Genomic DNA, 56,533 nt, shown 5'->3' on the forward strand with positions numbered 1-56,533 from the left:
TGTTGCTTATGGCTGGAAAGATGTCTCAGTATTATGTATGGAAGAAGAATAAAACTATACCTTATTGAACTAAAGGGTGCAATAGTTAAGGAACTCTTTTAATGGGGGTTTCTATCGTTGTTGATGTAAATACTATAGACTAAAGAAGTTTTGCTATAGTGAGGTGTACTTTGAGAAAAGTATATGAATATATGTCTAAAGAAGAAAAAGTTAGAGCGATAGAAGTATTGAGAGTTGATATTAAAGAGTTGAAGCAGGAATTACAAAACGAATATCCAAGGGTAGTTAAAGATGCTATTACTGAAACCCTAAATAGATACCAAGTAGAAGAAAAGTGGCTAAAAAATGAGGTTGACAGAAAATGTTGAACTATTAGAGCAGGAAAGTTGAACAAAAGAATATAAATTCTTTACAGTAATTGGAGGTGTATGTTCTTGAAAACATATACTATATTGTTTATTATCGTTGCTTTAATGCATACAATCACCCTTGTAAATGTAACTATATTTAAAGGCGAATGGAGTGGCATATTTTTATTGCTTTCAACTATCCTGTTTCTTATTGCCGTCGTTTATTTTGGAATAGAACATCGTGTAAATAAAAAAAATAAATCGTAATACATAGTTGCTATTCATCTAACGGGAGTATAACTTAACAGTATTTCGAGGACAATCCACTAGGGAAAAAGATCCTATGTCCGCTGCGATCTAGTGTTCCTTTAGAATTTTCCCTATTTATATTTTAGAGACAATAATGGGACAAGCTGCTGCTCAAGTTGGGGAGCTAACGGGGAGTTTCAAAATAAAACGAATTACAAGAGTATAGGGGAGGGGGGAAACAGGCTGCGAGTCGCTCTGCAGCCTGTTTTCTAGTGTTTGTGAGGCTTATGCTGAGGATCTTTTTTTTAGAGAAGGAGCAATAGTCTTCTCTTTCTGTAATGAGAGAATGTAGTTGGACACTTGTATCATCTGCTCCTCATTTAGGTTATATAAATCATATAGATCTTTCTTTTTTAAAAAATAAAACATATATCTTAAGTGCTGTAACGAGTGGGTTTTATTTATAATTGGTAGTGCACAAATCTATAAAAAGGAGGGCTTTCTATGGCAATAATATTTGTTACAGGCTTATCTGGAGTAGGTAAATCAAGTGTATTAAAACAATTAGAAAGAGAGGGATATAATGTAGTCGATACAGACTATGGCTACATAAAGGTAGTAAAAAATGGTGAGATAGAAGAAAGAGTTTGGGATGAAGAAAAAATAACTCAAATGATAGAGAAGCACAAAAAATCCCATTTATTTATGTCAGGGTGTTATTCAAATCAGAGTAAATTTTATGATTACTTTGATAATGTTGTTCTACTTAAGGCTGAACTTAAGGTAATGATTGATCGAATAAATAATAGAACGTCTCATAATTATGGCAAAAGTCCAGAGGAAAAGGCTGAGGTAATAGATAGCTATAAAAACGTTTTACCATTATTAGAAAACAGTGCGGGTGTTATTATTGATACTACAAATAGTGGAATTAATATCATTTGTAGACGGCTTATAGAATTATTATAATGATGTATTTGAAGTATTCAACTAACCCATACGTAGATTTAAAAAAGGTCAGCGCACTACTTATTATGCTAACGAAGCAGTTTTGTAGAAGAAAACATAAATTATATTTTATTGTAATTGCTTTGTTGCATTTCATTATTTTTTTTATTATAATCGTTTCATAGCTAACGATTATGAAAATTTAAGGGGGGAGCATTATTCATTCATTTAATGAAGAAGGGAAACTACTCCCTGAAGAAGTGGACACAATTAACCTGTTAACGAAATTACCAATGGAATCATTGAATTTGGATGCAATCGCTGTTGTAACAAATGTCTATCGAATTGCACAGGGATTAAAAAACAAAATGGAGCGAGAGGTTTTGTCAGAGTATGGTCTATCTTGGACATCCTTTTCATTGCTTTATGATTTATGGATAGGAAATCAAGTAGAAACCAAAAAGTTAGCAGGGTCAGCTGGAGTAACAAAGGCAACGATAAGTAATATTACAAAAACCTTGGAACGAAAGGAACTATGTTATCGGAAAGTAGACAATAGGGACAGGAGAATTACTTATGTCACAATAACCGATAAAGGTAGAAGAATTATGGAAGATTTATATCCGAAGTTCCATCAGGGTGAAGTTGAAATTGCTTCCAATCTTTCTGTAAATGAGCAGAAGAACATTTCTGCTTTATTAAGAAGAATAATCAAAGAAAATCATTTTTGAATTATTAAATAAATATTATATAAGCATTGACGGGAAATCTAGTAGTCGTTATCTCCCTGTTTTCAGAGAGTCGGTGGTTGCTGCGAATCGACACAAAGATAACACGAATTACATTCCCTGAGCTTTTCTTTGTGAGTTATAGATAGCAAAGACGGACGAGCCGTTAATCGTTAAGTGGAAGAGATTAAGTCTTCAACAAGGGTGGTACCGCGTGCAAAACCACGTCCCTTCATATTAGGGATGTGGTTTTTTTATTATATTTAGGAGGAATGAAAAATGAATGAAGTAATAGAACAATTAACAGCAGAACAAGTTACAGAAGTAAAGAGACAGATGGCTATCTACACGCAAGGTGTGCAAGATATAATTCCAGTGGAAGAATTAGAAATGAAAGTCGCAAAATCTATTTTGGAAGATCGACCACTGAAAATAAAGTTAGGATTAGACCCTTCAGCTCCAGACGTACATCTTGGTCATACCGTCGTTTTAAAGAAAATGAGACAGTTTCTAGAGAATGGACATGTTATCCAATTACTGATTGGGGATTTCACTGGAAAGATTGGAGACCCAACAGGAAAGTCCGCTGCTAGAAAGCCACTAACTGATGAAGAAGTAAAACACAATGCCAAAACATACTTTGAACAGTTTGGAAAAGTGATGGATATGGATAAAATTGAACTTCATTATAATTCAAAGTGGCTATCACAGTTAAGCTTTGAAGATGTGATTCAATTAGCAGGAAAAATAACAGTGGCAAGATTAATGGAAAGGGACGATTTTGAAGAAAGAACCGCACTTGGTAAGCCAATTTCACTGCACGAATTTTTCTACCCATTAATGCAAGGTTACGATTCCGTTGTATTAGAATGTGATATTGAACTTGGCGGAACAGACCAGCATTTTAATATTCTAATGGGAAGACATTTTCAAGAGAAGTCTAGAAAAGAAAAACAAGTAGCCATGCTAATGCCATTATTGGAAGGACTTGATGGTGTAGAAAAGATGTCTAAATCAAAGAAAAATTACATTGGTATTGATGAAAGTCCTCAAGAAATGTACGGAAAAGCGATGTCGATTCCGGATGAATTAATGAATAAATACTTCGAACTTATTACTGACTTCTCACCAGAACAAATGGCAACTATAAAAAGAGACCTAGAACTAGGTGCACTACATCCAAGAGATGCTAAAATGCTCTTAGGAAAAACAATTGTAAGAATGTATCACGGTGAAGAAGCGGCAAAAAAAGCAGAGCAGCATTTCGTCGCAGTTTTTCAACAGGGGCAAGTACCTGATGAGATGCCAGTGATTGAATGGAAGGGTAATAAGGAAATGCCAATAATTGAATTTTTAGTTGAGTTGCAAATGTTCAGTTCTAAAGGTGCGGCTCGACGAATGATTGATAATAGAGGAATAAAAATAAATGGAGAAAAAATAGAAGATACAGGATTCAAAATTACTATTACCGATGGATTAGTTGTACAAGTTGGGAAACGCAAATTTATAAAGGTAAAATTGTAAATATGGTAAAAGGTGTAACTGAATTTTGTTACACCTTTTTATTACATTCAGTTCAACTACGGGGAAGAATGTATAACAAGAGTTGTACAATTTCTACTTTTATATACATATCCTAAAAATATGAATGAAGCGGTAAGCTATATCGAGAACAATTTGGATGAAGAGATCAATTAGGTTCCTGTTAAGAAAAATCAATAGTTGAGGGAGGTCTTTGTGACCTCTCTTTTACTTATTAAACAAACGGGTAGCATCAACATTTGAACTGTTTCAATGGAGTTTCCATTGTTGTGGAAGGAATGAGCAGGTTTGTTTAATAGATACTTATGAGAACTTTAAATTAGAAGAAGAAGGGTTATCATTTAAGAAATAATATATTACTTCTTAAATGAATTCACCATAGGTTGTGAAAGTATTGAGGAAACTAATAAAGCAAGATAAAATGTTGACATGAAACCATTTGGTGTTATATGATCAAATACGAAACCAAATGGTTATATATTTTGAAAAGGAGATTATAACATGGAAACATTACAAGATATTAAGCAAACAATCACGTTTGAAGCACCTATACAAAAAGTATGGAATACAGTATCGACTTCTGAAGGAATTGCCTCATGGTTCATGCCGAATGATTTCGAACCTAGAGTAGGGCATGAATTCCATATACAGTCTCCATTTGGACCATCTCCCTGCAAAGTATTAGAGGTAGATGAACCGTATAAAATTTCGTTTTCATGGGATACAGAAGGTTGGGTAGTTTCTTTTTTACTTAAAGAAAGTGGAGGAAAAACGGAATTTACTCTTATCCATAGTGGCTGGAAATCTCCAGATACTGTTCTTCCAAAAGCAAACGAGAAAAGTGCAGTTGTACGAGAAAGAATGGATTATGGTTGGGGTGGAATAGTCGAGGACCTTCGAAAGGTTGTGGAAGAATAAGTGGCGGCAGAAAAGCATGATGTGTTTCAAGCAATTGCTGACCCTACGAGAAGAAAGGTTCTCCGGTTGCTTGCCAACAAAGAACTAGCTATCTCAGAAATAACTTCTCATTTTTCAATAAGTCGTACAGCTATAGCCAAACATCTAAAAGTTCTTTCAGAGGCAGATTTGATCAGTGGAAAAAAAGTCGGTAGAGAAAAAATATATCAGTTGCATCCAGAACCGTTAACAGAAGTAAAGCAATGGCTTTCATATTATGAACAATTTTGGAATAACAAGTTATCGATCCTTAAACATGTGGTTGAAAATGATGAGGAAAATTAATCTGAAGAAATAGAGACTGAACGTGAATATTGGTTTTCTAAGTGAATTTAGTGAGGTTTAAGTATCGAGTGTGATCTTTCAATAAAGAGGGATTACACTCTTTTTTATTAAGGCTGTTTTCTAAAGGATTGTTGCTTTTAAATATAAAATTAAAATTTGTAATACAATATATCTCTGGTAAAATATCATTATCACTGTAAATGTTACTTTTTGGGGGTGTTTTATTGAAAGGTTTTGAGGGTTTATTAAAATTGGGCTTGTATCTACAACTTCTTTGGTATGTATTTTTCTTTACAAACATACTCGGAGTTATAGGGTCAAGGAGCGAACTATTACAAGACATTGTTTGGTTAGGAATACCAATTTGTGGACTAATCATTGCAATTTTTTACACTTTCAAAAGAAAATTCAAAGTTCTTGTGTTAGTTGTAATTCTATTGTCTTTATCCATAATATTTTTGTGGCTTTTGATTTCCTTGATTAGCAGTATGTAATCAAATCAATTACGACCTCTGTCTGAGGTCTTTTATTATGCAGTTCTAAGTATCTTAACGGTTGTATGATTTGATTTTTGACACGCTGAAATAAGCATTTGCTCCACTCGTTTTTCAAATGCTAAGTTCTTCCCAATATCAAGCCAACGAAACCAGTAGAGATAGTTGTCCAAGTATTTTGTTGCAACTCCTTGAAATCTTTCCATCCAAGTTTTCAAGCGATTGTGAAAGTTATTGACGTGCTGAATGTGATAGATACCTTTCTTTACACGCTGTTTTAGGCGTTCGTTGACCGTTTCGTGCTGTAATCCTTTTATCTTAGCGAACTTTTTATAATTCGTTGCTGTATCCGTACATAACAAAGCAGATGGGTGAATATACTCACCTATCACAGTATCAATTTCTTCGGCTCTTACACGACCTGTACCTGCCATTCGAGCAATCACACTACCATTACGGTCTTGTGCTACTACAACAGCAATTTTAAGGTTAGAAATACCTCTTTTCTCGTCTTTTTCACCACGCTTCTTGGGTTTTCTGTGGATAATTTCTCTGCCTTTCATAGACTCACGAAAGAAGGTTTCGTCACTTTCAATGATACCTTGCAATTGGTTAAATCCAAGACTGCCTAATGCGTTCAAGATTTTATGTCTCCAATAGAATGCGGTAGAGATATGAATGTTCAAGCGTTCAGCGATTTTTGGCAAGGTATAACCCTCGACCATTAGTTCAATGTATTTCACCCACTTTTCAGGGTAGCGAGAGCCTGAAAATGGCGTATTAGTCATATCATTGAAAGACTTTCCGCAATCATTACATAGATAGCGTTGTCTGGAACGATATTTTCCGTTCCGTTTTACCGATGTGCTTCCACAATGAACACAACCTAAACCAGAAGCAAATCGGGCTTCACGAATGCTTTTGAGTAGTTTCGTAATTTTGTCTGGTTCATCTGGAACCAAGTCCTGTTTCATCGCTTTAAATAACGCCATTTGCTCAGATTTAGTTAATTCGCTGAAATCTTCATAAACATCTTTCCACATACTTGAACGCCTCCTTAAACCCCATTATATCAACCTTTTAATAGTATGGTCAAGAAAGCAACAATTTATTCGAAAACAGCTTTTATTAATGTAAGGGGAATTTAATCTTTGTAAGAGCATTTATTCTTCTTGGTCATGGGAAAAGGCTATTTTAAAAAGATAACGCTCGGTTAGCTTGAGAATTTTCAAACTGCTTAAGGAATTGAGGAGTTTGTAGAGATAGGAGCTTTTAAAAAACTAAAATCAAACTATGCAGCAATGCTTCTACAGGAAGCAAAGCTGCACAGATGAGCAAATAGCTACTCATATTCTAACCCATCATCAATCTCTCCTTACTTTATAATGTAATTCGACGAACTGATTAAAAGTCTGTACCCCTTCTAAGGAGAGGTTCACTTTATACTTTCCTTTAATAAAGAGTGGAATGCCTGACCCAATGATCTTTGGTGCTACAGTGATGATGATTTCATCGACCAAATCTTTTTCGATACATGTGGTCACTAGCTGCCCGCCACCTAATAGCCATATGTTTTTTCCTTGCTTTCTTTTTAAACTTCGCACGAAAGCTTCTACATCATGATTGATAAAATGTGTATGATCATTATCGTCGATTGTAGATCGTGTAAAGACGAAACTATGTTTATCCTTATAGGGGTATTCATCTATACTGTCTGCATTAATGATCCAATCGTATGTCTTTCTCCCCATTAAAACCGTATCGACGGTTTTATAAAAATCTGAGATCCCATTATCTCCTTCTCCCTCTACCTCAAATAGCCAATCTAATCTTTCTTCTTCTGTAGCAATGTACCCATCTAGACTCGTAGCAATAAATAATACAACATTTCTCTCTTGACTCATATCTTCACCTCTTTTTCAGTATAACCTGATTATAGAACGTTAATATGACAACCTATGTCATATTAAGCTGATATAAAATAGGTTAAGATAATCAACGAGGTGATTCGATGCGTGCGGAAAGATTACTGAATATCATGTTCCTTTTGCAAAATAGAGATATAGTGACAACGGAAAGATTAGCCGACGAGCTGAATGTCTCGCGCAGAACCATTCTTAGGGATATGGACGCATTAAGTTTAGCTGGAATCCCAGTATATGCACTAAGAGGCAAGCATGGAGGATGGACGATATTAGAAAGCTTTAAAACCAATCTATCTTATTTGAAGCCAGAAGAGATTCATGCACTGATCGCTTCTCCTTCAGATAAAGTATTAAAAGACTTAGGCATCAACAAGGGAACCATTGATATTCGAGAAAAACTTCTCTCTTCTTTACCTGAGAGCGACACCGTTAAAACAAGAATCTTTTGGGAAAGAATCTACATAGATACAGGGACGTGGAGAGAATCTCGCGAGGATACCACGTACTTAGAGATCGTTCAACAAGCAGTTCTTGAAAATAGGAAGTCAACCATTGTTTATAAGAAACTAAATGATCAAGAGAGTGAGAGAACGGTTGAACCATTAGGCTTAGTCGCTAAAAGTAACAAGTGGTACCTAATCGCTAAACATGAGAACCATTTTCGTAATTATAGGGTATCACGAATAGTCTCTGCTACGATTTTAGACGAAGCCTTTAAAAGACCGACAAACTTTCATTTAATCAACTACTGGGAGGAGTCTAAGACAGACTTTATTCGTCGGTTACCTGAATATGTCGTTGGAGTGGAAGTGAAGTCTACAATGATCCCCCGCATGACGTTTACATCCAAATTCATCCATTCAATTGACACCAAACAGATCTCTAAAGAAGGCTGGACTCACGTTTCGTTAACGTTCAATGACAAACAAGAAGCGATTGAATATATTTTAGGATTTGGAAATCAAATCAGAGTGATCACACCAGAGAATTTGATAGAAGAACTCTTAGATTCAGCACAAGCCGTTATTCGTTTGTATGAGTCTTTTTAATAAAGAGACTATGGCTGCTTCGTTTCCCCTAGGTAATCAATCGAATTGGCAATATCAACTAATATCTTTGGAGTGACCTTATCAGTAATTCTTTTATCAATACTAAGCATGTATTGCCAATTATCTCTTTCAAAGACGAGTGCCACGAACGAGTCAGCGATGTTTATGAGTGTGGCCTCCTCTCCATTTTTAAGTTTATACGTTTTAAGAGTGTATTTAGCTTTGATCGGAATTTTATATTGAACCGGCCGAACATTGAGGATGTAATGACTTTCAGGAGATTCTTCATTGATAAACTCCAATTCAAACGCATCATTCGCAACGCCATCTAGATCCGTAAACCGACCAAAGTGATGGGTGAAAGGTAAAGGAGGGACTTTAAGAGGTAGTTTCAAGTCTTGTTGATAATAGTGTTCAAATTCTTTTACAGCTTCTTCAACCGTTGTAAAACCAATTTCAGCATAAGGTATCTCTATCGGTTGAGTTTCCTCATATTTAATAGCGTACACAGATTCATCACTGAGCCCACAAATAAATAGGCTACATGTAATGAGCAGCAATTGAAGTTTCTTCATGTACCATCATCCTCAAGTATAATTAGATTTATTTTTACCAAAACAATCCCGGCTATTCTGGTTTTACTACCTTGCTTGGTTATTATAAAAAATAGAAGAACTTATGGAATTTTATGTTAAAATAATTAGGTGTGTATCAGTCGAGTTCGAAGGCGAAAGTATGTGAGTAGATGTATGTCCTACAGTTCGTATTTTATAACAAGCTCATTTTAGAGGGGGAGGGGAGGAAGCTAGCGCATCGTGCTTTGCTTCAAAAGTGGCAAGGTCATTTTGCTTGTCAGAAGGAGAATATATGTGTCCACAAATAAATTACAAAAAATGAATATCTTTATAAAAATGTTCATTCATTTAAGCTTTTTAATCTACGCATTAAACGTATTACAGCAAGTCATTGGTCATCTCCATATTCCACCCCTACCTGAAAGTTATTGGAGCTGGGAATGGAATGTGCAACTGATCCCCTTTTATTTTGTAGGTGATTTAATTAGTCAGTATCATTATAGTCAATATCATTCGGGTAATAGTTGGTTCTTTTGGAATGCAGTTAAATTATCTTTTTATAACATGCTACTGTTATTACCGTTGGGCGTCTATCTATCTATATATAAGGTTAACAGCTTGAAAAGAGCAACTGCTATTATTTTTCTTGTTAGTTTTTTGTTAGAGATCGTACAACTAGTATTAAGTTATTCCGGAGTTATATTTGCACGAACTTTTAATGTCGATGACTTGATCTTGAATACGGTCGGTGGTGTGTTAGGTTATTTTGTTCTTGAACAAATTAAACTGTTTTATAGAAGCTTTCATTTTAATGCACAAAATGTAGATGGCTAGGTCAGTCATTAACTACGAAGTAGCAAAAGAAACAGAAATACGATAAAGGGAGAGAAAGAAAATGTCTCAAGCAATTATCTTTGATATGGATGGAACACTTTTTCAAACAGATAAAATATTGGAATTATCACTTGATGATACTTTTAATCATTTACGATCATTAAATAAATGGGATGCGGAAACGCCTATTGAAAAATACCGTGAAATCATGGGTGTGCCCTTACCTAAAGTATGGGAAACGTTATTGCCTCATCATTCTATAGAAGATAGAGAACACACAGATGGTTACTTTTTAGAAAGGTTAGTCGACAATATAAGAAGGGGAAAAGGTGCCTTATATCCTAATGTAGAGGAAGTTTTCAGTTTCTTAAAGGAGAATAATTGCTCTATTTACATAGCGAGTAATGGATTAACGGACTATTTAGTAGCGATTGTTGGTTACTATCATTTGGATAATTGGGTGACTGAAACATTTAGTATACAACAAATTGAAACTTTGAATAAATCAGACTTAGTGCAAAGTATAATAAGGAAATATGGTCTAACCAATGCGGCTGTTGTAGGTGATCGCTTATCTGATATCCAGGCTGCAAAGGATAATGGGTTATTATCGATAGGGTGTCATTTTGGTTTTGCAAGAGAAGATGAATTGTCTCAGGCTGATTTTGTAATCGATGATTTGAAGGAGTTAAAGGCGATACTACCTAAATTGAATAAATAATATAGCTCATTCACCGAACAGTTTTATACGTACAACCAATTTAAAAAAGAACGGTGGATTGGTTTTGTTATGGGGGGATGAATGAATGAAATCACATTTGAAAATCGCATTGTTGATCATGACGATCCTATCCACATGTATGGTGATTTGGGCAGGTTTTACGGGTAGAGTGACAATCTTCCCCTTTCTACTAGGACTTACAATGTTCTTTTCTGTTTTTCAATTACAATTGGATAATCGAAATCCAAAAGTAATCACATTTTATCGTGTTGCGGTGGCTGTTTCCTGCCTAGCAGTGGTATTAGGTGCTTTACATATAATAGGGAGGATATAGATTGGAGGTGGAGAGGTTGAAGGGGGTTTGGATCGCCTTTAGGGTGATGCTGTTCTTGGTAGTTGCGGGTTGTTCATCTGCAACGCAGTCAACAATGACACAGAAAGATGTAGTGGATATGATTTATGAAGAAACAGGTGAAGTACTTTATCTACCTGAATTTGAACAGCTTGACGTTTCTTATGTGTACGTCCAGTATGGTGATGATGGCAGTGTGAGGAGCATTGATGTCCAATATGCAGATGGGCGAACAAGTGAGGTCATCGATTATTTTCAAAAGCCGAGCAATGTTGCGGAGTGGGAGGAACAACATCATGCGAAAAAAGTGTACGGACCTTTTGAGGGCGACGTTGCTTTCATGATCACTTATGGCATGAATGGGATGACAACTACGACCGCTCAGCAGGTTACGGAACTGGAAGGAGTTGAAGTGGCTATTCAAGAAGATACGACATTTACAATACATAGTATTTCTTTAAATGGTGGTTATTCGTTAGCCTATAACAATGAGTATGTTACGGAGGAAGAGGCATTGGAACAAACACGCTCTTTTCTTATGAATGTGAAGTGAATAAAGTGTAGTTTCCGCATCAGGGGGGGCAAGGTTCTATGGATTTTTTCGTTTTCTATGGTGGGTTCATTCTTCTATTACTTTTTTGCGGATGTAGTATATATCATGTGTTTAAAATGATGACGAAGAGATGAAGCAATTCCCATCATAAAAAGTACTTTGTATTATTAGACTCTTCATGGTGTAGACAAAGCAGGTTAGCATAAGGATGATATGATGTTATTACATAAATCAAGTATGGTTTAATTAGTGAGTTAATTTGAGAGGGTGAGCTATATGAATGAACAACAGGTAGAACAATCCACCAATTTGGCAGTGGAAGCGAAGGGGCTTGTGAAAGTATTCGGTGACCATCGTGCAGTTGATGGTGTTGATTTATCGATTCCAAGAGGTACGGTCTATGGCTTTCTAGGGCCGAATGGGGCAGGGAAGACCACGACGATTCGCATGCTTGCCACATTACTGCAGCCAGACGAGGGAACAGCACGTATTTTTGGTCATGATCTGGTTAAAGAAATGGACGCCGTCAAAAGTCGAATCAGCTTGACTGGTCAATATGCGTCGATTGATGAAGATTTAACTGGAATTGAGAATCTCGTGATGATTGCCAGGTTAATGGGTTATTCGAAAAAAGAGGCGAAAGGGAGAGCTAATGAATTACTTAGTGCTTTTAGTCTTAAAGAAGCAGCAAAGAGACAAGTGAAAACCTATTCGGGTGGCATGCGTCGTCGTATTGATATTGCCGCCAGTATCGTGGTGACACCAGAGCTCTTATTCCTTGATGAGCCAACGACCGGATTAGACCCGCGCAGCCGAAATCAAGTGTGGGATATTGTCCGCGCCTTAGTTAATGCCGGTACGACGGTGTTACTGACGACGCAATATTTAGAGGAAGCAGACCAATTAGCTGATCGCATTGCGGTGATTAATAAAGGGAAGATTATTGCTGAAGGAACGAGCAATGATTTAAAGGCATCAGTCGGTACGGGGACATTGAATGTATCGCTTCTTAATCCTGAAGATCGCCCAAGAGCGATTGACGTTCTCACACAAAAGCTCGAGGTAGCCGTTTCACCTGCTGGCGATGCCGCTTCTCTTACCGCCCAAGTGGCTGATGCTTCATTAGCAGCCGAGGCCCTTGGAGAACTAGCGAAAGAGAAGATTGGGGTAGATAACTTCTCACTCGGTCAGCCTAGTCTTGATGAGGTATTCCTGACGTTAACGGATCAGCCAGCAGATGTAGCACAAGCAAGTGAGGAGACACGATGATGACAAATCAAATGACAGAGCCAAAAGAACAAAACGGTGCCGATGCTAAATTACTTGATGCGATTGCCTCAAGTAAGCGTCCGGATCGCCCGAGTGCCTTATCTTCATCCCTCACATTCGCATCACGGGCTATGCTTCGGATTAAACATATCCCTGAGCAGCTATTTGATGTGACTGTCTTTCCGATTATTTTTCTATTAATGTTTACGTATTTATTTGGTGGTGCGATTGCGGGATCGACGAGTGAGTATTTGCAATTCCTCCTTCCAGGTATTCTCGTCATGACTGTTTCACAAATTACGATGTATACAGGGCTCGACTTGAACAATGATATTCGAAAAGGGATATTTGATCGTTTTCGTACGTTACCGATTTGGCTCCCATCTGCATTAGTTGGCGCATTGCTCGTTGATGCTGTTCGTTACTCAATTGCATCAGCGATCATGATTGGACTTGGTCTTCTGCTCGGATTTCGACCAGATGGTGGGTTTATCGGAGTCATTGAAGCAGTAGCCTTAATCTTATTTTTCTGCTTTAGCTTATCATGGATCTGGACGACACTTGGAATCATCATGCGCTCTGAAAAATCACTGATGATGGTGAGCATGATGGTGCTCTTTCCGCTGACATTTGTCAGTAATGTGTTCGTTGACCCGGAGACGCTGCCAGGCTGGTTGGAAAAATTCGTTGACGTCAACCCGATCTCGCTTCTTGTAACGGCTGTTCGTGGATTGATGCACGGTACCGCAACACTTGAACAAATTGGATGGGTTCTATTTGTCTCCATCCTGATCATGGCGATCTTCGCACCACTTACCATGTACTTATACCGCAAGAAGTAACTTTGGCTGAGCTTAACGAGTAATAGTCGTTAAGCTTTATTTACGTACCAAGTACAAAAGAAAGGAGGGGGATATGGGAAATAAACCCATAAATAGGCTGAATTATGGTAGGGTAATAATGGGAGAAACCGAGAGTAGGTCGTTATAGGAAACTTTTTTTACAAGGAGGGTATGGATGGAAACTACCCATGATAAATTTATTCTATCTATCATGTGCATTATCTTCCCTATAATTGGGGTTGTCTTATTTCTTTTTTTACTGGGGGATAAGGATAAAGAGAAGAAAAAAATGGGAAGAAGATGCTTATTGATGTCAATCGCTTCTTTACCCATATGGATGTTGATTGCTCTTACGCTAAAATATATTACTTAAATGGAGATTGGCTAGTAAGGAGTATGAACTTTAAGAAAAGGATGATTACATATGAAGAAGGTGCAACAATTCTGGGATGAATTTTGCGTAGAGCATCAAAAGCAAGGGAGCGAGTATAAGGATGCCTTTCAATTTGGAGCTTCGGCTGATGAGTTAGCGAACTTAGTAGTCGATGGAAAGAAGACAGCAACAACGTCAGGTTTGGTATTTTATGAATTAGAAAAAGAAGCCATCCCTCAAGCAGGTGAATATTATATCATTTTTAATGGTCAGAATGAGCCAGTTGCAGTCATTCAAATTCAATCCGTTGAAGTGCTTCCGATGAATGAAGTTTCAGAGGAATTCGCATTAGCAGAAGGCGAAGGAGATTATCAATACTGGTGGGATGCACACGAAGAATTCTTTACTACGTTATTAAAAGAATACGAGAAAGCCTTTTCACCAAATATGCTTGTTGTATGTGAACGGTTTGAGAAAGTATATCCAAAATAGAGGTTAAGGAACCATAAAGGTGGGATTGATTTTGGCAGTGTATAAAAGATCTTCTGGATATTATTTTTAGGTTCTATTTATATCATTCTAGTTCCTTTTAGAACAGGAGAGAATCCATTTTAACTGAAGCAATAAGGCACAGCATATGGACATTCTATAGACCGACATATAGTAGTCGGTCTTTTTTTTATTTATGTCAACTCATCTCATCTCTTAGGTAATCTAGCAATTCAGTAGGATCACTTGTACTTAATTCAATATGTTCATGGTTATACAAAGTGTACATAGGAAGCATATTAGCATCCAGTTGAGCTAATTTTTGATACGTTGAACTTAAATCATTCACTCTGTAGGTTTGGACGTTCCTGATGTAGAGATGATCCTCCATTTTGAATTCGTTTGTAAAATCAGCAATTTCGTCTAAACTCTCATTATAATAAATATACAAATTATAAGCTCCTTCTTGTTCTGTAGTATGCTCGTTCACGAAGGAATCGTACTGTCTGGTATCACCACAACCAGCTAGAAAGATGAAAGATACACATAAAAGAAGAATCCACCTCATAAAAACGCCTCCTGTTCTGTATTTAATAACTATGTAATCCTAAATCCTCTTTATCACCACATTGCCATATTTTTTTATAAAATTCTCGATTAACCTTTAAATAGTAACTATAGTAGAAAAAAACAATAAAAGTAAGCTGAAATTATACAAAGGATCTTGCTTGTTTTATCTAAATGGTGATACAACCTCTGCTAAAGCAGGGGTTTTTTTTATGGACTTTCCCGTTAAATACGCCCCTTCCTCCCAATTAAAAGGGAATTAATGTTAAGATTAGTTGAGAGAAAATAGTAAGCGTATCCCTATTTTTAAGTAGATTCAGTAAGAGGAGTTAGGTAAAGATGAGCAGGTTTGCAGCACGAGTGACACTATTCATCCTAGTTACTTTTTTAGTAGTAGGATGCACCGAGAAAGAGGTTAACTATTATTCAAACCCATATGTTGTGGATGGAGAGGCGCTTAGCGAAAGTGTAGAGATCGGGGATCTGATCATCATCAGGAATGATAATCAGATAAATGTCGATACAAATGAGAAACAAGTACATATCGATCTACCTGATTCTGAAAGCATGATTCAGAGTGTACATGTCTCCTATGATCAACGTTTTTTAGCTGTCGATACATGGAAGGATGAGGTGGCAAAGATTTTCGTCGTCAATTTGGAAACAAATGATGTAATCGATGTATCAGATGAGATCGGCTATAGGTACGATTATGATGGTTACGAATCACCTTATGGACTTGCATGGGCACCAAATGAAAACATCCTTGCTTTCGTTGGTGGGCACAATGAAAAGCCAGCATCTCCTCGCGTGAATATGTATCACCCAGAAATGGAAATCGAGCAACAATTCAAAGGTGTTTCTCATATTTATAAGGCCATTTATGGTGTGAAGTGGGATGAAGACGGACGTTCTATTTATTATCTCGTAAACTCTTTAGAGGGGGAAGCTCTTTATAGCCTTTATCAAACAGAAATTGAAATGAAATCTGGAGAGCACTTAACATCTGGCACCATTTTTCATGTTTCAGAGGAGCAAGATAGAGACGACTTTAATGAATGGCTTGGCAAAAAGTGAGGATCTCACACCTGGTCAGATCAGCTTACATAAGGGGGGCGGCTTTTATGACTCTTACTAAAAAATTTCTTCTCATTCTCTTTTTAGCAGTTGTAGCGATATCATTCCTGTTCGTCATTTTCACCGAGTTCAATCCTGTTGGGTATGACTATTACCTCGAAGAAGACGAAAGCATTATGATTATTGAAGAGGGCTTTGTCCAAAAGGAGAGGTATCAAGTAGAGGTGACGACAAGTCAAGCCCTACGAGTGGTGCTACCGATTACAGAAGCAAAACAACTATGGAATGTTAATCTAGCTATCTTCTCATTATTAGTGGCGGCTTTTGGGTATGTCTTTAAGAGGTATATTAGGACTCGGAAATATGCTAAATGGTATGTTCTTGGGTTCATTTTAGCCCTGAATCTCTTTACAGCTGGGCATATCCATGAACACCTGCAATTGTATGAAACGATTACAGAAGAAGTGAATTCGATCAGGGAGTAATAAAGGAAATTAGCTATTAAAGGGTGGAGAGTGGAAGGATGGATATAGGTGTTATCGTAGTCATCGTCCTAGCACTGTGGTCAATTACGAAGACATTAGAAAAGTTGACCGATAGAGTGTTGGAAAAGCAAGATAGACAAACTCAATTATTGGAGGACATTAAAGCGAAGCTGGAGAGTAAGACATAGTGGTGAAAATGTAGATATGTCGGTTAACTAAAGGGAATAACAATGCGGAAAGAAAGTGATAAGAAAAATGAAGATGATTTTTGGATCCATACTGTTTTTAATAGGAATTCTCTTTTTCGGAATGCGAATTGATAGCTTAGGTTCAGTGGGGAATATTGTTATGAATTTATGTGGTTTTTTTCTTGCTGTAATAGGAGTTCGTCTCGTTTTAAATAAATAATTAATTGGATGGGGGAGGCTGGTGTGGTGTCACCTATTAATAAAACATATGGGTATGTAACAAGGGTGAAAGGAAGGAAAAGACAAGTACTCGTCTTTCGGCATCCTATTTCTGAAGCAGGGATCCAAATACCTAAAGGAACGGTAAACCCAGAAGAAAATACTCAGGATGCCGTATAAGAGAAATAGAAGAAGAAACAGGATTAAAAAATTTTCAAGTTGAAGGACTTTTAGCTGAAGATTTTTGGGAGAATGATGATGGGACTATACATAACCGTTTCTTTTATAAAGTAATTGCACCTAATGCCGAAGATGAATGGGAGTTCAATCCAACAGGTGGTGGAGAAGAAGCTGGGCTAACATTTCGTTTCTTTTGGATTTCCTCAGCAATTGAAGTTGAGCTGATTAGAGGACATGGAGACTATTTGAATCTTATCTTCCTTTGAACAATTTTCCCGAATGACAGGAAAGTCCGGGACTCTAAACGAATCCTGGACTTTTTATGATTTTCTTAAACGGTTAGTTTGATACCAACGTGTGAAAGTGCTTGTTGAAGATTCCCAAAGAAGGAAACATGATCTAAACGATGGTTGTCTTTAATTGCTTTCCTTGCTAAATCAGGTCTCATTCCCGTAAATAGTGCCTTAATTCCTAATAATTTCAACACATCGACGAGGTTTAAGAGATAAAAGAATTCTTTCTCTACATCTGTTATACCAGAGAGGTCAATAATTAAATGATTTAATTGTAGTTTATGTGCTTCTTTGATGATCATGGTTGAAATGTAGTTTCCCCGTTCTTCGTCAATTGCTCCGATCAATGGCAGAATCGCAATTCCCTTGAGTAGAGGAACGATAGGTGCTGATAATTTTAAAATTTGTTGATAAGAGTTATCTAAGTCGATGACGTATGTTAATAGAGTAGCTAAACTCTTGAAGAGCTTAATATCTTTATCATTAAAATCATAAGGGATATTATCCATACCACAGAGAGTTCCAAACTTCTTGCCATTTTTAAGGAAAATGGGCGCACCAATTAAGGATCCTCCCCCAAATGCCTTGGTAACATCCATATCTTTTGTAAGCTCATGCTCATTAAGATTTGGGATAACGAGTGGTTCCCGACCACCCAATACAATATGTATTCAATAGGATTCTTGAAAGTCAATTTGAAATCCTTTTTCTAAAAGAATTTTATTTCGATTCTCAACTGATAGAACATCAACTGTTGTTCCATCGTTTTTGGCAATAAAAAAAGTATTGATAGCGATGCTTTCTTTTAACAATTGAAAGACTGCTGATGATGCTTCGCTTAAACTCTTATGATCAATAATATCCATAAACTTCCCTCCACTGCAGTATGTTCTTTGGTCATAAACTTTAATTTATGTTATGTGTGTCTAGTATTGAGAAAAGATACAGGTGAAAATACCTGTATCCATCATACCACTTATGACAAAGGTTTTTTGATAAAAAACAAAAGGATCAGGTAATAAAGAAGGTAAAGTTTTTTGAATTTATGGAAAATGATTGAATTTATGTTAAGGGTATAATAAAATATTGAATAATAAAATAATGATTTGATGATGAAGAGAGTAGTTATGTGCAATTCTTAAGCGAATCAGGGATGGTGTGAGCCTGTGATACGTACATAATGAACCGCACTTCTGAGAAATGTACTTGAACCGATTAGTAGAGTGCATCGGGGGAGTACCTCGTTATGAAAGGGAGTGGACCGTGATTCGGTCAAACAGAGTGGGACCGCGGGATTTATTCATCTCGTCTCTTATAAGAGGCGGGATTTTTTTGTGTTAAAAAAGGATGGGGGGAATGTAAATGTTGATTAGAAAAGCAATTATGAAAGACATAACAGACATCCAAAAAGTAGCAAAGGAAACCTGGAACGATACGTATGAAGGAATCATCCCAAGAGACATTCAAGATCGGTTTATCGCGAGAGCCTATTCAGATGAGAATTTGGAACGGAGAATAAAGAAATCCCTTTTTTTAGTTGCCACTGTAAATGATAGCGTAATAGGCTTTGCCAATTTCTTTTTTAAACAAACGGAAGCTGTATTGGGTGCGATCTATATTGAACCGAGTGAGCATGGAAAAGGAATTGGGAGTGACCTTCTTTCTACAGGTATAAAGGAGCTTAATGAAGTTACAAGAATCTTAGTAGAAGTAGAGGCTGGAAATAAAGTCGGAGTAGCATTTTACCAAGCAAAAGGGTTTTATTTGGTGGAAGAATATGACGATCATTTCGATGGTCATATTCTTAAAACCAAACGCATGGCATTAGATCTTTAAGGTATTGAAGGGTTTACAGGGGGAGAAAATGGATAAATCGATTAATTCAAAGGATGATAGTACTTATAGGAGTGATTGCGAGGAGAGGGGATTAAATACTACGGCAGTTATCTCTCTCGTATTAGGATGTGTGTCATAATTGCTTACGCTTTTCACTCTTGTTGGTTTAATAACCGCTATAATAGGTTTTGCCTTGAGCCATGTTAGTCTGAAGGAAATTCACCGAATCAGCCGCCAACAAGGCTATGGATTAGCTGTTGCGGGATTAACTTGTAACGCACTAGCAATCATTTTACCATTTATTTTGCTCATACTATCCCTTCTATTTTTCACACCAACAGAAATGAGAATGTTTTAAATGTCCTTTTAATGAAGAGAAGATAAAGCGTTGATACAAAAGGGGAATGCTTAATTTATTAAAAGAAGCTAGGAGAATAATGATGCCTCGAACTGAAACGATTTTAAGATGGAAATTAGCCGGTACGCTATTGGGGGGTTCAATGATTGTTAGTGCTAGTTTATTAATTTTTGAGAGAAATGAAGTCCTCTCTTATATGCTGTGGTTTATAAGTTTTCTATGTCATGCATACGCAATATTCTTAGCCATTAAACTGCACAAGGTCGAAAAAAAGATAAAAGACGAAAAACAGGATATTGAACGAACTGAAAACGTCTAGTGATTATGATTAAGCAAGGACAACGTATAGCGTTATATGTTGTCCTTTTCATTTGAATAAAAAATCAAACGAGAAGGTATAATGAAAATGGTTGACATTGTATATATATTATATATACAATATAAACGAAATATACATTTGCGAGGTTATTATGAATATCATCCTATCGAATTCTTCTCAGGAACCAATTTATATGCAGATTAAGAATCAAATTAAACAAAGCATTTTAAGAAATGACATTAAGGAAGGGGATCCTTTGCCGTCCATGCGGCGTCTCGCTCAGGAGCTCCGTATTAGTGTGATCACAACAAAGCGGGCGTATGAGGAACTAGAGAGAGACGGGTTTATCACTTCCTTTGTGGGCAAGGGTTCATTTGTAGCTGGACAAAGCACTGAACTGATTGAGGAGAAAAGACTCAAGATGGTAGAAGAGCGACTTTCTGAGGTAGTTTCAGAAAGCAAGAACTTGAACATCTCCTTACCACAACTACAAGAATTGCTAACAATGCTTTATGAGGAGGGAGAGTAGTGGAAGATGCAGTAACGCTAATTAATGTTAATAAAGCTTATAAGGGTTTTGCTTTAAAGGACATTTCCTTTTCGGTGAAAAAGGGCTTTATTACGGGGTTTATCGGCCCAAATGGTGCCGGGAAAACGACAACGATTAAACTTATGCTTCAACTCCTTCAATCAGATTCAGGTAAGATCGAGCTGTTTGGCAATAATGATGCGACGCACATGGAGGAGACGAAGCAACGGATCGGATTTGTTTACTCGGATCATCTTTTATATGAACATTTAACGGTTGAAAAGATGAAGCGTGTGATCGGTACGTTTTATCCTAAATGGGATGACGAGGTATTTGCTTATTATATGAAGCGGCTTAATCTTCCATGGAAACGGAAGATTGGTGATTTATCAAAGGGAATGGGAATGAAGCTATCGATTGCGATTGCCTTGTCTCACCATGCGGAATTGATTGTGTTAGATGAACCAACGTCAGGCCTCGACCCGATCAGTCGGAGAGAAATTCTTGATCTGTTAGCAGAAGTGATTCAGGACGAAGAAAAAGCGGTGTTTTTCTCAACACATATTACAAGTGATTTGGAGCAAATTGCAGATTACATCACGTTCATTAACAACGGAGAAATTGTTTTTCATGAAAATAAGGAGACGATCATGGAGCAGCATACTATTGTCCGTGGGGCGAAGGAGCTGTTAGATGATGATATCCGCACTTTATTTCTTCAAGTGCGTGAGACGTCAGTTGGTTTTGAAGGATTAACCAATCAAGCTGAGTTGGTTAGACGATTAATGGGCGAGCACGTTGTGATGGAGCAGGCTTCGCTTGAGGATATTATGGTGTATACCGTTGGGAAGGTCTAAGTCAATATATAAAGGGAGCGGGGGATGATGATGACTAGTATTTTAGAGGTTGAACATGTACAGAAAACATACAAAGGGTCAACGTTAGGTATAAAAGATGTTTCGTTTACCATTCCGAACGGCTCGATTGTTGGGTTTATTGGTGAAAACGGGGCAGGGAAGTCGACCACAATGGGCACGATCATCGGGACACTACGTAAAGATGGTGGCACGATTAGAATCTTTGGAGAGGAAATGGACCTCAATCAAGTCGCTTTTAAAGAGGAGATTGGTGTTGTCTTTGATACCATGCAACTGCCAGGTGATTTAACCGTAGATAAGCTCGGAAACGTCTTCCAACAACTATACAAGCGTTGGGATCAGCAAGCATTCTCTGACTATATCGATTTTTTCTCATTACCCCAACATAAAAAGATCAAGGGGTTTTCCCGGGGAATGTCGATGAAGCTGTCAGTTTCCGTCGCCCTTTCTCATCATGCTAGACTCTTAATTTTGGATGAAGCAACAGCTGGGCTTGACCCGGGTGGACGAGACGATGTGCTGGCTGCTTTAAGAGAGTTTGTACAAGATCAAAAACGGGGCATTCTACTTTCCTCTCATATTACTAGTGATATTGAAAAGATTGCAGATTCCCTCGTCTTTATAAAAGGGGGAGAGGTTTTGTTGGAGGTTGAAAAGTTCGCTCTTCTCGATCACTACGGTATTGTTCAGTGTGCACCGGATCAGTATGAACAACTAGAAAAGAGCATTGTGGTGGCATATCGCAAAACTGGTGAAGGTTTTGACGTGCTTGTCTCAAATAAGCGAAGCATTCCGTCTTCGATGAAACCAAAACATGTTTCAATAGATGATATAACATTGCTTCTTATGCGAGGTGAAAAAGGATGAAGGGTTTACTATTAAATCAATATTATGCGGTGGAAAAGACAATCTGGTATTATGTACCTCTCAGTTTGGTTGTTACGACGATCTTACTTTACTTTGATCAGGCAATGACTCAACGTTTAGCAGCCTTTTTGCCCATTCTCTTACTCTCTACTGCTGCGTTTGAGGTTTTGAAGCATGAAGCGAAGTCGGGCTGGAATAAATTTGTGCTTACATTGCCTGTTAAACGAAGTCGAGTTGTTCAGAGTCACTATTTGTTCTTCTTGACCCTGACAGTTTTGGGATTATTGATTGCTTGTGTTGCGCTATTAATTGCTCAGTTTGGATTCGGGCAAGCGCCTAGTGCAGGGTACACATACTCATTGATGAACATTCTTGGTATTACGTTTACGATGGGCATTGTCGCTTATCCATTGACGTACTTATTAGGTACCGAAAAAGCAGAGTTTGTGATTATGGCAAGCGGGGGAGCGGGGATTGGTGTGTTCTTCTTAAGTGCTTATCTTTTCGACCTTTTACTTATGCCCCTTTATGCCTTCCAAGGGTTGAATAGTGACCTCGTTTTCTCTCTCGGCTTTTTAGTAGTCAATTTTATTCTCTTTGTTGGATCCTATATCATTTCGATTCAAGTGTATAAGCGTAAAGAGTTTTAAGATAGCTCCCCTTGCAAAAGCAGGGGATTTTTTTATGTGTAAGGAAACCATATCTCCTCCTGAAGGCTGACTTAGAAAAAGGCTCAAGAAGGATGTTTTTATTTACATAAAATGGTTAAATTTACTAATGGACCTAGTTAAGAGGGGGGCTTTTTTCTAATGAATAGACATGAAAGTAAACTGGCTATATGGTGTTTCAGCTTTTGTCTAATGATGATCGTGAGTATGGGGCAAGTAGCTGCTGAAGAGGATAAACTACATCAGCTTGAGCAGTATATTGAGAGGTTTATAGAAGAACAACAAATACCAGGAACTTCGATTGCTATTGTTCATGAAGGTGAGCTTTTTTATGCGAATGCATGGGGTATAACAGGAGAATCAGAGGAACCAGTAACGACTGAAACGCCCTTTACTCTCGGCTCAATCAGTAAGTCGTTAACCGGGTTAGGTGTGATGAAATTAGTGGAAGGGGGTGCCGTTGATTTAGAGGATCCGATACATATGTATCTTCCCTCATTCGACCTTCAGGATCAACAAGCAGCATCTCAAATAACTATTAAACAGTTACTCACGCACACAAGCGGATTCAGCACTTATTCTGGATTAGCTGTATCTGATAAAGAATCAAAGGATGCTGGGGTTATCAAGAAACATGCACAACGTTTATTGAATGAAAAGCTGAGTGCAGGACCTGGAGAAAAGTATCAGTATAGCAATGCTAACTTTATTATTCTTGGAGCTCTGATTGAAGAAGTGACCAACCAAACCTATTCTGAATTTATGGAGAAGGAAGTATTTACGCCTTTAGGGATGGATGGGGCAGCTGCTGATGAACATACTGCTGATAATAAAGGCTACAAAGCTGGCCATCAATCTTGGCTTGGTTTACCGCAGAGAAGTCACGTTAACTATGATAATGGCGGGGCACCTTATGGATATATCGTGGCTAGTACAACAGATATGGTGCAATATCTTTCATTGCTTCATTCACGAGAGAGACCTGATTTTTTAAGTGAAGAGATGATGAACTTGTATGTATCACCCCATGTTCAAACGGGGGAGGATCGTTATTATGGGTTTGGGGTAAGAGTGACAGCTCCATATTCTAATGAAGAAATGATCTGGCATTCAGGCTCAACTCCTGATTCACGTTCAGAAATCTTCTATATACCAGAAACAGGGTGGGGCGGAGTGATTCTCACTAATAAAAATCATATTTTGGAAGAAGATGCACTAGCATACCTGAAACATGGAATCATTAACATTTTAAATGGAGAAGAGGCTGTTAAAGTACCAACTTACTTCCCTCTGATTCAAATGATCATCATCGCATTATTGTGCTTCCTCACTGCGATGTTTATTTACATCATTGTAAAATCTAAATCAGCTATCGTTCGTAAAAAGGCCCTCTGGCGCAGCCTTGGAATAATTCTTGTATTCTTATCCATTACCATTATTCCACTGCTACTATACTTTGTCGGAGTACCATGGCATACAATAAAGGGATTTGCTACGGATGTTGCATGGTTAACCATTACCTTCTCGATCCTCTCACTAGTAAACGGGATATTGCTAATAGGTTTTTCATTTAAAGCGGTGAAATAGTAGATACCTTATAAAAGGAAAAGAAGGGTGTTGTGAATTTATGTTAAAATAAAGTGATCCACTTGGTAGACTCATAGTGGTACTACTTAAATAAATTCCTTTGAAAGTAGGAAAGAAGGAAAATGACGATAACATATACAGCCCCCTTTTGGTTTTCATTGCTAATTGTCATCATTGTCCTGTTTATAATTAATTACTTAGCCCAATCGTTTGTTATGAAGAAAGAAGGCAAAATAATAAGTTGGGGTTTTGCATGTACCGTTCTTATTCAAAGTTTAGTAATTACAGTAATATTTGAGGTTATATAGGTTGTGAGGTTTGATTTTAAAATTAGAAGCACCAAAGACCTCAAAAACGTCTATATACATTTGAGGTCTTCAGGGTTATCTATGATTCTAGAATGAATAACAATGACACTAACGAACAGGATAATAAATCAAGGGGAGGGAAAGGTGAACTATGAATTAATGAGTCAGAACCTGAACTTTGGGGTTCAGGAGAATTAGTAAATACAATGGTTGATTATATTGGAGATGCTGATAATATACACTCTATTATTATTCATTACAGAAGTGGTGGGGACCCTTACGAGTATAGTATTAGCCATCCTATTGGAACATTACCAGAAAACAAACAAATCAAAGACGAATACGAGAATTCTCATATAGCGGTACTAAATGCTCTGGGATATATTCCATTTTTAATTGAGTGGAGCGAGGATGGCAATATGAAAGAAGAAGAACTTATTTTCAAATCAGAATAATAGTGATTTATTAAGTGTGGAAGATTTAAGAATATTATCGCGCCTGGTTGACTAAGAACATCTACTATATACATAAAAATCACTTTAAGAATATCATAATACAGTTAAAATTTACTTACGGTTTGGATTAAGATAGCATTGTAATTATTATGAAGGTTATTAAGAACAGGGGGATGTAAATGGAGAAGGAAATAAGGTTTAGAATAGCATCTGAACAAGATTTAGAAAGTATTGTTGCGATGCTTGCGGATGATGTTTTGGGTAGTAAAAGAGAGCGATATGAACATCCACTTCCTGATCGTTACATAAAAGCATTCGAGGCTATTTCATCGGATCCTAATAACGAATTAATTGTGGCTTGCCACGGCAATGAAGTGATTGGCGTACAACAAATTACTTTTACTCCTTATATAACCCATCAAGGTGGATGGAGAGCTACAATCGAAGGAGTGAGAACATCCACTTCTGTAAGAGGAATGGGTGTAGGTACTGAACTTATAAAATGGGCCATTCAACGTGCGGAAGAACGTGGTTGTCATGTAGTGCAGCTGACAACTGATAAAGAAAGAGCAGATGCGTTAAGGTTTTATGAACGATTAGGTTTTAAAGCAACGCATGAAGGCTTAAAGCTAAAGTTATAATAATGATTGCTTCAACTAAAAAGGTGCTTTTCTTCAACAAGACAACTTAAACGACATCTACAATCAGGCGCATTTCTTTAAGAAAGAATGCGTCAATTTTCATCTAAGGGCCAAATGGTGAAAGAAGAATATTATTTCCATTTAGGAAAATTAGCCGTTTCACTTCTAAAACGAACGGGGGCGATAGCTTAAGAAGTTCGGGTTCTAATGAAAACACATTGACATAATTCTGAATTTTCTATATATTAAATAATTAAGTTAATAGTTTGCGTGGAGATTTTGAGAAGCTCATTGAATACTGCCTAGCAGCCAGGTAGTTATTTTGTGAGCTTTTTTCATGCAAACTATGAATTTCAACTATTTTGGAAGGGGATTTTATATGTTCAAAAATTCTTTTAAACTCATTTTGGTAATCGCTTTCTTTTTCGTATTACCGCATCATTTGAAAGCAGAAGTTTCTACAGAAACATTTCTACTTGAACAAGGAACACCACCTCCGGGAGCAAACCTTAAAAATTGTGAACCAACTTTAGACAAGCCTAACCCGGTCATTCTTGTTCCAGGTACGTTTGAGAGAAGTGCGCAGAATTGGCTCACTCTTTCACCTGAGCTTGCTAAGAAAGGGTATTGTGTCTATGCAATCAATTACGGATTAACTCATGCGGGACCATCTACTGGTGATATAGAAGAGTCAGCTAAAGAGTTAAAAGAATTTGTAGATAATGTTTTACAATTAACTGGTGCAAGAAAAGTAGATATTATTGGCCACAGCCAAGGCGGGATGATGCCGAGGTATTACTTGAAGTTTATGGGTGGAGATAAACATGTGGAGAATTTGATTGCTTTTGTTCCTTCTAACCATGGAACCACGGGATTTTTTGGTTTAGAACAGGTTAGTTCGGGAGTTGCCGATACTGCTTCTTGTAAAGCTTGCCAACAACAACTTATTGGATCAGAGTTCCTAGATGAACTGAATAAAGGGAATGAAACACCAGGAAATGTCTCATACACTGTCATTTCTACAAAAACAGATCAAGTTGTGATTCCATATACTTCTGCATTCCTTCACGGTCCTGAAGTGCAAGTATCAAATATTACCATACAAGACTATTACCCATTAAATCTTATTGGCCATCAAGGAATTGTGTATGATCGACTATCATTTGCTTTTGTTTATGATGCACTGGCACACCAAGGCCCTGCAAACCCTGATCGGGTAGTGAAATAGATTAGTTTTCTCTCTAGCATAATTATAAGTTTTTTTTAGCTAATGAAGGGCTTTTCTTCAATGAACATAAACAGTCTTCCGCATTTCTTTAACGAGGAATGCATCAATTTTCCTTTGATGGGGGATGTTATTTTTTATTTATTCTTTATTGAAATTCTTTTATAAATAAAGTATAGTTCTAGTTAATTATTGAGAGGAGGGTTATTAAAAATGATGCATGCAGGAAGATTACGCCAGCAAACTTTGAACAATCAGTAACTTAATATGTTCAAAGGCTCTGTTGTCATAAACGGAGTAAACGGGAGTAGTCTGCACATTTTTAATAGTCTTCAACGGGGAAATCTACACTTTTTTCACGTGAAGAAAGGCAGATAGCGATCTGTCTTTTTTTTCGTATGATTTTTTTATTCGTACTAAGGGAGACGTCTATTTGTAATAGCCTCGTTTACTCTTAACCACAGACAGAAGGCTGTCTGTGGTTTTTTTGTGATTACATTCCTTTATAGAACATATTAGGAAGTATAAAAGAGGATAGAACACATTTGGAGGGAAAGAAAATGAATACACTTGAAATGAAACAATTAGCCCATAAAAAAGGACTATGCATCTTGGAGGAAACCATCAACATCAATGAGTCTGGTGTGGACTTTAGGGTCGCGCATGCAAAAGATCAAAACGGCGATAAATGGATACTAAGGGTTCCGCGTAGACCAGAGTCTATGAGACATGCGCTACAAGAGAAAAATGCATTAGATATCATTAACAACTATGCAAGTTTCGAAGTTCCCGATTGGTCGATCTTCTCAAAAGACTTAATTGCCTATAAGCAGCTAAGTGGTGTTCCTGCCGCTACGATTGACGTTGAACAACAAGGCTATGTATGGAGTATTGATGAAACCAATGTACCACTCGAATATTATCACTCATTAGGAAAAGCTCTAGCAGAATTACACTCAATACCTCAACAAGAATTCAAAACGATCGGTGTTGAAATTCTTAGTGCTAGTGAATTAAGAGCCTGGATGAAACAGCGAATGGAACGAGTGAAAGAAAGATACGAAATCAACCAACACTTATGGGACCGTTGGCAAGCTTGGTTAGCTGAGGACTCTCTCTGGCCGAATCATGTTGGCCTAAGGCATGGAGACTTACATCCTGGTCATATTTTGATTGATAAGGTCAATCATGTTACAGGCTTAATTGATTGGACTGAAGTAGGGATTGGTGATGTATCCGTAGATTTCATGTCACATCAGCTACTCTTTGGAAAAGGTGGTCTTACAAAGTTAATCGATGCGTATGACAATGCTGGGGGGAAGACGTGGTCAAGAATGGATGAGCATATTGTTGAACTTCTAACAACAAGTGGCATCACCGTTGCGGAATACGCCGAAGCTTCAGGTTTGAAAGACATGCATGAAGCAGCAACACATATGCTTGCAAATGAGAGCTAAAGAACGAGAAGTTTTCAACTAGATGCTCTGCCTACTGGTATAATAAAGAATACACAGGCTTTGGTATAGGAACAAAGTCATTCTAATTTCAGAGATATCATGATGATGTAGGAGGTAATAACATGGACGTTTTTGCAGAATATTTAGCTGGTATTGATAACCCGGAACATCGTGCTCGCATGGAAGAGGTGTTGGGGTGGGTCGCTAACAAGTATCCACATTTAGAGCCGAAAATTGCTTGGAATCAGCCTATGTTTACTGATCACGGCACATACATCATTGGCTTTAGCGTAGCCAAACATCATTTGGCTGTTGCACCTGAAAAGGAAGGAATGGATCACTTCTCTGATCAGATCAAGCAGGCAGGACATGACCATACGAAGCAGTTGGTGCGTTTTAAGTGGGATAATCCGGTTGATTTTTCATTACTTGAGAAAATGATTGAATTCAATATTTTTGATAAGGCAGACTGTTCAACTTTTTGGAGGAAATAGTCCTTCACTTTGATGAATGAAGAGGAAAACGTTTGGAAATATCTCCAAACGTTTTTTTGTGGAATTTCCTAGGTATTTAAAGTGTGTTACATTATCCGATCACTATCCAAATCGAATGGAATTTATGTTAAAATCAACCAATAGAAAAAGGTGCAAATAAAAGATTAAGAGGAGTGATAATGTGAAAAAGACATTCCGAATTACGTATGAGGGTCACCAAATTGAGGTGGAGAATCGTTGGTTTAATGGTGAAAAGCTTTATGTAGACGGCGAATTACAAGATGAAAACCTCGGGCTGGCACTAAGAGCTACATTAGCTGGTGTGCTTACAACAAATAATGGGGAAAGAAAAAGGATTAAAGTGGCGATTGGCGGCTTCTTTAAAATTCATTGCAAGATTTTCATAGATAATAAGTTGATTTTTCCTGAGGAGAGATAAGGAAGTTCATGGACTTATTATTTGAGCTGATGGATTATTTCTTTATGTTAATAATTTTAAGCTTGTCTGTATATAACATTTATATAAAAGGCAATGATGAACGGATTTGGGCCAAGGTGGGTGAGGAACAGGTAGAATCAATAAAAAGCAGTATTCAATTTCTATGTTTTGGTGGGATAAATTCCTTTTTTGGTGGCTATATTTTTGGTCTTGAATGGCTTTACTGGATCACGTTTTATTCAGTATTGGTCATGATCATCTGCTTTGAATCAATCCATCGCAAGAGATCTACTCGAATAGGCATGGTGGTAGTTGTAATTGCTATTTTTATGATCTTACGTGTTCCTAATCATCCTGGTTCATTTGAGGATCACATCAACTCAATGGAAGGCTATCAATGCTTGTATGGTTTGGAGTGTGTAAAAATCGGAACAAGTGATACAGAGGATGATACGTTTGAGATAGTGACAAATGTATTTATGGTGCAGAGAAATTCTTATGATTGGTATATCCTTTTTGCCAAAGCTGCTATCACCCTGGAAGATGATGAGGGGAATGTTGAAGAAATAAGAGGTCTGAATATTGCTGGATTTTGGAATGATTACTAGCTTTCTTGATATTGCTGGAAAGAAACTTACTGAACTTGTGTATGGGTGGGAGCATATTAATGATCACTTCTAAATCTATACCATTTCTTTAGCCCAAGGAGGACACCCAATGAATCTAGGAAAACCATTTGCAAAAGGAAATACGGCAGAAATTTATCTTCATCAAAATAAGATTGTGAAAGTTTTCCATGATCATTTGCCTGATGGGGAATCCTCCTACGAAGCTAAGAAACAAACGTATGCCCATTCTTGTGGACTTCCTGTACCTGAAGTCTATGATGTTAGTACCATAAACGGAAGACAAGCGATCATCATGGAGTTTGTAAATGGCAGAACGTTGGGTGAGATGCTATTGGAGGATAGAGGTCAAGCAGCACATTACATGGAACTAGCCGTTGATATTCAGCGAGTCATTCATCAGATCGTAGCTGATTCGTTTGAATCAATGGCTGTAAAGTTAAGGCGCAAAATTGAGTTCGCTCCTCAGTTAAATACGAAATATAAATCCGCTTTACTTCAGAAATTAAGTATGCTGACATCTAAGAATCATTTGTGTCACGGAGATTTTCATTTGTTCAATATAATGATGACAGAGACAAACGAAGTGATGATTATTGATTGGGTCGATTCTAGTGCCGGGGATATCCTTGCTGACGTCTATCGCACGTACCTGTTGTATACCCAATATGATCAAGAGTTAGCGGAAATGTATTTACGTATCTATTGTAAGAAAAGTGGATTCACTAGAGAAGAAATCATGGAATGGGCGCCAATCATTGCAGGGGCAAGATTGTCTGAAAATGTATCGTGGGAAAGGAATGAACGGCTGATGGAGGTTGTAGAACGTCATTGCTTTTTGAAATGAGATGGATATGATTGTGAAGATATAATGGATCAAAGGACTTGTTTCCTTTTTTCATCAAGGTAATCCAAAAAAATTCGTTTATAAGAAGGTGAGCTATTTAATGGAGATACGTGTAGATGATTTAACTGGTTCGAAAGTAAAGGAATTGATCATGAATCACCTGAGGATGATGGAAGCTCAATCTCCTCCGGAAAGTATACATGCTTTGAATCTTGATGGTCTACGGAGACCTGACGTTACGTTTTGGAGTGCTTGGGAAAAATGCGAATTACTCGGTTGTGGAGCTCTTAAAGAACTTGATGCTCAGCATGGCGAAATAAAATCGATGAAAACAGCATCAGGCCAACTAAGAAAGGGTGTTTCAAAGAAAATCCTTCAACACATAATCGATGAGGCACAAAAACGCGGCTATAATAGGTTAAGTTTAGAAACTGGATCAATCGAAGAGTTTTTTCCTGCTAGAAAGTTATATGAGAGCTTTGGATTTAATTATTGTAGACCATTCTCAAATTATAGGGAAGACAAAAATAGTGTATTCATGACGAAAGAAATATAGCGTACATTATAGCTCTTTGGACTTTTTCAAAAAAGTTAAACTTCATATATAACACATAAAATAAGTGGTCATTTATTTTGATTCTAAAAAAATTCGCGCCAAAAAATCTCTGAATAAACTGATTTTTTGACGATTTTAGTCGTTAAATCATTAAAACATACTTGACTTATAGGAATTATGAGACTACGATAAGTTCATCATTTATTTATATAATTAAAACTAACTTATGATAAGTCTATTTTTTTGTGAGGTGGATATAGTTGCAATTTCAGGTAATGAACAGTCCATTTAATCAGGAGCAGGCAGACCTCCTTAACCGCCTTCTGCCGACCTTAACAGAGTCGCAAAAAGTTTGGCTGACTGGCTATCTTGCTGCGTCGCAAACAGCTGCATCCGAAGGAACAGCAACAACAGCGACAGCAGAAGCACCAGTGGCAGAACTTTCAACAGTAAGCGCTGTACAACCAATCTCCAAAGAAGTAACGATTCTTTTTGGTTCACAGACTGGCAACGCGCAGGGGCTTGCAAAGAATGCAGGTAAGACACTCGAAGATAATGGGTTCCAGGTAACTGTCTCTTCTATGAGTGATTTTAAGCCAAATAACTTAAAAAAACTCCAAAATCTTTTGATTGTTGTGAGCACACATGGTGAAGGTGACCCGCCGGATAGTGCACTGACGTTCCACGAATTTCTACACGGTAGAAGAGCTCCAAAGCTTGATGACCTTCGTTTCTCCGTCTTATCACTTGGAGATAGCTCCTATGAATTTTTCTGTCAAACAGGGAAAGAATTTGATCAGCGCTTAGAAGAGCTTGGTGGTACGCGTATTCAACCGCGCGTAGACTGTGATCTTGATTATGATGATCCAGCGGCAGAATGGCTTGAAGGAGTCATTAATGGCTTAAGTGAAGCGCAGGGTGCAAGTACTGCTCCGGCTCCGGTAACAGCGGTAACGGAAGCAGGCGAATCAACATATTCGAGAACGAATCCGTTTAAAGCGGAAGTGCTTGAAAATTTAAATTTGAATGGCCGCGGATCAAATAAAGAAACGCGTCATCTTGAGTTATCGCTTGAAGGGTCTGGACTCACGTATGCACCAGGTGACAGTCTAGGAATCTACCCAGAAAATGATCCAACTCTAGTAGATATGCTGCTTCAGGAAATGAAATGGGATCCAGAAGAAATTGTGACGGTTAATAAAAAGGGAGATGTTCGACCGCTTAAAGAAGCACTCACTTCTCACTTTGAAATTACTGTTTTAACGAAACCACTACTAGAGCAGGCGTCAAAGCTTTCAGCGAATAAGGAGTTAACAGACCTTTTATCCGCAGGTAATGAAGCGAGGTTAAAAGAGTATATAGAGGGCCGCGATTTGCTAGATTTAGTTCGATCTTTTGGACCTTGGGCTGTATCAACACAAGAATTTATCTCGATTCTGCGTAAAATGCCAGGACGTCTTTATTCCATTGCAAGCAGCTTATCAGCGAATCCTGATGAAGTTCATTTAACAATCGGTGCTGTCCGCTATCAGACTCATGGACGTGATCGTAGTGGAGTTTGCTCTATTTTATGTGCAGAGCGTCTGCAGCCAGGTGATACGCTGCCCATTTACATTCAACATAATGAAAACTTCAAGCTACCAGAAAACCCTGATACGCCAATTATTATGGTTGGACCAGGGACGGGAATTGCGCCATTCCGTTCGTTTATTCAAGAGCGTGAAGAAGCAGGTGTGGAAGGGAAGTCATGGTTATTCTTCGGTGATCAGCATTTCGTGACCGATTTCTTGTACCAGACTGAGTGGCAAAAGTGGTTGAAAGAAGGTGTACTGACGAAAATGGATGTTGCATTTTCACGTGACACAGATGAAAAAGTGTATGTTCAGCACCGAATGCTTGAACAGAGTAAAGAGTTGTTTGAGTGGCTTCAAGAGGGAGCAGCCGTTTACATTTGTGGAGATGAGAAGCATATGGCGCATGACGTACATACAACTCTTATCGATATTATTGAAAAAGAAGGCAGTATGAGCCGTGATAAAGCGGAACAATATCTTGCCGACATGCAACAACAAAAACGTTATCAACGTGATGTATATTGATTTTCGATTGGAAGGAGAACAGACAACATGGGGAACCAAATTTTAAAAGCGCCAGACGGCCCTAGTAGCGATGTTGAGCGCATTAAAAGTGATAGTAACTTTTTGCGTGGTACATTAAAGGAAGTCATGCTCGACCGAATTAGTGCGGGCATTCCAGATGATGATAATCGCCTGATGAAACACCACGGTAGCTACCTGCAGGATGACCGTGATCTTCGGAATGAGAGGCAAAAACAAAAGCTTGAACCAGCATATCAATTCATGCTGCGCGTTCGTATGCCAGGTGGAGTAGCAACACCTGCTCAATGGCTTGTGATGGATGAGCTTGCTCAAAAGTATGGGAATGGCACGTTAAAGCTGACAACACGTCAGACGTTCCAAATGCATGGGATTTTAAAATGGAATATGAAAAAAACGATTCAAGAAATCCATGCGTCTTTGCTTGATACGATTGCAGCCTGTGGTGATGTGAATCGTAACGTGATGAGTGTATCAAATCCAGACGAATCACATATTCATACGGAAGTGTATGAGTTAGGAAAAAAATTAAGTGATGATTTATTGCCACGTACAAGAGCGTATCACGAGATTTGGTTAGATGAAGAGCAAGTAGCTTCTACCCCAGCAACAGAAGAAGTTGAACCGATGTATGGCCCGCTTTATTTGCCACGTAAGTTTAAGATTGGAATCGCTGTCCCCCCTTCGAATGACATAGATGTGTATTCGCAGGATCTTGGGTATATTGCGATTGTGGAAGAGGGTAAGCTTATCGGATTTAACGTAGCCATTGGTGGCGGTATGGGTATGTCTCATGGTGATAAAGAGACGTATCCACAGCTTGCTAAAGTCATCGGTTTCTGTAAGCCAGATCAAATTCTTGATGTAGCGGAAAAAGTGATTACGATTCAACGTGACTACGGAAATCGTTCTGAACGAAAAAATGCCCGCTTTAAGTACACAGTTGACCGCCTTGGCTTAGAAAACGTTAAAGCGGAATTAGAAAACCGTCTCGGCTGGAGCTTTGATGAAGCGAAGCCTTATCATTTTGATAGTAACGGTGATCGCTACGGCTGGGTGAAGGGTGTTAAAGGAAAATGGCACTTCACGATGTTTGTAGAAGGCGGACGTATTGTCGATACAGATGATTACAAGCTTATGACGGCTGTGCGCGAGATCGCGAAAATTCACACGGGTGATATCCGACTAACAGCGAATCAAAACTTAATCATTGCCAATGTATCGAACCAGAAGAAGAAAAAGATAAACGAGCTGATCGAACAATATCATTTGACGGATGGTAAGCAATACTCTGCTCTACGCCGTAGCTCGATTGCCTGTGTGGCTCTTCCTACATGCGGCCTTGCGATGGCGGAAGCAGAACGCTACTTACCAACTTTAATTGATAAAATCGACGCCATTGTTGATGAAAACGGCCTACGTAATAAAGAGATAACCATTCGTATGACAGGCTGTCCAAACGGCTGTGCTCGCCATGCATTAGGTGAAATTGGTTTTATCGGCAAGGCTCCAGGCAAATACAATATGTATCTTGGTGCAGCCTTTGATGGTAGCCGCCTAAGCAAAATGTACCGCGAAAACATCGGTGAAGAAGAAATCTTACGTGAGCTTGGTGTGATTCTTCCTCGCTATGCAAAAGAACGTCAAGAAGGCGAACATTTTGGTGACTTTGTTATTCGGGCAGGTATCATTGATGCGACGACTGACGGTACGAATTTCCATGAATAATGAAGATGAAGGAGAGACAGGGATGCGTTCCTGTCTCTTTTTGATTCGAAATTGAGCTTCTACATCTAAAGTTGTAGATAATATTCATCTTTTCAGGTGAGGTGATTTATCAAGTCTCCTTGTATGATAGATACAAGGGAGGTTTTATTAATGATTAAAGGATTATATGAAGCTCATTTACCAGTTCGTGATTTGAACCGTTCAATCGAATATTATAAGGGAATTGGATTAGAATTTTCTCATAGACATGAAGATAAGTTGGCATTTCTGTGGATCGAAAAAAATAAAAGTTGGTTGGGGCTCTGGGAAACTGACAAAGTAGAACTTGAGTATCATCCTTCCATAAGACATATCGCTTTTCAGGTCACTTTAGAAGGCTTGAAGCAATCAGTTTCTTGGTTAAACGAAAAAGGATATCACCCTAGAGAAGCATTTGGATTCGAACCAGTTGAACCTTTTGTGATGGCACATAATGGCTTCGCGCATGCTAAAATCCATTTTAATGATCCTGATGGAAACAGTCTAGAATTAATTTGTCCATTAGAAAATCCTAAGAAGATCACAAAGCGAATGTATTTAAGTGAATGGGAAATGGTTAACGGAGAAAGGTAGAGGGGCTTGGTACTCTACATCATGCCTATACTACGTACGTTAAGAAGAGGTGACTATAAATGAAGATAACTGAGGTTTCATTATCGACGAGCAACCTAAACGAAATGAGGAGCTTCTATGAAGATGTACTGGAGCTTCCAATGGTGAAAGAAGACAAAGAGGCATTTACCGTTCAAGTAGGGGCAACTACTCTTACTTTCCTGCAATCAAATGAGCTAGAGGACCCATTTTATCACTTTGCCATCAACATTCCAGAAAACAAAATGGATGAAGCAAAAGCTTGGATTCAATCAAAAGTTGAATTAAATACTGAAAACGACTCAGATGAAGTGTTCTTTAAAAGTTGGAATGCTCGCGCCATTTATTTTGAGGACCCAGCAGGAAATATCCTTGAATTCATTGCCCGCCATAACTTGAAAAATGGTGTGACACATCGCTTTTCATCTATGGATTTTCTCAATGTTAGTGAAGTAGGGGTAGTTGTTCGTGATGTCATTCCATTTGTAAGAAAGCTGAATCAACTCGGGTTACCTAACTGGCGAGAAGATAGTGAGGGGTTAACACCGGTAGGCGATGAAACGGGTTTGTTCATTACGGTGAAAAATGGTCGGCGTTGGTTTTTCTCAACTAAAGATGCAAAATTTTTTCCTTTCGAAGTCTCGATTGAAGGAACAGGGAGGATGTTGTTTGAGGAGCAGGGAGATAAAATATCTATATTGTCCTGCTATTCAGAGAAAGTTTAATGACGAACATTGTTTTTCATGTACAAATATCCTTGATAGAAGGAGTTTGAAATAAGATGAAGAATGATATAGTCATATCTATTGTAGAGTTACATTTTGGTGTAATTAATTTAAAGTTAGGATGGTTTGATGATAAAAAGTAAAAGAATCATGTTACGACCAGTTGTTGAAGAAGACTGGGAACTTCGTTATAAATGGTTATCAGATCGGGACGTTAACGCAACTTTACCATCTGGAAGTGGACTTCCTTTAACTCCTAATGCAGTCAGAGAACGGACGCGGAAGTATGCTGAATCAAATGATAAAGGCATCTACTTTACAATAGTTGGAGAAGATAATAAGCCAATTGGGAACGCGCAATTGTTTAAAATTGATCCATGGAACCGTCATGCTGAGATAGGTTTGTGGATTGGAGAAAAATCAGAATGGGGAAAGGGGTATGGAACTGAGGTAACTGAAATTCTTGTTCAATTTGCATTTAATCGTCTAAATTTGCACAAAGTGTATCTTACTGTTGATGCAGATAATGTAGGAGCAATTCGCTGTTATGAAAAGGTAGGTTTTCATAGCGATGGAATACTACGGGATGAGATATATAAAAATGGAAAATATGTAAACCGAATTTATATGAGTCTCCTTAAAACGGACATAAGGAGGGCTTATTAATGGAGATACGAGTAGATGATTTAAATGGTTCTAAAGTGAAAAAATTGATTATGGATCACCTGAGGAGTATGGGAATTCATTCTCCTCCAGAAAGTATACATGCATTGAATCTAGATGGTCTACGAAAGCCTGAAGTCACGTTTTGGAGTGCATGGGAAGGAAGCGATTTACTAGGTTGTGGAGCACTAAAAGAACTTGACGCGAATCATGGAGAAATAAAATCAATGAAAACTTCATCAAACCAGTTAAGAAAGGGTGTCTCGAAAAAAATCCTTCAACACATAATAGATGAGGCAAAACAACGAGGATATAATAGGCTAAGTTTAGAAACTGGATCAATGAAAGAGTTTGTTCCTGCCAGAAAGTTATATGAGAGCTTTGGATTTGAGAGTTGTAAACCATTCTCTACTTATATTGAAAATAAGAATAGTGTATTTATGACGAAAGAAATTTAGTTTATTTTTAATTTCCATTGGTGCGCTATTTATTTGTTATGTTTTTTTAAGAGCAGGAGCTCTCAGAAGTAGCTCGTATGTAAAGGATCATTCAAACAGTATGAAAAGAATCGTTTAATAATGAGATGGAGTTAAGGAGTTGTCATTAGGCAACTCCTTTTTTCCCTACTCTATTGAAGATGCAATGTCATGGATTGGGCATCATCTTGAAAACTTTGAGTCGAATAGATCCTTCGAGTTTGCTATTACCGATAAAGAATCAAGAGAATTGTATGGAACGATCGCATTATCTAGCAACCTAGCGTTTAACCACGGTGAAATTGCTTATTGGATCGGAGAGGAATTTTGGGGGAGTGGATATGCGAATGAGGCCGCGCAAGCTATTATCTAGTTTGCATTTGATGAAAAGCACTATCATAAAGTATTTGCTCGTCATTTTCATTCAAAACCAGCCTCAGGAAGAGTTTTGCAAAAAGTCGGCATGAAAAAAGAAGGTATATTGATTGACCATGTGAAAAAAGAAAATCAATATGAAGACCTAGTTTACTATGGCTTGCTTCATTCAATAGGGTTTTAGACCTGACATTATCGTCAAGAACATTATTTTCTTGACGTTGATGAATAAGATTAAAAGTACATAGTTAAAGTTTAAATCTGTCCTAAAGACTTGTAAAGGCGGGCGAATCGTTTCCTAACAATATTCTACTTCCATATACCTGCACGTCTCACCCCTGCTATTGTAATAGAGGTTTAATATAAAAAAGGGGTTAACCAGTAAAGTCTGATTAACCAGGAAATACGAGGTACCTGTTAGTGAAAAAGTAGTTTTGCCCCGTCTATTGTAGTCGCGTAATAACAAGATGTGCAGAAACTGGCTCTGTTCCTCCAGCGTCAGGAGTGATAGTTAGTGCCGTGGCATTGTCCTCAGGATTTCTTACAGTGAGTATTGTATTGATGGTTGTAGTTTCAATAAGAGCCATCCCTACTATCTGGGAAGTGCCGGTTGCACGTCCGACCACCGTATAGGGTTGTTCAATACCATCAAGAGTTAAAACGAGTTGACCTGGTTCGGTCACACTCACCTGAAACAAGACCTGATAAATTCCAATTTCAGCCAAGTTGAATGTGTCGTCACCAGTACGGGAAATCAATCCCCCAGCACTAATAGGTCCATCTTGCGGAAAATCTACATTCGTACCGGGGGCAACTGTCGCAGAATTATCAGGAGGCATTAATGCATAAAAGTCTGCAAATGCTAACACGCCTCCAGCTGGTCCTTGAGGTCCTTGCTCGCCAGTATCGCCTTGAGGCCCAGCAGGTCCCTGAGGTCCTTGTTCCCCAGTTTCGCCTTGAGGTCCAGCTGGTCCTTGAGGTCCTTGCTCGCCAGTATCGCCTTGAGGCCCAGGAGGTCCTTGTTCCCCAGTTTCGCCTTGAGGCCCAGCAGGTCCTTGCTCGCCAGTATCGCCTTGAGGCCCAGGAGGTCCAGGCTCACCAGTTTCGCCTTGAGGCCCAGGAGGTCCAGGCTCACCAGTTTCGCCTTGAGGCCCAGCAGGTCCTTGCTCGCCAGTTTCGCCTTGAGGCCCAGGAGGTCCTGGCTCACCAGTATCGCCTTGAGGTCCAGGAGGTCCCTGAGGTCCTTGCTCGCCAGTATCGCCTTGAGGTCCAGCAGGTCCCTGAGGTCCTTGTTCCCCAGTATCGCCTTGAGGTCCAGCAGGTCCCCGAGGTCCGGGGGGGCAAATACATTTACATATTGTACATTTACATCTTTTACATCGATAATAGCTTTCACAACAATTATATGAACTAAATTTCATAATAAACCTACCTACCTTTCTTTTGTAGGTTATGATGGTAACTAATTCTCCGCTTGTATAAATACCTAATAAAGGAATAATATTGGTTTTTGACATTTCTATTCGATGGTTCTGTGGTCATTCAAGTGATGATTAAGTTTAAATGACTCTTAAATAATGGCTGAAACACAAACTGCTAATACCTCTTCTTGCAGGATTTTAGAGAGGGTTGGAATGCAAGTCGAACGAAAGATTACGAGATTTGGAAAGAAGCAAGCTATTTATTCAATAACATTATCCAATTATCAACATATGCAAAGGCAAGAGGAGATTAAAGTCTTGAAAAAGAGATCTTTTGTCACCACTTGACCTTTCACCTCCCATAATTTACTATTATCATAATATCTAAGAGCGATGACGAAAAAGAGTAGGCTATAAGACCGTTTCAGAGAGTGGATGGGTGGTGAGAATTCACACGGGATGATGGTTGAATGGGCTTCTGAGCTTCTAGTCTGAACAAATAGTAGGGCTAGCGGATGTCTTACCGTTAAAAAAGACTATGCATTCGGAGCGTAAAGTTTGGTTCTGTGCAGAAATAAGTGCGTTTACGTAATGGTAAACGAATGAAGGTGGCACCACGGGTTACTCGTCCTTTTTAGGATGAGTAACCCTTTTTGTATTTTCTGATTTTAATGAGAGGTGGGATTTGGATGAAGAAAAGAATTGTAACTGGGATCAAACCTACGGGAGACATTCATTTAGGAAATTATATCGGAGCGATCAAGCCTGCACTTGAATTGGCCAAGGATGAAGAGTATCAAGCTTCTTACTTTGTAGCTGATTATCATGCTTTAACGAAGATGCCTGAGCCAGGTGAATTCCCTCAGCTGTCGAATGGAATTGCAGCGGCATGGTTAGCATTCGGACTAGATCAAAATCAGTCGATTCTTTATAGGCAAAGTGATGTACCTGAAATATTCGAGTTGAATTGGATTTTAGCGTGCATTACTTCCAAAGGTTTAATGAACAGAGCACATGCCTATAAAGGGATCGTTGATCATAATAGACAAGTAGGAAAAGAAGTAGATAGTGGCGTGAATATGGGGATTTTTACGTATCCTATTCTCATGGCAGCTGACATTTTGATGTTAAAAACAGATGTTGTTCCAGTTGGAAAAGACCAAATCCAACATGTAGAAATTGCAAGAGATCTTGCTGAATCTTTTAATCATCATTATGGAGAAACATTTGTATTACCGCAGTTTCAAGTTCAAGAAGAGACTGCGGTCTTACCAGGGCTGGATGGTCGAAAAATGAGCAAAAGCTATCATAATACCATCCCTCTTTTTGAAGAGCCTAAAGAAGCTGCAAAAACGGATCAATCAAATAAAAACAGATTCTTTGCCTCCAGAAGCACCAAAAAATCCCGCTGAATCAACGATATTCACCTTATACAGAGAGTTTGCTTCCACGGAACAAGTAGAAGCGATGAGAGCTCGATATGAAGGAGGTATTGGTTGGGGGCAAGCGAAAAAAGAGTTATTTGAGGTCATGAATAACTATCTAGAAGAACCACGGGAGATATACAACGAGTTGATGGCCTCCCCTCAAAAATTAGATGAAGTGTTAGTAATGGGTGCAGAAAAAGCAAGAGCAGTGAGTGTTCCTTTTCTAAAAGATATTAAGAGGAAAATGGGCTTTTCTTTATAGGAATAGGATTAAAAATGATAATTGGCGGTGAAATAGATGATAGTAAGCCCTAATGTACATAAATATTCGGTTAAGAATCAGGATCAAGTTGTAGAGTTAATCCTGCAAATTCAACAAGAGGAGTACAATATAGCCATCACAAAAGAGGATCAGCCTGATTTATTTGCTATAGAAGAGTATTATCAGACGGGGAATGGTAACTTCTGGGTTGCTCTATATGATGGAAATGTAGTTGGTACGATTAGCCTGTTGGATATTGGAAATCATCAAGTGGCATTAAGGAAAATGTTCGTAAAGAAAGATTACCGAGGAGCAACTTATAAAACGGCTACTCTTTTATTGAAGACTGCTGTTAACTGGGCAAAAGAATGTGGCGTAAAAGAAGTGTACCTCGGAACGACGCCACAATTTTTAGCGGCACACCGATTCTATGAAAAAAATGGTTTTATCAGTATAGATTTTCATGATTTACCTAGTAATTTTCCTGTATTACAAGTAGATAAAAAATTCTATAAGTATGTTTGTTTTGAGACAGTTTAAGTTTGAACGACTTAAATAGATAAATAGAAGAGCATCACCTAGTCGGCCATCAATTGTTTTAGAAATCGACTTGCTGGGAATAGAAGTGCTATATACGTATTTTGGAAATTTAAGTGTGTATCAGCATAATAAAAAAGGAGTTTTTCCCATGCGAAATCAACTAAAGCATTATATTAATGGTGAATGGATGGAGTCGACTGGCTCTGAAACAATTGAGGTCATTAATCCAGCTACAGAAGAAGTGATGGGTAAAATCAGCTCAGGTACGGAAGAGGATTTGGATAAAGCGGTAAAGGCTGCTAGGTCAGCTTTTCCTATCTTTTCCCGTTCAACGAAAGAAGAACGAATCCAGTGGCTTGAGAAGATTGTGCAAGGCTATGAGGCAAGAAAAGAGGAGCTTATAGACATCATGACAGATGAGCTCGGTGCCCCTCTATCTGTATCAGAAGAGATTCACTATCATATGGGACTTGGTCATTTTAAACAAGCAATCGAATCCCTTTCTGACTTTTCATTCTCAGAGGATAGAGGGGGGCATACGCTTTTAAAAGAATCGGTTGGTGTGAGCGGTCTGATCACGCCGTGGAATTTTCCGACCAATCAAGTCTCTACCAAAATTGCTAGTGCGATTGCGGCAGGGAGCCCGGTTGTGTTAAAGCCAGCTTCAAAGACACCATTTGCAGCGATGATCTTGGCCGAGGTTATTGATGAAGCTGGTTTGCCAAAGGGTGCGTTTAACCTTGTGAACGGCTCCGGTTCTGTCATAGGAAATGGAATCAGCTCTCATCCTGACATTGATTTCGTTTCCTTTACCGGTTCTGGCTCTGTCGGTGAAACGATTATGAAAAAGGCTGCGGAAACGAAAAAGAAAGTGGCATTAGAGCTCGGTGGTAAGTCTCCGATTATCGTTCTTGACGATGCGAATGTGGAAGATGCAGCGAAGACAGCTCTCTCCAATATCATGACAAACACGGGTCAAGTATGTTCAGCCGGAACAAGAGTATTTATACCACAGTCTATGAAAGAGTCATTTGAGAAAAAGATAGTGGAGTTGTTGCCGACCTTCCCAGTAGGAGACCCTCGTAAGGAAGGAATAGCTACTGGCCCACTTGTCTCTGAGGATCAGTGGGACACCGTTCAATCGTATATTGAAAAAGGCGAAAAAGAAGCGACCCTGCTTGTCGGTGGAACCGGAAAGCCTGAAGGACTAAAGACTGGATATTACGCGAAACCGACTATTTTTACGGATGTTTCCAACGATTCCGTTATTGCGCAGGAAGAGATATTCGGACCAGTCTCAACAATTATCACGTACGATGAGCTAGAGGACGCCATTGAGATGGCAAACGATACGGTGTATGGACTGGCAGGCTTTGTAATAGGGAAAGATACCGAACTAGTAAGCCATGTGGCCTCAAGCATTAAAGCTGGACGCATAGTGATCAATAACGCAGACACTGACTTTAACGGACCATTTGGCGGATACAAGCAATCTGGAATCGGCCGCGAATGGGGTGATTTCGGAATTGAGGAATACCTAGAAGTGAAATCCGTACACGGTATGCCTACATCATAAACAAAACCGTACCAGCACCGTATGCTGGTACGGACTTTTTGGGTTTCATAAGTATGATGGGGTTAGTTACTGAAGAATGAACCAAAGTAACTTGTTCCGATTTTAGTATGAAAGGGTTATTCCTCAACCTATAAAAGATAAGGAAGTGATTCAAATAAAAATCAAACTTTTATCTATAACCCTTTTATTTTTTCTAGTTTTAGCGGGTTGTATGAGGCAGGGGGCATCTCCTGAAGAAGCACTTACAAGTGAACCTCAACATATTTACGCTCAAAGTAATATTGATGATGTAACGGTAGCTTTAGCTTATTTAGCTGAGGATGAAATTAATGTCGCAACCGTTCAAAAGCAAGGCGGCAGCTGGTACGTACTAGAAGAGTTAAACTTAGGAGAGCCCACCATTTCAAACATAGAAACCGTGCTAGAAGGTCAGTTTGTGATTGCCGGTTTTGCTGAACAAGGTGAAGAAATATCAGTTGATCATCTTCCGATCACGTTAGGTGATACTGGTGAAGTAAAGGGATGGTTTTTAACAAAGGAAATCTAATAAGCATAAAAAATGCTCGGATACCATATCCGAGCATTTTTTTGTGCTTTTTCTTTTTTCTAGTACCGACTAGACAATTTGAGGTTTTAGCTTTTTGGCGACTCTAACTTGAACTATTTTATTGTCAATCATAGCTTTAACTTCAAAGTGGAGATGATGGAACTCAAACGTTTCACCTTCATAAGGGATATGTCCGAGTTCTTTGTAAATAAATCCGGCAATCGTATCATACTCTTCTGGAACTTTTGTTTTAAAGATTTCGTTAAAGCGACGTATCGTAATTTTACCGTGACATGAAAGATGCGTGTCTGTTAATTCCTGAATTAAAACTTCACCTGCATCATCAGTCTCATCCTCAATGTCTTGTCCTATCATTGCTTCAATTATATCTTCATGACTAATGATCCCTGTTGTCCCCCCGTACTCATCAATGACAATAGCTATATGCTTTTTTTCCTTAAGCATCATTTTGAATACTCTTTCAATTGATACAAATTCCGTTACAAAAAGAGGGGAGTTATCCATAAAGTCCTTTATTTCCATAGAAGGGTTTAAGGACCACTTAAGTAATAGCTTAGAATGAAAGACTCCTACAATATTGTCCATGTTGTCCTTATAAACGGGATAGCGAGTATAATTACTTTCCATGACGATCTGCCTCGCATCTTCAAATGTAACATCACAAGGAAGTCCGTCAATTTCGGTTCTTGGGGTTTTTAGTGCATCTCGTACATCTTTTGTATAAAAATCAATGGCACCCTTAATCCTTTGAGATTCTTCTTTAACAAATGTTCCTTCCGTTAAAGCTATGTCTACCATTGTTTTAATTTCTTCTTTGGAAAATCCATTTTCTTCTTTGTTGCCTTTAGAAAGGATTTTAATCACGGTATTTGTAAACTTAGACAATAAATAAATGAGTGGTTTAAATAAAATAATGAGATACCTGATTACTGGAGCAACTATAAGGGCTGTTTTTGTTGAAAAAGTTGCAGCTATAGATTTTGGGAGGACTTCTGCAAAAATAATTAAGATCACTGTTAGAATTCCGGTTGCTATTCCAATGTTAATTCCATAGTCAATAGCGATAATGGTGACAAGGGTGGGAAGCATAATATTTGAGATATTATTACCTATTAAAATGCCCGTAATAAATTGCTCTGGCTTTGAAATTAACTCTAAAAGCTTTTGAGCTTTTTTGTCATTATTCTCTGCTCTTGATTGGACTTTTGTTTTATTCACTGCTGTTAAGGCCGTTTCACTACCTGATAAAAAAAAGGACATGAATAAAAAGAAAACTAATGCAATAAACACCGAGAACACCTCCGTATATCCTTATTTATTCTACCCGAGAATTGTTGGATAAAACATTCGGGTAAAGAATTTAAATTGAATGAAAAGTAAAGGTACCGAACGGGCGATCCTAAGTGGGAGACAGATAATTAAAAACGTAAGTAACGATAAGTAAAAGCGCACTGGATTATATCCGATGCGCTTTTGCTATGAAAGGGTATTTTTATACAAGGGGAAAGCTCAGACATTTGTCTGAGCTCATAGTTTTCAACCTTTACCAACTAGACACAATATCCCCTTATAAATAAGGACACATGAAAATAACAGAATCGTCAGCACGCCTACAATTAATACTAAAGGTTCTAAGGGTTCCATAAATCCACTTAACGGAACTCTAATTAATGCAAACCCAGCAAGAATGCACGACAAATACAAAAGTGGAAAACTATTCATTTAAATCCCCCCTTAGCCTATGTCTATTCAGGAACAGAGAAGATATTTCTCGAAACGATACATTGAACAGGAATAATGTATGGGTACTTGATAAATTTGGGAAGATATATTAAGCTTTAATTAACCAATGGTCAATTGAAGGAGGAGCTCTGTCTGTCACCACGTAAATCATCATCACAAGAACTGACGAAAGAAATGATTTTAAAAGAAGCAAGGGCTCAATTTATTGAAATGGGCTTTCAAAAGGTATCAATGAGAAGTATAGCGAAGCAGCTTGGTTGCAGCCATGGCGCACTCTATTATCATTTCAGCAACAAAGCTGAATTATTCTATGCGATTATTGAAGAGTATTTCAATAGGTTGAATCAGCTTATAGAGGAAGTTGTTAATCGTTCAGCTGGCCAGCAGACAAAGCTTAAGAATCTACTCCTCTGTTTTATTGAATTCGGTTTAACTCATCAAAGCCAGTACGAAATGATGTTTATGTTCAAAAACAATGAGGTGCACACCTTATCGCAAGAGGCTGCTAATCTTAGTTATCAAAGATTTGCTCAATCAGTGCAAGCCTTGTCCCCGAATAAGTTACCCATCAGCGAGATTTATTCAGCCTTTCTTGCTCTGCATGGCTTTGTTTCTCATTATCATAGTCAGGTCGATCATTTTGAGGAAGCGAAAGAGGCTGCTCATATACATGTCAATTTTATTATCAAAGCACTAACGCATTAAAGCGCTCTAAGGCAATGAACGATGACTTAGAGCGAACTATTTAACTTTAATTGACCAGTGGTTAATAAGGAGGTAATATGGATGAAAAAAGCATTAGTACTCGGGGCGTCTGGTGGAATAGGGTATGCATTAGTAGGTGAATTGGTGGCGAGAGGAATTGATGTCATTGCTTTTTCAAGAGGAAAAGAAAAGCTTGAGGAGCTTTACGAAAACAAATCAAATGTCACGATTTATCCTGGGGATGCACTAGTGAAAGAAGACGTATTGAAGGCTGCTGATAGTGTCGACGTGATCTTTCATGCAGTAAGTTTTCCATATCAGGAGTGGGAGAAGAAACATTTTCAATGTATGGATAGTCTATTGGAAGTAGCTCAGATAAAACGCGCAAAAGTGGCGCTTGTCGATAATATATACGCATATGGTAAGCAATCAACTCGTGTCACGGAATCAACGAAAAAAAATCCTCACACAAAAAAAGGAAAAATCAGATATGACATGGAAAAGAGAATGTTAGAGAGTGAGGTAGAGACATTAATTGTCCATATGCCTGATTTATATGGGCCCAATGCGAATAATACCATTCTTCATGAAACGCTAAAAAATGTCGTGCAAAATAAGAAAACTAATTTCGTGGGAGGTCTGAACGTCGCAAGGGAATACCTTTATACAAGTGATGGTGCAAAAGCGATGGTTGAGTTATCACTTCGTTCAGAAACGTATAATCAAACGTGGAATGTTCCGGCCGCACACGCTATTGCAGGAAAAGATCTTTTAGCCATCATACGAGAGGAAACGGGCTATCAAAAATCGGTAAGAACTGTTTCAACAAATATGGTTCGCTTCATGGGTTTATTTTCACCCTTCATGAGAGAACTGGTGGAAATGATGTATCTAACAGAACAACCAGTCCTTTTAAGCGGAGAAAAGTATGAAAGTGAAGTAACATCACTACCACGTACTTCATATAAACAAGGAATCCGTGAGACGATTTCTTGGATGAGGTCTGAAGAATAGAGTTGATAACCGCAATGAAGGTTGAGAGAGGGGATTGAAAAATGGGGAGCATCACAGACTCTTGGTTCACCGTGACTCAGATCGATGAGGATACATTTGCAATTAGTGAATATGGCCATTGGGAAAAGGTCCATTCTTTTTTAGTCATTGGAGATGAGAAAGCAGCGTTAATTGATACAGGTCTTGGCATAAACAACATCAAAAGAATCACAGATCAGTTGACTACACTACCAATTATCGTAATTACTACGCATGTGCATTGGGATCATATTGGAAGTCACGGTGAATTCGACACAATTTATGTTCATAAAGAGGAAGAAGATTGGTTGATCAATGGCATCAAAAAGCTGCCAATTGAGCAAATAAGAAAAGATGTGAGCCGTGACATCACAAAGCCCACTCCAGAAACGTTTGATCCAAAAACCTATCAACCATTTAAAGGGAAGCCTACGGGTGTGCTAGAAGATGGTGATGAAATCGAGCTAGGGAATAGAACGTTGACGATCCATCACACCCCTGGTCATTCCCCAGGTCATATAGCACTCTATGATCACCGCAAAGGATATTTATTTACGGGTGATTTATTGTATGATGAAACGCCTATCTATGCATTTTTCCCGACAACGAATCCTGTGGACTTAGTGATTTCATTAGAAAAAATCGCGAATTTGACTAACGTAACAAAGATTTATGGGGCACATAATACAATCGGACTTGATCCAACCCTCTTAAATGAAGTGAAGCGTGCGGTTGAAGAATTACGTAATCAAGAACTCGTGAATTTTGGAACGGGGATTCATCGATTTGAGGGGTTTAGCTTGCAGTTTTAGGATCCAAGGGTAGGATATGAAAAAAGAAGGAGGTGAACGCAATGAAGGGTGAGTCTGTGTATTTAAGAACAATCAAAAAGAAAGATCTAGAGAGTTTATATCAAGCCATTCAAGATGAAGAGATAAGGTACATGACCGGCACAAGAAGTGCGTTTTCGATGGAGCAATTAAGTGAGTATTATCAAAGAATAATGAGTGACGAAACGCGCTATGACTTTTCCATTTGCCTAACAGGTACAGAAGAGCTTATAGGAGATTTATCGATTTTGGAAATAGATGAAGAGAATAAAAAGGCTGGCTTCAGGATTGCCCTACATCACACCAATCATTTTAATAAAGGCTATGGCACAGAAGCTCTCCAATTAGCGCTACAATTTGCTTTTGATACGCTTAATTTGAATCGACTCCAACTTGAGGTATTTTCACATAACGTTCGTGGCATAAAGTCGTACGAAAAAGCAGGATTCAAGACAGAAGGGATCATAAGAGAATCCCTTTATATTAACAATCACTATTCAGACGAAATGATTATGGGGATATTGAAAAAAGAGTATGATGCATTGAAGAATTCATAAAGGTAGTCCATTGCTAAAGGAGATATAAGGTATGACTGAAAAAAACACTCTTTATCTTGTATTAAAACAACACACCAGCAATTACCCTAATCCAATCAAGCTTCTTGAAGGACAGAAGGTGCTAGTTGGAGAAAAGTATGAAGGGAAGCAAGAATGGGAGAATTGGGTGTACTGTTACACTATTGATAAATGTTTAGAAGGTTGGGTCCCCGCACAAATCATTAACGTTCATCGTAATCGGGGATACATAGTAGAAGATTACTTTGCAAAAGAATTGGATGTAGAGGTTGGGGAGCTACTTACATTACATAAAGAACTGAATGGTTGGTTTTGGGTGGAAAGAACATCGAATACAGAAGAAGGTTGGATTCCAAAAGAAAACGTAGAAAAGGTAAATAAAAATTAACTTTGCATCTTTAGTAGGTAGATTGCGTTTAGGAGGTTTTTTGATGGCTAAAAGCGAAAATGGTGTAATAGAACTAATTAAACAAGACGAATGGATGATGGACGTATTAAAAGCAGCGCAACAATTAAATCTTCCTGATTGGTGGATATGTGCAGGGTTTGTACGTTCAAAAATATGGGATACACTGCATAAGTTTAAAGATCGTACAGCTATGGCCGATGTAGATGTAATCTACTTTGATCCTGAAAATATTGATGAACTAGAAGAAAAGCAACTAGAAAAAAGGTTAAGTGTAATTATGCCATCTATTCCGTGGTCAGTAAAAAATGAAGCAAGAATGCATATACCTAATCATATTCCTCATTATTCCTCTTCGGTTGATGCCATCTCAAAATTCCCAGAAACTGCAACCGCATTAGGAGTGAAGTTAGATGAACAAGGAAATGTCATTCTAGCTGCTCCGTTTGGGATAAAGGACCTTTTAAGCTTAGTAGTTAAGCCCACACCTTATTTTATGGAAAACGAAGACCTTGCTTTCGTCTATAAAAAGCGCATCTTGAAGAAAAATTGGAAAGCGACTTGGCCTAAAATTAAAGTGCAACAAACAAAGTCTTATTGATTATTAATATGTCTATTAGTTAGGTTTATAAAAAGGACGTTTATCTTACTGCTCTCATCACTTTCTCAACAAGCCACAACCCCAAAAAAACGCCACTATAGATAGCAACGTGATGCGAAAGGCGCTGACCGTGACATAGAAATTTTGTTCCCACACTTTGACGCTTTCGTTAGGGTGAATGTATTCGATTTGGAAAAATACGGGTTCTCCTTCATACAGAAAGAAAGAGATGGTTCCACCGGTCAGAATACCTATAATGATTGAAAGCCATATTTTATTCCTCACATCATCAGCTCCTTTTAATGTCGTTTCTATCCTGTATGAAAAACCAGGACGAAACATATCTCGTCCTGGTTTTCGTTATTCATATCGAAGGGATTCGATTGGGTTAAGTCTAGCTGCTTTATTGGCTGGTAATAAACCGAAGATAATTCCAAGTGCCATCGAGAACAAGAGAGCCCCAATTATCACTGGCCAAGATAATAAGGAAGGCCATCCGGCAAAATAGGAAATCAGTGCAGCAATGCCCCCTCCGGCGAGAATGCCAATCATTCCTCCAATAAGGGTGAGTATAATGGATTCAATGAGAAATTGAACAAGAATTTGCTGGCGTGTCGCACCGAGTGATTTACGAATTCCGATTTCTCGGGTACGTTCTGTAACCGATACGAGCATGATATTCATGACGCCAATGCCTCCTACAAATAATGAGACCCCGGCAATCCCGCCAATAATCAAGGTCATGATTCGTGTAATTTGACCAATGCCTTCAGCTATCTCCTCCATATTCATAATTTGATAGGCTTCTTCTGTCCCATTTCGATTATTTAATAGTAGAGCTGCTTGTTCACCAGCCTCCTGAAGTTCTTCTAAAGAAGAAGATTGGATCGTGACTTGATTAAAGTCATTTTTCCCGTAGACATTTCGCCACGTTTCCCATGGCATGTAGATCTCCTGGACGCCAAAGGCAAAGAGTCCAGTAGGCTCTTCAAGCACCCCAATGACTTCAATTGGCTGATTGGCTACTCGTATCACTTCTCCAAGTGCGGAGGTTTCAGGAAATAACTCTTCAGCAAGAGAGTGAGAGAGAAGGGCGACTCGTCTTCCGCTTAAAAAGTCAACTTGTCCCAGGCCGGTGCCTTCAGCCACGGCGAGTTCATGAACATTTAAATATGCCTCGCTGACCCCGGTTATAGAGGCGTCCTTTGTTTCTGTTTGATAGCGAACTGAACTGTGTTCATTGCTTGTTGCTACAACGTTCTCAATGCCACTAATTTGTTCGAGTGCTCGGATATCATCGACTGTAAAAGCAGGTTCGTTCCAGATGTTCGGGTTGGCTTGTATTTCTTCGTCCGATGGCATGTAAAAGATGTCTGATGTATTCCCTTCACCAGCGATCGAGGATTTCAGCATCTGCTCTCCACCTTGACCAATTGCGACAACGATAATGACTGCAGCCACCCCAATAATGATCCCGAGCATCGTAAGGATTGAGCGCATTTTATGAGCTCGAATCGAATTGATTGCCATAAAGAGGTTTTCGGTTAGGCTCATGAGTATCGCTCACCTCGCCGTTCTCCTTGGTCAAGTACTTCTCCGTCTCGAACAAAAATAGTTCGGTCTGTGTACTCAGCAATCTCTGGCTCGTGGGTGACCAGCGCTATTGTCGTGCCTGCCCGATTGAGATCAACGAGTAAGTCCATGATTGCAGCGCTCGTTTTAGTATCAAGAGCCCCGGTTGGTTCATCGGCAAGAATAATCGTAGGGTCGTTGACAAGCGACCGGGCAATCGCCACACGTTGCTTTTGCCCGCCGGACAACGAGTTAGGAAGATAATCCATACGTTCTTTTAATCCAACTTTTTCTAAGGCTATCTCTGCACGGTGTTCCCGTTCTTTCTTTTTTATCCCTGCATAAATCATCGGTAGTTCGACGTTCTTCTTAGCAGTCAGCCGAGGGAGTAGGTGGAATTGCTGAAACACAAATCCAATCTCACGGTTACGGACTTTCGCAAGGCCTTGATCATCATACTTTGAAATATCTTCACCAGTAAGTAAGTACCTGCCTGAACTAGGAGGATCGAGACAGCCGATAATGTTCATAAGCGTCGATTTGCCCGAACCAGAAGGACCCATGATGGCAAGGAAATCTCCTTTTTCAATCTCAAGGTTAATCCCTTTTAAGACGGTTACTTCACTTGTACCGAGCTTATAAGATTTTGTTACTTGTTCGAGTTTAATCACGGACGGTCACTTCCCCTCCGTCACTTAACCCAGTAGGTACTTCTGCCACAACTTGATCGGTTTCACTAAGACCTGAGCGGATTTCAAAGGAACCGTCTGATGTCATCCCTAGTTCGACTTCCCGCATCACAGCGATCCCATCTTCAACGACATACACATAAGACATCTCATCGTTTTGTACGACGGCATCAAATGGGAGAGAAAGAGATTCGCGTTCTTCAGTCACCACATTTAAGATCACCTGGTAACCAGGACGGAGATCAGAGGTGTCACCTGATTCAAAGCTTACAGTAAGAGGGTATCTAAGGCTTGAATCTGCCTCCCCTTGCTCTGGAAGGAAATCAATCGCCATGACTGCCCCCGTCCATTCTTTATCCAAAATAGCATCTGATTGGATCGCTACTTCCTGACCTTCTTTGATTACCAACGAATCATACTCAGAGACATAGCCACTAATCGTAAATTGGTCAACAGAAGCAATCGTCATCTGGGGGTCAGCACCTTTATTAATTGTGACAATTGTGCCTGCGACCGGACTTTTCACGATTCGTTCTGTTGCTTGCTTTTCTAATTGCTCTTCTTGTAAGAGGAGCTGACGTAACTCTAGATTCGCCGCACGCTTTTCATAGTCTAATTGCTCACGGTCCTCTTCAATCATCTGTGCAGCATCGGCTTTACTCATCTCTTTTTCAAGTTCTTCCTTTTTATCATCAAGACGCTTCTGTTGCTTATCCACCTGGTTAATACGTAAGTAGCTAGATTCCTTTTGAAGAGCCAGTTGGTCACTCTCAAAGTCGAGATCATCACTAGTGTACTCGAGTAGGGGATTGCCTTCTTCTACGACATCACCTTCTTCAACGAGTAGTTCATGCTCTTCACCAGGGCGTATGGAGATCGTTTCTGTTTCGGCAAGCTCTACTTCACCTGGAATCATCACTTCATCTTTCATCATCTCTTTTTGTGGTTGGATCAGGTCTACTTCAAATGATTGATTGGCATCAGATTGTAGCACGCCAACAGTCGTAAACCCAATTACAGCAACAGCTATACCTACACCGATTAAAAGCTTTTTCTTTTTCAACATGCTCACCTACATTCCTGAAGTCAGAAAGCTGATCACTGCCGCACCAACAGTAATTACTAGCGTCACTGTCCAAGCCGTAGCTGGTCGCATAGAGGCAACGATTTGTAATCCTAATGCAGTAAGGATTAAGGTCCAAAAGGCGAAGACTTCAAAGATAGCGATAAAAGCATAAAGGGGGTCGAACGGGTCAAATAAAACGGTCAACCCAGTAATCATTTGAATCGGATTAAGATTGAACATAGTGGCAATTAAAATATTGATTAATAGACCAAGTCCGGCAATCAAACTTATAAATACATTCAATGAGAATAACTGCTTGTATGTAGCATTACCTGCCGTTAATTTCACAGCAATCCACATGATAAAGGCTCCTATGACTGCTCCGAGGGTAGGCATGATGATGGAAGTGATAAAAGTCGTCATTCGAATAAATCCTTCAGCTTCTGCAAAGAATGCCGCATCCCCTCCATTAGGAATGTCTCCTACAAGTGCTTGGAAATCTGTTGTAAATGCCATGATCGCAGCCCATAAAGCATAAATCACGGTAACAATTAACAAGGGCACGAGGACCTTTGGATTTTCTTTGATTCTACTAAACTGTTCACCCGGATCAGTAATCACCTTAAATAAGGATGGCTTCTCCTTTTTGGGCTCTACCGGGTCAATTTGATGTGCAGTTTCTGACATGGGAATTCCTCCTCTATTTGTATTCAGTCTATTTACGCATGTAATTGCCAAAAGTTTCAAGGAGTTTGGAGATAACTTTAGAGAAAATTTAGATTTAATAAGTAGAAAGGATACAATCTTCATTCCCTGCAAACATGAAATATATGGTATTATAGAGAAAATAAGCAAGCTGTAAAAAACTAAAGAGGTGTCCTTATGATCCTAGGTGTGTATCCTTATGTTGTGACAAATGGAAATGGAGAAGAAGCGGTTGAATTTTATAAGGAAGCGTTAGAGGCAGAAGTATTAGGTGTGCAAACGTTTGGGGAGATGCCGGAGAGTCCTGAGTTTAAGTTGCCAGAGGAGGCTAAAGCTCGTATATTGCATGCGAGTTTGAAAATTGGTCAAACGCAGCTTATGCTTTCTGATACATTCCCTGGCCAGCCGTATCAGCTTGGCTCACAGGTGACAATTGCGATCACATTTAGCGATGCAAGTAAATCCAACGAGGTCTTTGCAAAATTAGAAGAAGGTGGCGAGGTGACGATGCCGCTGCAAGAGACTTTTTGGAGTCCGTCATACGGACAAGTCACTGATAAATTTGGTGTGAGCTGGCAGATCTCTACGCTAATGGAGGAAGATATGTAAGGAGTCAGCATCAGGCTGGCTTTTTTTATGCTTAGATTTAGTGGGAAGAGGGTAGTAGTACCTTTAAGGAGTAGATTTGTCAAATCAATTGAAAATTCTACTTACGAGTAGATTCATTTGAGGTCGAAAACTAGCGGAGGATGCATCTATATGGATAAGAAAAAGGAATTAACCGTAGGTGGAGTGGAGTTGAAGTGGGATCTAGAAACGGGCGATGTGTTGTTTGAGAATGGTGACGTTGTCTTTTTCTGGATTTCAGCCATGAAAACCTTTTTTGACACAATCAAAGAAATTTCAGGTGTCGAAGCAACGAAGCTTGTTTTTGAAACGACCGGATTTCGTCAAGGGCTAATTGTTGGCGAGGGCTTTCGTGATATGAAAAATATTGATACAACTAATGTAGTGGAGTGGCTATCTAATACGTATGCAACGGCGGGCTGGGGGAAAGTAGAGATTAAAGAAATCGATATTGAAAATGATACATTTAGTCTTTATATCCAAGATGATTGGGAATACAAAATGAATCAATTGGACGATAAGAACACAAAAGGGATCTTTGTTCCTTCTCATTATGCAGGAGTATTATCAGGGCTTTTCCAAAAAAACTATTGGTATAAAATCCTCCAGTATCAAGATGAGGACCATCCTCATAGTATCGTGAAGTATTTCCCTTCGGAAGTGAGCATCCAACATAATATCCATGAACTCTCAAGGCGACAGGAAGCAGAGAAAATTGCTCAACTTGAAGATCTTGTAAATGATAAAACAAAGGCATTGCAGGATCTAGTAAAAGAACTATCTTCTCCAATCATCCCTGTTTTAGAAGGCATTATTGTTGTTCCGATGATAGGTATCTATGATCGTGAGAGGACGGAAGATTTATTAGATAACATCCTCATTCAACTTCCAAAATATCAAGCGAAGTACTTATTGTTAGATTTAACCGGATTAAACGGAAATATGTGCGAACATACAGCGGCGGCCATTGATAAATTAGGCTCAGCAGCAAGGTTGCTTGGAACAGAAGTTATTTTAGTCGGAATCTCTGCAGAGCTCGCTTTAACCATCACAAAAACGTTAACAAATTTGAAAGAATACGAATGTCTCCAGTCATTGCAACACGGGATTTATTATGCGTTAGGCAAAAGTGGACGAAGAATCGTGTAGTAGAGAAAAGACCAAACAGGATTAGGTTTGGTCCATTTTCTATGAAATGGGTGATACATATTTTTTTTGCACATTTTAGGATAAAAATGTATTTCATACGAATACTACCTTTTGACACAAGTTCCTGCTAGAAGACTTAACATAAGCTTGCAGGCAAATAAAAGGAGGTTTTTTTGGTGGGTAAAAAAATGGCACTGGTACTCGTAGCATTTGCGATGATCATCTCATTTTCTCAGGCTGTGTTTGCGGCAGAGGAAACACAGCAGGACATCGTTGATACGGCGTTGGCAGCAGGTCAATTTAATACGTTGGCAGCTGCATTAGAGAAAGCGGATTTGGTAGAGGCGCTGAAAGCTGATGGGCCATTCACGGTATTCGCTCCAACCGATGAGGCATTTGATAAACTTCTACAAGAATTAGGGATTACAGCAGACGAATTATTAGCAAGAGAAGATCTTTCAACGATCCTTTTGTATCATGTTGTACCTGGTAAAGTATTTTCAGGAGATTTAAAAGACGGAATGAAGGTCAAAACATTAGCGGATAAAGAAGTGACGATCTCACTTAATCCGACAAGAGTGAATAACTCAAATGTGGTCACACCAGATATCCAGGCTTCAAACGGTGTGATTCATGTGATTGATGCTGTGTTAGTGCCGTAATGGAGGAAAAGGAACGCTCGGATTCAGAT

At 38.7% G+C, this 56,533-nt stretch carries 68 protein-coding genes, 1 pseudogene and 3 other annotated features; of the genes and pseudogenes, 55 read left to right on the forward strand and 14 right to left on the reverse strand.

What is annotated here, in order from left to right:
- Positions 1-170: 170 nt before the first annotated feature.
- From RYX56_RS00005 to RYX56_RS00030, 6 genes are all read left to right on the forward strand, one after another.
- A complete protein-coding gene (locus RYX56_RS00005) occupies positions 171-368 on the forward strand; it encodes a hypothetical protein (RefSeq protein ID WP_317120087.1) in 198 nt (65 codons plus the stop codon).
- A 735-nt stretch (positions 369-1,103) separates the two neighbouring features.
- Positions 1,104-1,568, forward strand: a complete 465-nt coding sequence (locus RYX56_RS00010) for an AAA family ATPase (protein WP_317120088.1) — start codon at positions 1,104-1,106, stop codon at positions 1,566-1,568.
- A gap of 272 nt (positions 1,569-1,840) precedes the next feature.
- Entirely contained in the window at positions 1,841-2,278 is a 438-nt protein-coding gene (locus RYX56_RS00015; RefSeq protein ID WP_317120089.1) for a MarR family winged helix-turn-helix transcriptional regulator, read from the forward strand.
- 17 nt (positions 2,279-2,295) lie between these two features.
- Positions 2,296-2,510: a binding site (T-box leader), on the forward strand.
- Positions 2,511-2,554: 44 nt separating this feature from the next.
- On the forward strand, positions 2,555-3,799 hold the full coding sequence (gene tyrS, locus RYX56_RS00020) for a tyrosine--tRNA ligase (RefSeq protein ID WP_317120090.1): 1,245 nt from the start codon (positions 2,555-2,557) through the stop codon (positions 3,797-3,799).
- Positions 3,800-4,318: 519 nt separating this feature from the next.
- Complete coding sequence (locus tag RYX56_RS00025) at positions 4,319-4,735, forward strand: SRPBCC family protein (protein WP_317120091.1); 417 nt, start codon at positions 4,319-4,321, stop codon at positions 4,733-4,735.
- Positions 4,736-5,059 (forward strand): ArsR/SmtB family transcription factor, encoded by a 324-nt coding sequence (locus tag RYX56_RS00030; protein ID WP_317120092.1) that lies wholly within the window; start codon positions 4,736-4,738, stop codon positions 5,057-5,059.
- A 529-nt stretch (positions 5,060-5,588) separates the two neighbouring features.
- On the opposite strand, the gene RYX56_RS00035 is transcribed toward RYX56_RS00030, so the two are convergent.
- Both RYX56_RS00035 and RYX56_RS00040 read right to left on the reverse strand, forming a co-directional pair.
- A complete protein-coding gene (locus tag RYX56_RS00035; RefSeq protein ID WP_317120093.1) occupies positions 5,589-6,596 on the reverse strand; it encodes an IS1595 family transposase in 1,008 nt (335 codons plus the stop codon).
- A 321-nt stretch (positions 6,597-6,917) separates the two neighbouring features.
- On the reverse strand, positions 6,918-7,457 hold the full coding sequence (locus tag RYX56_RS00040) for a dihydrofolate reductase family protein (protein WP_317120094.1): 540 nt from the start codon (positions 7,455-7,457) through the stop codon (positions 6,918-6,920).
- 107 nt (positions 7,458-7,564) lie between these two features.
- On the opposite strand from RYX56_RS00040, the gene RYX56_RS00045 reads away from it, so the two are divergent.
- Positions 7,565-8,527 (forward strand): helix-turn-helix transcriptional regulator, encoded by a 963-nt coding sequence (locus tag RYX56_RS00045; RefSeq protein ID WP_317120095.1) that lies wholly within the window; start codon positions 7,565-7,567, stop codon positions 8,525-8,527.
- An 8-nt stretch (positions 8,528-8,535) separates the two neighbouring features.
- Here the strand turns inward: RYX56_RS00045 and RYX56_RS00050 are convergent, their stop codons facing one another.
- A complete protein-coding gene (locus RYX56_RS00050) occupies positions 8,536-9,102 on the reverse strand; it encodes a hypothetical protein (protein WP_317120096.1) in 567 nt (188 codons plus the stop codon).
- A 294-nt stretch (positions 9,103-9,396) separates the two neighbouring features.
- Between RYX56_RS00050 and RYX56_RS00055 the strand changes: the two genes are divergently transcribed.
- The 8 genes from RYX56_RS00055 (at position 9,397) to RYX56_RS00090 (ending at position 14,538) form a co-directional block, all read left to right on the forward strand.
- Positions 9,397-9,936, forward strand: a complete 540-nt coding sequence (locus tag RYX56_RS00055; protein WP_317120097.1) for a VanZ family protein — start codon at positions 9,397-9,399, stop codon at positions 9,934-9,936.
- A gap of 61 nt (positions 9,937-9,997) precedes the next feature.
- Positions 9,998-10,657, forward strand: a complete 660-nt coding sequence (locus tag RYX56_RS00060; protein WP_317120098.1) for an HAD family hydrolase — start codon at positions 9,998-10,000, stop codon at positions 10,655-10,657.
- A gap of 85 nt (positions 10,658-10,742) precedes the next feature.
- Positions 10,743-10,991, forward strand: a complete 249-nt coding sequence (locus tag RYX56_RS00065; RefSeq protein WP_317120099.1) for a hypothetical protein — start codon at positions 10,743-10,745, stop codon at positions 10,989-10,991.
- 16 nt (positions 10,992-11,007) lie between these two features.
- A complete protein-coding gene (locus RYX56_RS00070) occupies positions 11,008-11,562 on the forward strand; it encodes a hypothetical protein (protein ID WP_317120100.1) in 555 nt (184 codons plus the stop codon).
- A gap of 276 nt (positions 11,563-11,838) precedes the next feature.
- Complete coding sequence (locus tag RYX56_RS00075; RefSeq protein ID WP_317120101.1) at positions 11,839-12,831, forward strand: ATP-binding cassette domain-containing protein; 993 nt, start codon at positions 11,839-11,841, stop codon at positions 12,829-12,831.
- Positions 12,831-13,673: an ABC transporter permease gene (locus RYX56_RS00080; RefSeq protein ID WP_317121278.1), complete on the forward strand. Its 843-nt coding sequence runs from the start codon at positions 12,831-12,833 to the stop codon at positions 13,671-13,673. Before RYX56_RS00075 ends, RYX56_RS00080 begins: the two co-directional genes overlap by 1 nt.
- Before the next feature lie 175 nt (positions 13,674-13,848).
- The gene (locus tag RYX56_RS00085; protein ID WP_317120102.1) at positions 13,849-14,046 is read left to right on the forward strand and encodes a hypothetical protein; all 198 of its coding nucleotides are present in this window, start codon (positions 13,849-13,851) and stop codon (positions 14,044-14,046) included.
- A gap of 51 nt (positions 14,047-14,097) precedes the next feature.
- Positions 14,098-14,538: an ASCH domain-containing protein gene (locus RYX56_RS00090; RefSeq protein WP_317120103.1), complete on the forward strand. Its 441-nt coding sequence runs from the start codon at positions 14,098-14,100 to the stop codon at positions 14,536-14,538.
- A gap of 196 nt (positions 14,539-14,734) precedes the next feature.
- Here RYX56_RS00090 and RYX56_RS00095 read toward each other — a convergent pair whose 3' ends face one another.
- Positions 14,735-15,103 (reverse strand): hypothetical protein, encoded by a 369-nt coding sequence (locus RYX56_RS00095; protein WP_317120104.1) that lies wholly within the window; start codon positions 15,101-15,103, stop codon positions 14,735-14,737.
- Between the two features lie 338 nt (positions 15,104-15,441).
- Here RYX56_RS00095 and RYX56_RS00100 point away from each other — a divergent pair, with 338 nt between their 5' ends.
- From RYX56_RS00100 to RYX56_RS00115, 4 genes are all read left to right on the forward strand, one after another.
- Positions 15,442-16,179 (forward strand): hypothetical protein, encoded by a 738-nt coding sequence (locus RYX56_RS00100; protein ID WP_317120105.1) that lies wholly within the window; start codon positions 15,442-15,444, stop codon positions 16,177-16,179.
- Positions 16,180-16,226: 47 nt separating this feature from the next.
- A complete protein-coding gene (locus RYX56_RS00105; protein WP_317120106.1) occupies positions 16,227-16,664 on the forward strand; it encodes a hypothetical protein in 438 nt (145 codons plus the stop codon).
- Positions 16,665-16,702: 38 nt separating this feature from the next.
- Positions 16,703-16,852 (forward strand): hypothetical protein, encoded by a 150-nt coding sequence (locus tag RYX56_RS00110; protein WP_317120107.1) that lies wholly within the window; start codon positions 16,703-16,705, stop codon positions 16,850-16,852.
- A gap of 246 nt (positions 16,853-17,098) precedes the next feature.
- Positions 17,099-17,251 carry an NUDIX hydrolase gene (locus RYX56_RS00115; protein WP_317120108.1) on the forward strand — a complete coding sequence of 51 codons (153 nt, stop codon included), beginning with the start codon at positions 17,099-17,101 and terminating at the stop codon, positions 17,249-17,251.
- A gap of 331 nt (positions 17,252-17,582) precedes the next feature.
- Here the strand turns inward: RYX56_RS00115 and RYX56_RS00120 are convergent, their stop codons facing one another.
- Positions 17,583-18,203 (reverse strand): GAF domain-containing protein, encoded by a 621-nt coding sequence (locus tag RYX56_RS00120; protein ID WP_336623121.1) that lies wholly within the window; start codon positions 18,201-18,203, stop codon positions 17,583-17,585.
- 12 nt (positions 18,204-18,215) lie between these two features.
- Positions 18,216-18,410 carry a hypothetical protein gene (locus RYX56_RS00125; protein WP_317120110.1) on the reverse strand — a complete coding sequence of 65 codons (195 nt, stop codon included), beginning with the start codon at positions 18,408-18,410 and terminating at the stop codon, positions 18,216-18,218.
- A gap of 234 nt (positions 18,411-18,644) precedes the next feature.
- Positions 18,645-18,860, forward strand: a binding site (T-box leader).
- A 46-nt stretch (positions 18,861-18,906) separates the two neighbouring features.
- Here RYX56_RS00125 and RYX56_RS00130 point away from each other — a divergent pair.
- The 23 genes from RYX56_RS00130 (at position 18,907) to RYX56_RS00240 (ending at position 38,346) form a co-directional block, all read left to right on the forward strand.
- Positions 18,907-19,380, forward strand: coding sequence for a GNAT family N-acetyltransferase (locus RYX56_RS00130; protein WP_317120111.1), 474 nt, complete (start codon positions 18,907-18,909; stop codon positions 19,378-19,380).
- A 139-nt stretch (positions 19,381-19,519) separates the two neighbouring features.
- Complete coding sequence (locus RYX56_RS00135; protein ID WP_317120112.1) at positions 19,520-19,738, forward strand: DUF4190 domain-containing protein; 219 nt, start codon at positions 19,520-19,522, stop codon at positions 19,736-19,738.
- A gap of 470 nt (positions 19,739-20,208) precedes the next feature.
- Positions 20,209-20,586: a GntR family transcriptional regulator gene (locus tag RYX56_RS00140; protein WP_317120113.1), complete on the forward strand. Its 378-nt coding sequence runs from the start codon at positions 20,209-20,211 to the stop codon at positions 20,584-20,586.
- Entirely contained in the window at positions 20,586-21,443 is an 858-nt protein-coding gene (locus RYX56_RS00145; protein WP_317120114.1) for an ABC transporter ATP-binding protein, read from the forward strand. The genes RYX56_RS00140 and RYX56_RS00145 overlap by 1 nt, the downstream gene beginning before the upstream one ends.
- A gap of 24 nt (positions 21,444-21,467) precedes the next feature.
- Complete coding sequence (locus RYX56_RS00150) at positions 21,468-22,331, forward strand: ABC transporter ATP-binding protein (RefSeq protein ID WP_317120115.1); 864 nt, start codon at positions 21,468-21,470, stop codon at positions 22,329-22,331.
- Positions 22,328-22,981 (forward strand): ABC-2 transporter permease, encoded by a 654-nt coding sequence (locus RYX56_RS00155; protein WP_317120116.1) that lies wholly within the window; start codon positions 22,328-22,330, stop codon positions 22,979-22,981. Before RYX56_RS00150 ends, RYX56_RS00155 begins: the two co-directional genes overlap by 4 nt.
- A gap of 159 nt (positions 22,982-23,140) precedes the next feature.
- Entirely contained in the window at positions 23,141-24,586 is a 1,446-nt protein-coding gene (locus RYX56_RS00160) for a serine hydrolase (protein WP_317120117.1), read from the forward strand.
- Positions 24,587-25,100: 514 nt separating this feature from the next.
- Entirely contained in the window at positions 25,101-25,349 is a 249-nt protein-coding gene (locus tag RYX56_RS00165; RefSeq protein ID WP_317120118.1) for a hypothetical protein, read from the forward strand.
- 179 nt (positions 25,350-25,528) lie between these two features.
- Positions 25,529-25,990 carry a GNAT family N-acetyltransferase gene (locus RYX56_RS00170; protein WP_317120119.1) on the forward strand — a complete coding sequence of 154 codons (462 nt, stop codon included), beginning with the start codon at positions 25,529-25,531 and terminating at the stop codon, positions 25,988-25,990.
- Between the two features lie 379 nt (positions 25,991-26,369).
- On the forward strand, positions 26,370-27,218 hold the full coding sequence (locus tag RYX56_RS00175) for an esterase/lipase family protein (protein WP_317120120.1): 849 nt from the start codon (positions 26,370-26,372) through the stop codon (positions 27,216-27,218).
- 557 nt (positions 27,219-27,775) lie between these two features.
- A complete protein-coding gene (locus RYX56_RS00180) occupies positions 27,776-28,672 on the forward strand; it encodes a macrolide 2'-phosphotransferase (protein ID WP_317120121.1) in 897 nt (298 codons plus the stop codon).
- A gap of 122 nt (positions 28,673-28,794) precedes the next feature.
- Positions 28,795-29,166, forward strand: a complete 372-nt coding sequence (locus RYX56_RS00185) for an iron chaperone (protein ID WP_317120122.1) — start codon at positions 28,795-28,797, stop codon at positions 29,164-29,166.
- Between the two features lie 181 nt (positions 29,167-29,347).
- Positions 29,348-29,605 (forward strand): hypothetical protein, encoded by a 258-nt coding sequence (locus tag RYX56_RS00190; RefSeq protein WP_317120123.1) that lies wholly within the window; start codon positions 29,348-29,350, stop codon positions 29,603-29,605.
- 8 nt (positions 29,606-29,613) lie between these two features.
- Positions 29,614-30,213 carry a hypothetical protein gene (locus RYX56_RS00195; protein ID WP_317120124.1) on the forward strand — a complete coding sequence of 200 codons (600 nt, stop codon included), beginning with the start codon at positions 29,614-29,616 and terminating at the stop codon, positions 30,211-30,213.
- Between the two features lie 109 nt (positions 30,214-30,322).
- A complete protein-coding gene (locus RYX56_RS00200; RefSeq protein WP_317120125.1) occupies positions 30,323-31,078 on the forward strand; it encodes a phosphotransferase family protein in 756 nt (251 codons plus the stop codon).
- A 100-nt stretch (positions 31,079-31,178) separates the two neighbouring features.
- Positions 31,179-31,634, forward strand: a complete 456-nt coding sequence (locus RYX56_RS00205; RefSeq protein WP_317120126.1) for a GNAT family N-acetyltransferase — start codon at positions 31,179-31,181, stop codon at positions 31,632-31,634.
- Positions 31,635-31,894: 260 nt separating this feature from the next.
- Positions 31,895-33,733 carry an assimilatory sulfite reductase (NADPH) flavoprotein subunit gene (locus RYX56_RS00210; RefSeq protein ID WP_317120127.1) on the forward strand — a complete coding sequence of 613 codons (1,839 nt, stop codon included), beginning with the start codon at positions 31,895-31,897 and terminating at the stop codon, positions 33,731-33,733.
- A 27-nt stretch (positions 33,734-33,760) separates the two neighbouring features.
- Positions 33,761-35,479, forward strand: coding sequence for an assimilatory sulfite reductase (NADPH) hemoprotein subunit (gene cysI / locus RYX56_RS00215; RefSeq protein ID WP_317120128.1), 1,719 nt, complete (start codon positions 33,761-33,763; stop codon positions 35,477-35,479).
- 150 nt (positions 35,480-35,629) lie between these two features.
- A complete protein-coding gene (locus tag RYX56_RS00220; RefSeq protein ID WP_317120129.1) occupies positions 35,630-36,091 on the forward strand; it encodes a VOC family protein in 462 nt (153 codons plus the stop codon).
- 59 nt (positions 36,092-36,150) lie between these two features.
- Positions 36,151-36,834 (forward strand): VOC family protein, encoded by a 684-nt coding sequence (locus tag RYX56_RS00225; protein WP_317120130.1) that lies wholly within the window; start codon positions 36,151-36,153, stop codon positions 36,832-36,834.
- Between the two features lie 129 nt (positions 36,835-36,963).
- Positions 36,964-37,500 carry a GNAT family N-acetyltransferase gene (locus RYX56_RS00230; protein ID WP_317120131.1) on the forward strand — a complete coding sequence of 179 codons (537 nt, stop codon included), beginning with the start codon at positions 36,964-36,966 and terminating at the stop codon, positions 37,498-37,500.
- Positions 37,500-37,955 carry a GNAT family N-acetyltransferase gene (locus tag RYX56_RS00235; protein WP_317120132.1) on the forward strand — a complete coding sequence of 152 codons (456 nt, stop codon included), beginning with the start codon at positions 37,500-37,502 and terminating at the stop codon, positions 37,953-37,955. Before RYX56_RS00230 ends, RYX56_RS00235 begins: the two co-directional genes overlap by 1 nt.
- 139 nt (positions 37,956-38,094) lie before the next feature.
- Positions 38,095-38,346 (forward strand): GNAT family N-acetyltransferase, encoded by a 252-nt coding sequence (locus RYX56_RS00240; protein WP_317120133.1) that lies wholly within the window; start codon positions 38,095-38,097, stop codon positions 38,344-38,346.
- Positions 38,347-38,791: 445 nt separating this feature from the next.
- Here RYX56_RS00240 and RYX56_RS00245 read toward each other — a convergent pair whose 3' ends face one another.
- Both RYX56_RS00245 and RYX56_RS00250 read right to left on the reverse strand, forming a co-directional pair.
- A complete protein-coding gene (locus RYX56_RS00245) occupies positions 38,792-39,217 on the reverse strand; it encodes a hypothetical protein (protein ID WP_317120134.1) in 426 nt (141 codons plus the stop codon).
- A complete protein-coding gene (locus RYX56_RS00250) occupies positions 39,211-39,744 on the reverse strand; it encodes a hypothetical protein (RefSeq protein WP_317120135.1) in 534 nt (177 codons plus the stop codon). Before RYX56_RS00250 ends, RYX56_RS00245 begins: the two co-directional genes overlap by 7 nt.
- 409 nt (positions 39,745-40,153) lie before the next feature.
- Positions 40,154-40,405, forward strand: a binding site (T-box leader).
- 53 nt (positions 40,406-40,458) lie between these two features.
- Between RYX56_RS00250 and RYX56_RS00255 the strand changes: the two are divergent.
- The 4 genes and pseudogenes from RYX56_RS00255 to RYX56_RS00270 all read left to right on the forward strand — a co-directional run bounded on the left by RYX56_RS00255 (position 40,459) and on the right by RYX56_RS00270 (position 44,121).
- A pseudogene (locus RYX56_RS00255) lies at positions 40,459-41,458 on the forward strand (tryptophan--tRNA ligase).
- A gap of 36 nt (positions 41,459-41,494) precedes the next feature.
- Positions 41,495-41,998, forward strand: coding sequence for a GNAT family N-acetyltransferase (locus tag RYX56_RS00260; RefSeq protein WP_317120136.1), 504 nt, complete (start codon positions 41,495-41,497; stop codon positions 41,996-41,998).
- Between the two features lie 148 nt (positions 41,999-42,146).
- Positions 42,147-43,574 (forward strand): aldehyde dehydrogenase family protein, encoded by a 1,428-nt coding sequence (locus tag RYX56_RS00265; RefSeq protein ID WP_317120137.1) that lies wholly within the window; start codon positions 42,147-42,149, stop codon positions 43,572-43,574.
- A 145-nt stretch (positions 43,575-43,719) separates the two neighbouring features.
- A complete protein-coding gene (locus RYX56_RS00270) occupies positions 43,720-44,121 on the forward strand; it encodes a hypothetical protein (RefSeq protein ID WP_317120138.1) in 402 nt (133 codons plus the stop codon).
- Positions 44,122-44,190: 69 nt separating this feature from the next.
- Here the strand turns inward: RYX56_RS00270 and RYX56_RS00275 are convergent, their stop codons facing one another.
- Positions 44,191-45,432: a hemolysin family protein gene (locus RYX56_RS00275; protein WP_317120139.1), complete on the reverse strand. Its 1,242-nt coding sequence runs from the start codon at positions 45,430-45,432 to the stop codon at positions 44,191-44,193.
- Positions 45,433-46,059: 627 nt separating this feature from the next.
- Here RYX56_RS00275 and RYX56_RS00280 point away from each other — a divergent pair.
- The 6 genes from RYX56_RS00280 to RYX56_RS00305 all read left to right on the forward strand — a co-directional run bounded on the left by RYX56_RS00280 (position 46,060) and on the right by RYX56_RS00305 (position 50,034).
- Positions 46,060-46,590 carry a TetR/AcrR family transcriptional regulator gene (locus tag RYX56_RS00280; protein WP_317120140.1) on the forward strand — a complete coding sequence of 177 codons (531 nt, stop codon included), beginning with the start codon at positions 46,060-46,062 and terminating at the stop codon, positions 46,588-46,590.
- 81 nt (positions 46,591-46,671) lie between these two features.
- On the forward strand, positions 46,672-47,604 hold the full coding sequence (locus RYX56_RS00285) for an SDR family NAD(P)-dependent oxidoreductase (protein ID WP_317120141.1): 933 nt from the start codon (positions 46,672-46,674) through the stop codon (positions 47,602-47,604).
- 41 nt (positions 47,605-47,645) lie between these two features.
- Entirely contained in the window at positions 47,646-48,434 is a 789-nt protein-coding gene (locus tag RYX56_RS00290; protein WP_317120142.1) for an MBL fold metallo-hydrolase, read from the forward strand.
- 41 nt (positions 48,435-48,475) lie between these two features.
- Entirely contained in the window at positions 48,476-49,009 is a 534-nt protein-coding gene (locus RYX56_RS00295) for a GNAT family N-acetyltransferase (protein ID WP_317120143.1), read from the forward strand.
- A 31-nt stretch (positions 49,010-49,040) separates the two neighbouring features.
- Positions 49,041-49,415, forward strand: a complete 375-nt coding sequence (locus tag RYX56_RS00300; RefSeq protein ID WP_317120144.1) for an SH3 domain-containing protein — start codon at positions 49,041-49,043, stop codon at positions 49,413-49,415.
- 40 nt (positions 49,416-49,455) lie between these two features.
- A complete protein-coding gene (locus RYX56_RS00305; RefSeq protein ID WP_317120145.1) occupies positions 49,456-50,034 on the forward strand; it encodes a nucleotidyltransferase family protein in 579 nt (192 codons plus the stop codon).
- A gap of 57 nt (positions 50,035-50,091) precedes the next feature.
- Here RYX56_RS00305 and RYX56_RS00310 read toward each other — a convergent pair whose 3' ends face one another.
- From RYX56_RS00310 to yknW, 5 genes are read right to left on the reverse strand one after another with little or no spacing between them, the layout of a single operon-like run.
- On the reverse strand, positions 50,092-50,376 hold the full coding sequence (locus tag RYX56_RS00310; RefSeq protein ID WP_317120146.1) for a hypothetical protein: 285 nt from the start codon (positions 50,374-50,376) through the stop codon (positions 50,092-50,094).
- Positions 50,377-50,394: 18 nt separating this feature from the next.
- Entirely contained in the window at positions 50,395-51,588 is a 1,194-nt protein-coding gene (locus RYX56_RS00315) for an ABC transporter permease (protein ID WP_317120147.1), read from the reverse strand.
- The gene (locus RYX56_RS00320; protein WP_317120148.1) at positions 51,585-52,277 is read right to left on the reverse strand and encodes an ABC transporter ATP-binding protein; all 693 of its coding nucleotides are present in this window, start codon (positions 52,275-52,277) and stop codon (positions 51,585-51,587) included. Before RYX56_RS00320 ends, RYX56_RS00315 begins: the two co-directional genes overlap by 4 nt.
- Positions 52,270-53,361, reverse strand: a complete 1,092-nt coding sequence (locus RYX56_RS00325) for an efflux RND transporter periplasmic adaptor subunit (RefSeq protein ID WP_317120149.1) — start codon at positions 53,359-53,361, stop codon at positions 52,270-52,272. Before RYX56_RS00325 ends, RYX56_RS00320 begins: the two co-directional genes overlap by 8 nt.
- 6 nt (positions 53,362-53,367) lie before the next feature.
- The gene (gene yknW / locus RYX56_RS00330; protein WP_317120150.1) at positions 53,368-54,048 is read right to left on the reverse strand and encodes a YknW family membrane protein; all 681 of its coding nucleotides are present in this window, start codon (positions 54,046-54,048) and stop codon (positions 53,368-53,370) included.
- Positions 54,049-54,243: 195 nt separating this feature from the next.
- Between yknW and RYX56_RS00335 the strand changes: the two genes are divergently transcribed.
- From RYX56_RS00335 to RYX56_RS00345, 3 genes are all read left to right on the forward strand, one after another.
- Positions 54,244-54,675: a VOC family protein gene (locus tag RYX56_RS00335; RefSeq protein ID WP_317120151.1), complete on the forward strand. Its 432-nt coding sequence runs from the start codon at positions 54,244-54,246 to the stop codon at positions 54,673-54,675.
- A 150-nt stretch (positions 54,676-54,825) separates the two neighbouring features.
- Positions 54,826-55,842 (forward strand): STAS domain-containing protein, encoded by a 1,017-nt coding sequence (locus RYX56_RS00340; RefSeq protein WP_317120152.1) that lies wholly within the window; start codon positions 54,826-54,828, stop codon positions 55,840-55,842.
- Positions 55,843-56,018: 176 nt separating this feature from the next.
- On the forward strand, positions 56,019-56,504 hold the full coding sequence (locus tag RYX56_RS00345) for a fasciclin domain-containing protein (protein WP_317120153.1): 486 nt from the start codon (positions 56,019-56,021) through the stop codon (positions 56,502-56,504).
- The last annotated feature ends 29 nt before the right edge of the window (positions 56,505-56,533 follow it).

It is taken from the genome of Alkalihalophilus lindianensis, from assembly GCF_032843265.1.
GTDB lineage: Bacteria > Bacillota > Bacilli > Bacillales > Bacillaceae_D > Alkalihalophilus > Alkalihalophilus lindianensis.

What these genes read in the sequence shown, in the direction of transcription:
- RYX56_RS00045 (WP_317120095.1), top strand. Translation starts at nt 7,565, where the DNA reads ATGCGTGCGGAAAGATTACTGAATATCATGTTCCTTTTGCAAAATAGA.
- RYX56_RS00165 (WP_317120118.1), top strand. Translation starts at nt 25,101, where the DNA reads ATGGTTGATTATATTGGAGATGCTGATAATATACACTCTATTATTATT.
- RYX56_RS00230 (WP_317120131.1), top strand. Translation starts at nt 36,964, where the DNA reads ATGATAAAAAGTAAAAGAATCATGTTACGACCAGTTGTTGAAGAAGAC.
- RYX56_RS00105 (WP_317120106.1), top strand. Translation starts at nt 16,227, where the DNA reads ATGACTCTTACTAAAAAATTTCTTCTCATTCTCTTTTTAGCAGTTGTA.
- RYX56_RS00095 (WP_317120104.1), bottom strand. Translation starts at nt 15,103, where the DNA reads ATGAGGTGGATTCTTCTTTTATGTGTATCTTTCATCTTTCTAGCTGGT.
- RYX56_RS00035 (WP_317120093.1), bottom strand. Translation starts at nt 6,596, where the DNA reads ATGTGGAAAGATGTTTATGAAGATTTCAGCGAATTAACTAAATCTGAG.
- RYX56_RS00185 (WP_317120122.1), top strand. Translation starts at nt 28,795, where the DNA reads ATGGACGTTTTTGCAGAATATTTAGCTGGTATTGATAACCCGGAACAT.
- RYX56_RS00285 (WP_317120141.1), top strand. Translation starts at nt 46,672, where the DNA reads ATGAAAAAAGCATTAGTACTCGGGGCGTCTGGTGGAATAGGGTATGCA.
- RYX56_RS00170 (WP_317120119.1), top strand. Translation starts at nt 25,529, where the DNA reads ATGGAGAAGGAAATAAGGTTTAGAATAGCATCTGAACAAGATTTAGAA.
- RYX56_RS00015 (WP_317120089.1), top strand. Translation starts at nt 1,841, where the DNA reads ATGGAATCATTGAATTTGGATGCAATCGCTGTTGTAACAAATGTCTAT.
- RYX56_RS00310 (WP_317120146.1), bottom strand. Translation starts at nt 50,376, where the DNA reads ATGTTTCGTCCTGGTTTTTCATACAGGATAGAAACGACATTAAAAGGA.
- RYX56_RS00180 (WP_317120121.1), top strand. Translation starts at nt 27,776, where the DNA reads ATGAATACACTTGAAATGAAACAATTAGCCCATAAAAAAGGACTATGC.
- yknW (WP_317120150.1), bottom strand. Translation starts at nt 54,048, where the DNA reads ATGTCAGAAACTGCACATCAAATTGACCCGGTAGAGCCCAAAAAGGAG.
- RYX56_RS00200 (WP_317120125.1), top strand. Translation starts at nt 30,323, where the DNA reads ATGAATCTAGGAAAACCATTTGCAAAAGGAAATACGGCAGAAATTTAT.
- RYX56_RS00160 (WP_317120117.1), top strand. Translation starts at nt 23,141, where the DNA reads ATGAATAGACATGAAAGTAAACTGGCTATATGGTGTTTCAGCTTTTGT.
- RYX56_RS00150 (WP_317120115.1), top strand. Translation starts at nt 21,468, where the DNA reads ATGATGATGACTAGTATTTTAGAGGTTGAACATGTACAGAAAACATAC.
- RYX56_RS00175 (WP_317120120.1), top strand. Translation starts at nt 26,370, where the DNA reads ATGTTCAAAAATTCTTTTAAACTCATTTTGGTAATCGCTTTCTTTTTC.
- RYX56_RS00205 (WP_317120126.1), top strand. Translation starts at nt 31,179, where the DNA reads ATGGAGATACGTGTAGATGATTTAACTGGTTCGAAAGTAAAGGAATTG.
- RYX56_RS00300 (WP_317120144.1), top strand. Translation starts at nt 49,041, where the DNA reads ATGACTGAAAAAAACACTCTTTATCTTGTATTAAAACAACACACCAGC.
- RYX56_RS00290 (WP_317120142.1), top strand. Translation starts at nt 47,646, where the DNA reads ATGGGGAGCATCACAGACTCTTGGTTCACCGTGACTCAGATCGATGAG.
- RYX56_RS00340 (WP_317120152.1), top strand. Translation starts at nt 54,826, where the DNA reads ATGGATAAGAAAAAGGAATTAACCGTAGGTGGAGTGGAGTTGAAGTGG.
- RYX56_RS00065 (WP_317120099.1), top strand. Translation starts at nt 10,743, where the DNA reads ATGAAATCACATTTGAAAATCGCATTGTTGATCATGACGATCCTATCC.
- RYX56_RS00010 (WP_317120088.1), top strand. Translation starts at nt 1,104, where the DNA reads ATGGCAATAATATTTGTTACAGGCTTATCTGGAGTAGGTAAATCAAGT.
- RYX56_RS00140 (WP_317120113.1), top strand. Translation starts at nt 20,209, where the DNA reads ATGAATATCATCCTATCGAATTCTTCTCAGGAACCAATTTATATGCAG.
- RYX56_RS00295 (WP_317120143.1), top strand. Translation starts at nt 48,476, where the DNA reads ATGAAGGGTGAGTCTGTGTATTTAAGAACAATCAAAAAGAAAGATCTA.
- RYX56_RS00075 (WP_317120101.1), top strand. Translation starts at nt 11,839, where the DNA reads ATGAATGAACAACAGGTAGAACAATCCACCAATTTGGCAGTGGAAGCG.
- RYX56_RS00060 (WP_317120098.1), top strand. Translation starts at nt 9,998, where the DNA reads ATGTCTCAAGCAATTATCTTTGATATGGATGGAACACTTTTTCAAACA.
- RYX56_RS00110 (WP_317120107.1), top strand. Translation starts at nt 16,703, where the DNA reads ATGGATATAGGTGTTATCGTAGTCATCGTCCTAGCACTGTGGTCAATT.
- RYX56_RS00220 (WP_317120129.1), top strand. Translation starts at nt 35,630, where the DNA reads ATGATTAAAGGATTATATGAAGCTCATTTACCAGTTCGTGATTTGAAC.
- RYX56_RS00100 (WP_317120105.1), top strand. Translation starts at nt 15,442, where the DNA reads ATGAGCAGGTTTGCAGCACGAGTGACACTATTCATCCTAGTTACTTTT.
- RYX56_RS00125 (WP_317120110.1), bottom strand. Translation starts at nt 18,410, where the DNA reads ATGGATATTATTGATCATAAGAGTTTAAGCGAAGCATCATCAGCAGTC.
- cysI (WP_317120128.1), top strand. Translation starts at nt 33,761, where the DNA reads ATGGGGAACCAAATTTTAAAAGCGCCAGACGGCCCTAGTAGCGATGTT.
- RYX56_RS00080 (WP_317121278.1), top strand. Translation starts at nt 12,831, where the DNA reads ATGACAAATCAAATGACAGAGCCAAAAGAACAAAACGGTGCCGATGCT.
- RYX56_RS00335 (WP_317120151.1), top strand. Translation starts at nt 54,244, where the DNA reads ATGATCCTAGGTGTGTATCCTTATGTTGTGACAAATGGAAATGGAGAA.
- RYX56_RS00085 (WP_317120102.1), top strand. Translation starts at nt 13,849, where the DNA reads ATGGAAACTACCCATGATAAATTTATTCTATCTATCATGTGCATTATC.
- RYX56_RS00260 (WP_317120136.1), top strand. Translation starts at nt 41,495, where the DNA reads ATGATAGTAAGCCCTAATGTACATAAATATTCGGTTAAGAATCAGGAT.
- RYX56_RS00040 (WP_317120094.1), bottom strand. Translation starts at nt 7,457, where the DNA reads ATGAGTCAAGAGAGAAATGTTGTATTATTTATTGCTACGAGTCTAGAT.
- RYX56_RS00315 (WP_317120147.1), bottom strand. Translation starts at nt 51,588, where the DNA reads ATGAGCCTAACCGAAAACCTCTTTATGGCAATCAATTCGATTCGAGCT.
- tyrS (WP_317120090.1), top strand. Translation starts at nt 2,555, where the DNA reads ATGAATGAAGTAATAGAACAATTAACAGCAGAACAAGTTACAGAAGTA.
- RYX56_RS00235 (WP_317120132.1), top strand. Translation starts at nt 37,500, where the DNA reads ATGGAGATACGAGTAGATGATTTAAATGGTTCTAAAGTGAAAAAATTG.
- RYX56_RS00130 (WP_317120111.1), top strand. Translation starts at nt 18,907, where the DNA reads ATGTTGATTAGAAAAGCAATTATGAAAGACATAACAGACATCCAAAAA.
- RYX56_RS00155 (WP_317120116.1), top strand. Translation starts at nt 22,328, where the DNA reads ATGAAGGGTTTACTATTAAATCAATATTATGCGGTGGAAAAGACAATC.
- RYX56_RS00025 (WP_317120091.1), top strand. Translation starts at nt 4,319, where the DNA reads ATGGAAACATTACAAGATATTAAGCAAACAATCACGTTTGAAGCACCT.
- RYX56_RS00195 (WP_317120124.1), top strand. Translation starts at nt 29,614, where the DNA reads ATGGACTTATTATTTGAGCTGATGGATTATTTCTTTATGTTAATAATT.
- RYX56_RS00280 (WP_317120140.1), top strand. Translation starts at nt 46,060, where the DNA reads ATGATTTTAAAAGAAGCAAGGGCTCAATTTATTGAAATGGGCTTTCAA.
- RYX56_RS00090 (WP_317120103.1), top strand. Translation starts at nt 14,098, where the DNA reads ATGAAGAAGGTGCAACAATTCTGGGATGAATTTTGCGTAGAGCATCAA.
- RYX56_RS00325 (WP_317120149.1), bottom strand. Translation starts at nt 53,361, where the DNA reads ATGTTGAAAAAGAAAAAGCTTTTAATCGGTGTAGGTATAGCTGTTGCT.
- RYX56_RS00265 (WP_317120137.1), top strand. Translation starts at nt 42,147, where the DNA reads ATGCGAAATCAACTAAAGCATTATATTAATGGTGAATGGATGGAGTCG.
- RYX56_RS00225 (WP_317120130.1), top strand. Translation starts at nt 36,151, where the DNA reads ATGAAGATAACTGAGGTTTCATTATCGACGAGCAACCTAAACGAAATG.
- RYX56_RS00050 (WP_317120096.1), bottom strand. Translation starts at nt 9,102, where the DNA reads ATGAAGAAACTTCAATTGCTGCTCATTACATGTAGCCTATTTATTTGT.